Raw genomic sequence first — 57,671 nt, 5'->3', positions numbered from 1 at the left:
AAAGATTACCCGCGCAAAAAATGGAGGGATAAGAAATGCAATTACAAAAGATTTTTAATACTGAAGCACCTAATCAATCGACACGCATTATCGACGGTGAATGCTCAGGTATTCTGAACTGGAACGATATTCGCATGCCTCATATGTACAAGCTGTATAAGGTGCTGCTGCTTAATCACTGGATCGCGGATGAAATTCCAATGTCCAAGGATGCGCAACAATTCCCGATGCTGGATGCCGAGGAACAACGCGTATTTAAGATTAATATCTCCCTACTCGCTGTGCTGGATTCGATGCAGACGATGTTCGTGAGCGACGTGAAGCGTTATTTCACCGATTCCTCTTTGGAAGCTATCTCCGCTATTATCGGGCAGCAAGAAGTGGTGCATAACCAATCCTATTCCTATGTTCTATCCTCTATCGTGTCGGAGAGTGAGCAGAAGGAAATTTTTGAATATTGGAAAAAAGACCCTGTCCTGCTGGAACGCAATCAGTTTATCTCTGATATTTATCAAGAGTTCCGTGATAACCCTACGAGACAGACCTTTTTCCATGCGCTGGTAGCAGATCTCATCTTGGAAGGGATTTTCTTCTACAGCACTTTCGCCTTCTTCTACAATCTGGCCCGTGACCAGAAGATGATGGCGACCAGCCAAATGATCTCTTATATTCAACGTGACGAGAATCAGCACTGCTACTTCTTCGCAGAAGTATTTAAGCAGCTGCTCGTAGACTTCCCTGAGCTGAACACCAAAGAAAACATGGATTACGTATACCGTACCATCGACCGCGCGGTAGAGCTCGAAACCAACTGGGCTTACTACACACTTACTAACGTGCGTGGCATTGATCTTAACGAGCTTAGCGACTACATCAAATATACAGCGAACAAACGTCTGACTTTGATGGGTATGGAAAAAGCTTACCAAGGTGTTGACGTTAACTGTATGCCTTGGATCAAACCTTTCTCCGATGATGCGCTTAATGCTACCAAAACTGACTTCTTCGAAGCCAAGTCCCGCAACTATGGTAAGGTTGGCGACGATAACGGATTCGACGATTTGTAAGACCGGATATATACAATCCCTATATAAAAAAGAGGCCATTCTCTACTTTCTTAGTGAGATGGCCTTTTTGCTATAGCTTATATAATGCAAAAAGCGCCCCTCTCCCCTGGTATCAGGGATGAAAGAGACGCTTATACATTTGTTATTAGCACTAAGCACAGAAGGCTTGCTACTTAGTCTTATGCCTTGCGTTCCACACGATGTGTAGTTTCTTCAGCAAGCTCATCTAATGCATCGTTCAGGCGCAGCTTCAGCTCCTCAGCAAGCTCTACCACTCCGTGATCATTACGAACCACTTGAGAATCCACGGCATAAACGCCGCCAAGAATGTAACGTGCGCCCAGTACGGACAACACAGGTTTCAATGCGTAATCAATTGTGAGCAGATGTGCAAGACTGCCGCCCATGAACAGCGGGAGTACAACTTTTCCGGCCAATCCCTTTTGTGGAACCAGATCTAAAAAGGTCTTCAGCACGCCTGTATAAGAAGCTTTATAAACCGGGCTAACCACGATTACCGCATCAGCTTCCGCTACAAGGCCATTGGCTTTGACGATAGACTCACTTTCAAACTTAGTGTGAATCAAATCCTCCGCTGGTAGTTCTGCTACGTTAATACGCTCAACCTCGAAGCCCTGATTGGTTAAGCTGGCCTCCGCATATTCTATAGCTGCATTGATACGCGATACCAGGGAAGGCGTTCCGTTAATCACAACAATTTTAGCCACTTTTCCACCTCTTCCATCCCACTTAAGCAGCTCACACTGCTTTATTTATTATCCCGACAAAATTACTTTAAATTAATACTAATCCTAACGTAGAATTGATATTTTTGTCAAACCATAAACACTTGCGCTCCTCCCGCTCTTAAGTTATACTAAGCAACAATATTAAATCCAACAATCAGGCCAATGATCGGCATCCAACCGTGAGGCGTCTGCGACCGGAGTCTACAACAACTCCCTAAGTTCACCGGGTTTCGCCCGTTACCGCGAAGACCAAAGAGGGTCGGATTGTTCCTGCAGTTAAGGAGATTCGATCAACCTGGGTGGCACCGCGAGCTGACGCTCCTCGTCCCATGGATGAGGGCGTTTTTTGCGTTTTTATAACCAAAAAGGAGCGAAACGGTATGCTGGATATGAACTGGATCAAAGACAATCAGGAACTTGTAAGAAACATTACGGCTTGGAAAAGAGTCGACTTCCCACTGGATGAACTGCTGGAATGGGATGAGAAACGGCGCGAATTGCGCCAAGATACGGAACAGTTGAGAGCCCAGCGTAACGGCCTGACCAAAGAGGTTGAACGACTTTTACGACAGGGTGACAGCGTGGCAGGAGAAGCAGTTAAAGAACAAGTAAGAGAACTGAACAACCGCCTGAATCTCTATGAGGCAGATCTAACTGAAGCAGACCGGCGCTGTGGAGAACTCATGCTGCTCGCACCAAACCCTGTATCGCAGGATACACCGATCGGTCATGATGATAAAGATAATGTAGAGCTGCGACGAACCGGAACGTTGCCGGAATTCGGCTTTAAACCGCGTGATCATGTGGAGCTAGGCGAGCTCCACAATATCATCGATATCCCCCGTGGCGTCAAAGCAGGCGGTCCACGCAGCTATGTGCTGAAGGGTGCAGGCTTGTTGTTACATCTGGCTGTACAGCGGCTGGCCATTGATGTACTGACTGCCCGCGGCTTCACGGTGATGGATGTTCCCGTGATTGTCCGTCCGGAAGCGCTGGAACGTACGGGCTTCTTCCCCGGCGGGATGGATCAGACCTATGAGCTAAATGGAGACAATCGCTGGCTGGTAGGCACATCGGAGGTGTCGCTTGTTTCGCTGTATAGCGATGAGATTGTCGAACTGGATTCGCCAATGCGGCTCGCCGGAATGTCGGCCTGCTTCCGCCGTGAGGTAGGATCGGCGGGACGGGACGTGCGTGGCCTGTACCGTGTTCATCAATTCTCAAAAATTGAACAAGTTATCGTATGTCGGAATGATGAGGGCGTATCGGAGGGCATGCTGCAGGAAATTCTTGCGAATGCAGAGCATATTCTACAGCTCTTGGAACTCCCCTATCGGATCATGGCTGTCTGCACAGGAGATATGTCCCTGAAGACACATAAGCAGTATGACATCGAGACTTGGATGCCAAGCAGAGATGCCTACGGAGAGACACACTCGGCTTCCAACCTGCTCGATTTCCAGGCTCGTCGCTCGGGCATTCGTTACCGGGATACAGACGGTAAGCTGCAATACTGCCACACCTTAAATAACACCGCAGTGGCTACACCAAGGATCCTAATTCCGCTGCTGGAGAATCATCAACTGGAGGATGGATCCATTTACATTCCGCAGGCACTGCGTAAATATATGGATGGAATTGAACGGCTTGAGCTTCCGCACCAGTAATACTGTGTTGTCCAAATAGATTTTAAATTAATAATGCCCTTCCACTTCTCGATAAGAAGCTGGAGGGGCATTATTTTTGTTCCGATACATTCAATATAATTTTAATCTCTATTGTTTTCCCTATGTAAAAATTAACAAAACTCTAGAATAAATTTGTCGTAATCCATACTGAATTCAACAATATACATAACATACAATTAACATGTTGGTGCTCTATTAACCATAAAAATACTAGATTTATTATTAATATTTTATTTATGCACTGTTTTTATACTAAAATCACAACATTTCAATTTTTAGATTTAATTGATGCAAACTTTAATTTATATTCATGTAAGACAACCTTTCATTTTACATTTGAATGCTAAGATTTAATAGGTTGTAAATAAAAGATTCGAGGGGAGAATGACTTATCCAAATGATTATTTCTTCAAGAGTAAGAAAATGGTTCGCTACTGGACTGGCAATGTTAATGGTTGCCGGCAGTGTGTTACCAGCTGTCCAGACTGCCGAGGCAGCACCGGATAATAGCAACATTGTTATCTCGCAGGTCTATGGTGGTGGTGGAAACGGCGGAGCGGAGTTTAAAAATGATTTTATTGAATTATACAATCCTACGAATCATCCAGTAGATTTGACTGGATGGAAAGTTCGGTATACCTCAGCGGCCGGAACCTTTAGTAGTGGAACAGACTTAAATGGAACTATCCCGGCAAATGGATACTTCCTTATTGAGGAGGCCGCTGGAGCTGGAGGAACTACCGACTTGCCTACTCCTGATGTTAGCAAGGGAATCCTTGCTATGAGTGGAACAAACGGCAAAGTCGACCTCGTTGATAAATCAGGTGCAACGATTGATTTAGTTGGCTACGGAACAGCCACAAATGTCGAGGGAAGTGCGACCGCTGCTCTCTCCAATACGACAGCCGCTATCCGTAAAGCTGCGGCTAATGCACCGGCAGACAGCCGCGGTCTAGATATGGATAACAACTCTACGGATTTTGTTGTCCAAGCACCAAGTCCACGAAACAGCAGCTACGGTACATTACCTGAATTACCGGAGACTGCTAGTTCCGTATTAGCTTCACCAGCCTCTAATGCCTGGCCGGTAGGCACAGAAATATCTTTAAATTCTCCAACGGTTGGAGCATCCGTCTACGCAGCTGTTTATGGATCAGGTGGTTCAACTAATTTTCAACCTTACACAGGGCCTATTACCTTAACTGAGGACACTACGATTAAAGCGTATGCTTCAGAACCAAATATGCCAGACAGCCCTGTATCGACTTTTGATTACACGATTCTGGCCAAAACAGATGTTGCAACAGCACGCCTTGCTAGTAAAGGTCAGAATATTTTAACAGAAGGTATCGTAACTCACATTAATGCAGCAAAAATTTATATTCAGGATGAATCTGGCGGGATCGTACTTTATGGATTTCCAGAGTTCGCAAACGTTGGAGATCGTGTTGAAGTAAGCGGCACAATGGATATCTACAGCAATCTGCAAGAAATCAAATTCCAAAGTGGACTTCAATACAATGTAGCTGCACAAAATGTTGGGGTGCCTGCACCAAAATTGATCACCGCAACCGACTTGTCTGCCGCGAACGGCGAAATCCACGAAGCTCAGCTGGTAACTATGAATAATGTGACCATAGACAATGTAAATGGCAGCACGGTGACTGCTAGCCAAGGTGGACAACAATTCACAATTTTTTCAACCCTGCCTAAACTAGTTAAGGGTAAAACCTTTGACAATATCACTGGGGTTATCGAGCAATATAATACGACTTATCAATTCATTCCACTTAACGAAAATGCTTTGGTGGAAGAAACTTTTTCCGTTATGGCCAGCCCTGGCGCAGGTCGCATCATCAAAGGAAGTTCTGTGACCCTATCCAGCCCTACTCTTGGAGCACAGATTTACTACACGACCAACGGAACTGAACCAACAACAGCAAGTAAGCTTTATTCAGATCCGATTACAGTTAATCAAGATCTTACCGTCAATGCAATTGTCGTAGCAGATGGCAAGACAAGTAAGGTTTACACCTTTGCGTATAAAGCGTCTGAACTCCCTCGTATACATGATATTCAAGGAGAATCTCATGCTTCTGAGTATGCAGGTCAGAACGTTTCTGATGTAGAAGGCATCGTTACCCAATACGGGTACACCTTTGCAACTGGCGCTTATAGAGGTTTCTTTATGCAAGATCCTCAGCCAGACGATAATGTAAACACTTCGGAAGGTATTTTTGTATACAGCACTAATTCATCCCTTAAACCTCAAATTGGAGATTTAGTCCAAGTTAGTGGAGCTATTTCCGAATACAACGAAGGTAACGCAAGTAATTTAACCTCTACTCAAATTACTATGACTTCAATAAAAGTGGACTCCTCTTCAAGTTATACTGTGTCGGTGCCTGTTGTACTTGGTAAAGGCGGGAGAGCAATTCCGTCTACCATAATTGACAATGACGGCATGGCTAATTTTGAGCCTAATGAAGATGCAATTGATTTCTACGAATCGTTAGAAGGTATGCTAGTCAAGCTCCCTACCCCTACGATTATCAGTTCTTATTGGACAAGTGGTAGCGGAAATTCTATGCTCTATAACATCCCTACAAGAGTAGAAAATGATACACCTGATGTCATCACACCAGCTGGTGGATTAGTTCTCAAAGAATACAACCAATACAATCCTCAGCGCCTCATCATCGCTTACGGAAATCCGGGTCAAGAAGTCATCACCGGAGATAAGTTCGCTGGAGATGTTACTGGTGTCATCGGATACAACAACGGTAACTTCAAAGTGATTCCGGAAAACGGTAAGCTTCCAGCCATCACTCCAAGTACCTTTAAGCAAGAAACAACTACTCTTGAAGTCAATGATAGTAAGTTGTTGATTGCATCGTATAACATTGAAAACTTCTACCCCGGTGTCGGAGCAACAAAAATCCAGAAACTAGCCGACTCCATCACAAACAATATGAAAAAACCTGACATTATCGGCGTTGTCGAAATGCAGGACAGCAATGGTGAAACCAATAATGGAATCACTGAAGCAAGTGCAGCCGAACTGATTAAAGCCATTGAAACCGCTGGCGGTCCTGTATATAAATACACAGACATCGCTCCGGAGAACAATATGGATGGCGGTGCCCCAGGCGGAAACATTCGCGTAGGATTCCTGTACAATCCAGCAAGAGTACAGCTTGCAGACAGTGTGAGCGGACAAAAAGGTACAGCTACACAACCCGTTGGATATAATGCAGCGGCAGATCAATTGACCTACAATCCGGGCCGAATTGATCCAACAAACTCTGCCTTTGCAAGTTCACGTAAACCCCTTGCTGCACAGTTCGTATTCGGTGGCGAAACAGTAATTGTGATCGCTAACCATTTCAATTCAAAAGGCGGCGATACCGGTCCTTTCGGAAACGTTCAGCCCCCTGTATTGTCCAGTGAAACACAGCGCCATAAAATCGCGGCGGTCGTAAACGGATTTGTCAAAGAGGTTCTGACTGCAAATCCTAAAGCCAACATCGTAGCTCTTGGTGATTTGAATGACTTCCAATTCACTAAAACTGCAACCCTCTTAAAAGGTACAGAACTAGACAATTTGATCGATACATTGCCTTTAAATGAGCAGTATACGTACACCTATGACGGAAACTCTCAAGTGCTAGATCATATTCTTGTCAGTAAAAATCTAACGGCTTCTTCTAAAGTAGATGTCGTTCATCTAAATGCCGACTTCTCACCATCGAATGGCCGGGTATCCGATCATGATGCGGTTTTGGCACAGATTGATTTTAATACTGCTGAAGACTTCCCACTAACCATTCTGCACACCAATGATACACATGCAGGATTAGATACTGTCAGCTCGCCAAACAACATCTTGCGCCGTGTAACAGCAATCCAAGATGCCAAGGCGACTACAGAGAATCCTATTCTTGTAGACGCAGGTGATGTGTTCTCCGGAACACTTTACTTCAATAAGTATCTGGGTCAAGCAGATCTGGCCTTTATGAATCTGGTCAAATATGATGCTATGACTTTCGGTAATCATGAATTTGATAAAGACTCTGATGTATTATCCAAATTCATCGGCAACGCTAAGTTCCCATTCGTCTCCTCCAACGTGAACTTCTCAGCGGATGATATTCTTAGCAAAATGTTCACCAATGAAATCGGCCGGTCAGGTAATGCTGGAACCATCTACCCTGCGCTGATCAAAGAAGTAGACGGCCAACAGGTCGGCATCATGGGTCTGACGACAGAAGACACGGCGAACATTGCTTCACCAGGTAAAGTGACCTTTGAGAATGCCTTCGCTAAAGCGGAAGCAACGGTCGCTATGCTTGAAAAAGAGAATGTTAACAAGATCATTGTTCTCTCACACCTTGGCTACGAAGAAGATCTCAAGTTAGCCAAAGCTGTTAACGGCATTGATATTATCGTTGGGGGGCACAGCCACACGCAACTGAATCAAGCCGTTGTTGATAACAGCGATCCTAACGCACCGAAGCTTATTGTACAGACCGGTGAAAAAGGTCTTTTCCTTGGACAACTTGAAGTTAAATTTAACCAAGATGGCGTACTGACCGATTGGAAAGATCAATTAATCTCCATCGATGCTAAAAACGGCACTAACTACGTTATCGCCGAGGACCCAGAAGCCAAAAAGATCCTGGATACGGAGTATAAGCCGGGTATTCAAGAACTAACCAATGAGGTAGTAGGAAATTCAGAGGTTGTTCTAAACGGCGTTCGCGATAATGTGCGCACAAAGGAAACTAATCTTGGTAACCTGATTGCCGATGGCATGCTTTATGCAGCTCAAAAAGCGGGCACTAATGCCGTAATCGCCCTGCAAAACGGCGGCGGTATTCGCGAATCCATCAACGAAGGACCGATCACACAAGGCGAAGTACTCGGCGTACTTCCATTCAACAACGATCTGGTTACGATCACTTTGACTGGACAAGAAATTAAGGATGCCATGGAGAACGGGGTTTCCAAAACGCCGGCAGCAGACGGACGTTTCCCACACGTTGCAGGGTTGAAATTCTATTACGACTCTACGAAACCTGTGAACGAACGTGTACTGCGTATTGAAGTGAAAAACGGGGATAAATACGTCCCTCTGGATCTGAACGCATCCTACGAAGTAGCTACGAATGCTTTCACAGCTAAGGGTGGAGATTTCTATACTTCACTTGAAAAGGCCTATAAAGAAGGTCGCGTGAATCTGCTGTACCTACCGGACTTTGATGTATTTACGAAGTATCTGCAGAAGGTTGGAACGGTCACTGCGAACACTTCCGCCGTTGAGGGCCGGATTGTTGATCTAAAAGGTGCACCGCTGCCGGAGACAAATCCAACTCCGACACCAGACCCAACACCAGTACCAACACCAGATCCAACTTCAGTGCCTACATCAGTACCAACATCGGCTCCAACAGTACCTACCGCTACAGCTACACCATCACCAACTGTTGCTCCAACTGCAGCACCAATTGCTTCAGCACAAGTAACAACAATTGATGCTGCTGATCTAACCAAACAACTTGCTGAACTGCCAGCGGGTAGTCAAGAGCTGGTTATTCCGGTTAAAGCTACTACAGGCGGCGCTCAAGTAGTACTTCCAGGCAGTGTGCTTGTAAAACAAGCAGCAGCACAGCCTAACACAGTTCTTACCTTTACTACTGATGGCGCTTCTTATTCCTTGCCACTCCGTGTTGTAAACAGTGCAGCGCTTGCCGCTCAATTAGGCACCAGCGACTTTACAATTACGGTATCTATTCTACTAGCGAATTCGGGAACACTAAGCAGCACAAACCAAGCTATCGCATCACAGCTAGGTAATGCTACTTTAGCTGCTCCAGTAATCGAATTCAGCGTTTCAGCGCAAGCCGGAAGTAAGAGTGTGCCGCTGAACAATTTCGGCAGTACTTACGTGAAGCGCACGATCAATGTACCTGCCGTCTTAAATTCAAATAATGCAACGGCAGTGGTCTTTGATCCTGCTTCAGGTAAGATCTCTTTCGTACCTGCTATCTTTGTTCCTAAAGCAGATGGAACAACGGATGTTACGATTAAACGGAACAGCAACAGCTACTACACCGTTGTTAAGTCTTCCAAAACGTTCGCAGATATTAACGGACACTGGGCTAAATCATCCATTGATCTGTTAGCTTCCAAGCTGATCGTCAGCGGAACAAGCAACGATACGTTCTCTCCTTCACAGTCGATCACACGTGCTGAGTTCGCCGCATTAATTACGCGTTCTCTGGGACTTGCGACAGCTAATGGTGAGACCACATTTAAAGATGTAAACCCAAGTGCTTGGTATGCTGATGCTATACGCACCGCAGCAGAAGCCGGTTTGATTTCCGGTTATACCGATGGCAGCTTTAAGCCGGGTAGCCCAATCACTCGCCAGGAAATGGCCTCGGTATTAGCAAAAGCCATCAAGTACACAGGTAAAACCTTAAATGCCGATCCTGCGGCACTGGCTAAATTCAGTGACGCAGCAAGCATTCCTGCTTGGTCTCAAGCAGCAGTAGCAGAAATCGCTGCTGAGGGCATTATCCAAGGAGCAACGGACGGTTCCTTTGCTCCACAGAAGCTGGCAACTCGTGCCGAAGCGGTTACGATGCTGGAGAAGACATTGAAATCTCTCCAGTTTATCAACTAGCAAAAACTGATCTCCAGCTCTGAAGACAAAAAGGCGGTTCCCCGAGTGCGTAACGCACCCGAGGAACCGCCTTTTTTAATAAACCAACCTGATCTGTAGGAAGTGTTATGATTCCATCCCAGCTTCACTCTCTTCGTAATGGCTCGTATCCCCGTGCAGCAGGATTTCCGGCACACCATCCGTAAAATCAACCCTGCATAAGCAGGTCGGATAAATGTAAGGCAGATCCCAGAGCTTAGGCAGCGCTCTGCCCTCAAAATAGGCCATTAACAGCTTAATCACTACTGTATGTGTGACAATAAGAATGGTCTCACCCTGATGGTCAACGAGAATTTCCTGAAGCTTGCCCAGCGCCCGTGCCTGCACCTCTGCGAAGGTCTCACTGCCCTCCACTTTAAACTGCTCAGGGTCTTGCCAGAAATTGCGATGCTGCTCCGAATACTCGCTCTCCAGCTCAGTAGAATCACGGCCTTCCCACACACCCATGCCAATCTCTTTGAACGCCTCAGAGGTCTTAAGCGGAGTACTCCGCTCTCCACGAATAATCTCAGCTGTGCGCAGCGCCCTTGGGCTGGGGCTTGCATAGATGACATCCAGCTGTTCAGTGCGCATTCCCCGGCTCAGCCATTCTGCCTGTTGCACACCAAGAGCCGTCAGTTCAGAATCCATATGTCCCTGCATCCGATGCTGCACGTTCCATTCCGTTTGACCATGCCGGGTTAAAAATATCGTTGTTATACTCATGCCAGCTTCTCCTTCCGTTTCCCCTATCCAATGAGTTTTACTTCCTGTTCTGTTCCATCCAGTTCACTGCATAATCAACGATTTCCCGTTGCGGAATCAATTGAGCGGTTGCCGAAGCAACCTGTCCATATGTAATAAGTCCCGTCTCTTGTCCAAACTGATCTGCCAGCTGAACGAAATCGTCAGAATCCCAATCCAGCTCCTTAAATTCAACCCACTGTCTAACTCCATCCACCATAATGGGCGCCCCGCCAAGGGTTTCCTTCTTGCCAGCATAAGATGCGCGGCATTCGGCAAGATGCAGGGAAGTATTATTAAGATTGCCTACTCCCAGCAACAGTACATGTCCGCCTAAATCGTAAATACGAGCCAGCGGAGAATCTTCCCCCAGACCCATTTCAAGCGAATGACCATACATAACTTCATCTCTATGCTTGCCCCAAGCGGCAAACGAATGTATCGGATGGTCACTGCGTTTTACTCCGTTTTGTTTACGGAAGCAGTCCGGAATAACCCCCATTCCTCTAAGCTGGGTCAGGTCTGGATCATAAGGCGGCATCTGCTCGCGGATACTCTGCCACCACGCCTCCGGCACCGGTGGGTTGCTCCAGCCTGCGGGATCAGTCAGGTCACTTGAATGAGTAGGCATTACCAGCGTGCCAGATTCTCCGAGGACCTCCTCCAATGCCAAAATAACAGCGACCGGGCCCCCGGCTACCCATTGGCCTAACGATTTAAAAGAAGAATGCAATAAAATCGTCATGCCCGCCTTAACGCCCAGTCGACGAAAATCCGCTGCTAATGTCTGAACCGTAATCAAATTGCCTTGTATTTCTTCCACCCTTCATTCCTCCAATGAATCTTCTCAAATCCATTATATAGGAGGGCCGCTTCTAAATGCATCTTCAATAGCCTCAACACTCTTCGGATACTATTTTCGCTCTATAATCACCTGGGGAAATCCCCTCCAGCTCTTTAAAAACACGGGCAAATTGTTTACTGTTCTCGAAGCCTACCTCTTCTGAGACTGTTGCGAGCTTACTGCAGCCTTTTGCCAATAGCTCTTTAGCGTGACGGATACGGACCTTTTTTAAATAAATAACAAAATTCCCACCGGTATATGCCTTAAAGGCTTCGCTAAAATAAGAATAATTCAAGGATACATGATTGCTGACCATAGCCATATTCAGTGGACGGGCGTAGTTGGCTTCAATATAGCTCAGTGCCTCTTCCATATCCGCATGCTCGGTATGCGCAGACCTTACACCTACAATGTATTCATTCACACTCAAGAGTAAGTTCTCCAGCGCACGATAATATTCGTGGAAATGACGATAGTTGTACATATTGCCTACCGTACGATACAGCTTCAATACCTCTACCGAGGCTTCGCCATGCACCCGAAACACTTCATCCAACACCAGCTCGTTTACATTCTGTCCCACGGACTCCAGATAAGCTAGGTCCAGTTCCTTCAAATGCTCAGTTTGAAAAATCACAGATAGAAGATGCTTCATCTCCTTCTCGCGTTCTGTTCCCAGCATATTGAGCAGCTTGCGAAGCTCCTCCTTAGGTAACGGAAAGTTAGACCGTCCCTGGCCAACATCCCCATAATCCAATAAACTCACTTGCGGATATAAAAAAGTATATTGCAGTGCCCGGCATGCTTCCTTATAACAGGAACGGAGGTCCTCAAGACTTCCTCCTTCGCTGCTAATCCCAATCGATAATCCCTTTATTTCCTTAGCTTCAGCTTGTCTGGACAGCTCCATAAAATCCTGTTTTCTACTCCCGATCAAGACTAATTTGCCATCCCAATCCGTTGTGATTTCCGAGAAAAACTTTTCAAGCGGTCCGATCAATCGTTCCGCCAGTCCCTGAACATCCCCCGACTTCATTCTTGTTCCGTCATTGTAATAGTAATTCAACACACCAACTGTAAAAGGTGCTTGCAGATCACTTAGCCACTCTTGCTGCTCACGCTCCAGCGGAACCTCCTGCTGCATTAGCAGTCCCCGTAAACGACTGGACCGCAGTTCCCTGCGGAAGTGTTCCGTTTCCTGTTCCAGCTGCCTTGCGCTGAGATCCTGTTCTTCCTGTTCCTTATCGATATTCTTCAAAATTTCGAACAACTCATCTCGGCGAATCGGCTTCAGCAAGTAATCCTTTACGCGATAACGAATCGCGCTTTTGGCATATTCGAAATCATCATACCCGCTTAAGATCAGCACTGCCGGGCTTTTCTCACCACTTGTTACCTTAGATATCTGCTCCAACAGCGTAATTCCATCCATCACTGGCATACGTATATCTGTAATAATAATATCTGCACCTTCGGTCTTAAATATATCGAAACCCTCTGCGCCATTACTCGCCATTGTGATGGTATACACGGACGGAAATTCTCTTTCTATCATAGTCTTGAGACCGTAACGGATATTCTTTTCATCATCAATGATCAGTAGCTTCTTCATAGTTGTTTTTCTCCTGTCAAAAGAACTTTCGGCAAGGTCAGACGTACCATCGTCCAACTCCCTGCCTCACTCTGTACTACAAGCCCATATTCATCACCATAAAAGATTTGCAGTCGCTGATGTACATTTCTCAGTCCAATACCACCTGTTCGGCGGTCAACATCTCTCTGTTCTGAGGCACTCTCACAGCGCTCATCTTTCGCATAAATCGCCTCGTTCAAAGCAACCAAACGCTCTGGATTTAAGCCGATGCCATTATCACGAAGCTCTATACAAATATCACCTTCCGTTTCCGAAATATGAATATGAATGTTCGGGTCCTGTAAATTCTCTTTCCCGTCGCACCAAGCATGCTTAACACTGTTCTCTACAATAGGCTGCAGTGACATTTTCAGCACCTCCAGCTCCAAATATCGAGGTTCAATATGAAGCACTAACTTAACCGGATATTCAAAACGAATATTCATCACTTCAATGTAATTTTCGATATGGCGGACTTCATCCCGCAGCTTCACATACTCTCCGGACCATTTAAAATTATAGCGCATCATCCCACCCAGCGAAGTCAGTGCATCCGAGATCGTTCGCTGGTTCTCAATTTCAGCCAGCATTTTTATATTTTCCAGCGTATTATATAAAAAATGTGCGTCAATCTGGTTATGCAGCGTACGCAGCTCTGCCTCTTTAGACAACGCCTGCTTGCTCACTGCCTGAGCCACCAACGTATTGATGGTGTTCATCAGCTTGGAGAAATGATGGGCAAGCTCCCCGACTTCCCCTCCACCACGAATCATTATTCCAGTGTACGCTTCACCTCTGCGCACTTTTTTCATCGTTTCGGTCAATCTACGTAGATTTTTTAGAATAAAGGCATTTGTCACATAAGCGATCAGCGTTAGTAAAGTAATAAAACCAACATTGGCTCCAATAATTAAGTTGCGCGTGCGGGAGATATCCTTCATCACTCCCTCCATTGACACTACATTTAACAAATAAGCATCAATTCGTTCTAGCGGAGTGTTAATTAACAAAAACGATTTACCATTCTCCGAGTAATTACTGTCCCATTCGCCAGTTTCCCGGAACTGCTTATACCGTTCTGCAATCATATCAGCCATCTCTAGATTATCCTGCAAAAAAGAATTGTCCGGCCTGGTGAAAAGCTGCAGCTCACTATCCACAAGGAACATCTGGGTCTGATTATCCCGTACATCTGTATACGTCTTGGGTGTAAACCGACTCAGCAGCATATCCACCTGCACCATGCCAATATGATTGTCTGCTGGCCGACTCTTCTCACGCAGCAAAGAAACCTTTGGCAGACTCTCCGTCGGTGCTCCCAAGTATCTCTGCATCAAATCCGGATCATTTTTCTGAAAAGACCAGTATTCCTGCCCCTTCAATTGAAGCGCTTTCTGAAACCATGGGGTGGAAGAAACCCGCTCTTCGCGAAAGATAATCGGCCAAATCTCATGCACCTTATTGCTTCTCGAATACAGCCGTAAATGCTCAATATTCGGATTATTAAATTGAATACGAGTCATATTCACATAGGCATTTGTATTAAAATCAACCAAATCTACTAGCTGCGGCTCGGTTTCATTCGCTAAGAATTTTTCTACTTCAGCATCAGAATAAGCCATTTGTGCCGCCCGTTCCATCGCCTCAATCTGATTATGAATGTGCAGCTTCTCCATTTGCGACAAATAATCATTTTTCTCGACGGCATCGCGGAGATAGGTATTATTAATGGCTTTATAGGAATAGACAGAAACCAGCATACACGGGCCTAAAACAATAAAAACATAAGCTGCAATTAAACGGCTCTGAAGAGATCTCCGCCCCCACCAATAACTAAAAGAATGCCATAATGCTCTGATTCGATCTCGCCTATTCACTTTATACACTTCTGTCCTGTCCACCTCGCTAAAATAGTGAATATTCAAATACTTAATAACTATTCCTTATTATAATTCGAAAATAACCCAAAAGCCCGCAGTTAGCGGGCATTTTGGGTCATGCTTTTTATTTTATGGACAGCTTCACTTTATTCTCTTCATATTTCTTTTGTTGGTAGGCATCAAATACATCTTCGCCTTCCTTCTTTCTCTTCTCTAAATACTCATTCCAAATCTTATCGAATTCCGCATCGGAAGAAGCCATGAGCAATTTCGGCATAGTTTTACCGCGCAGCTGTTTCAGCTTCGAAGCGATGATGCCTTCAGGAGAGTTTCCTGTTGGTTCGATTTGTTGGAACTCAGAGGAGCCTATGGATTTACCTCTAGTCCAATCTTCCAATTGCTTAAATGGTTCTACCGATTTAGGAGCCCATTGGTCTGTGATGTTCGTATTTTGCAGCATCCAGAATGTAAAGGAAGATCCAATTTGCTTATCAAACGTCGAACGGTCTTTATTCATCAAATCAAACACTTCTGGTTTAAATTGATCTTTTCCATCAATCGTATCGTAGCTGACACCTTTTTCGCCTAAGAACAAGTCTTTGTTGCCTTCTTCACTGTTCAAGTAGCTGAGGAAGCGGATAGCACGTGCTTTATCCTTAACATCTTTGGAGATCAGCGTTACCGTCCAACCGGAGATACCAGGACCATCAAGGGTTGGTTTATCCAAGTTCGTATTGGAAGGTCCGTCAACAGCAATATACGTTTTGGTTGGATCCTGTTGGTAAATCGTTCCTAGCTGTGCTGCAAAATCTGTACGTTGATACAGCATTGCGAAATAACGGCCTTGGGCAATTTTTTCTTCCATTTGTGGGCGTTTGTCGATAAAGATATCTTTAGCCAGCAGACCGTCTTGATTCGCTTGACGAAGTGCCTTCATCCAGCGGATATATTCAGGATCAGTTTCACGAGCATATACCTTGCCATCTTTTTCTCTTGGGATTGCCAAGAAGTTCTGCAGGTAACCTTCCAAAGAATCGTTACCGTTCTCGGTAAATTCATGCAAACCAAGTGGAATAAGCGGCTGTCCATTTACGTCAGGGAATTTCTCTTTCGCTAATTTAAGCGCATTCAAGAAACCTTCTGGTGTGCGCATATCTGGACTTCCAATAGCTTCATACATATCCTTGCGGACAGCGAATACTTGGTTGGATACGTAATTTTCTCCATATTTCTCATAGTCGGCAGGAGAGGAAGAAGAGTTAGGATAGCCATACACATTGCCGTCTTCTTGTGTATACCAGCCCAGCTTATCAGCATCGGATACTTTAAAGAAGTACGGATCATATTCATCAGCAAGTTTGTTCAATGGAAGAACAAGTTCACCTTCGACCATTTTCTTAATCGCATCTTCCCAGAAACCCAAAGTGATGAAATCAGGCAATTTACCGGATGCAATCAGCGTATTAAGCTTCTCATTCTCGTTACCAGCCGGAACGATAAAATTAATATCAACTCCGGTCTTCTTAGTTACATATTGGGAGGTTGGGTCCACGCCCCATTTATTAGGGAACCATGAGAAGTTCAGGTACCAGTCAAATGTAATGGGTGAAGTATCAATCTTCCATCCCGGTTCATCTGCTGATAATGCAGCAGCAGTCGGTTCAGCACTTGCCTCCGTATTAGTAGCTTTAGCGCTGTTAGCATTACCTTCGGCATTCTTGCCAGCATTATTTCCGCTGGAGCAGCCTGCGGCTGACAATGACATCATTATTGCGAGAAGCAGAACTCCCATTGCTTTTGGCTTACGTTTCATGCCCATGCTTGTTTACCCCTTTTCTATGAATGTTAATTATAAGCTCAACCCCAGTGCCTACAGCTGTAGGCAACCGGAGGAGTTATCACTGCTAGACATCAGCCCTTAATGGAGCCGATCATCATCCCTTTAACGAAATAACGCTGCAGGAACGGATACACGAATACTATCGGCAATGTGGTCACTACCATCGTCGCCAGCTTAATGGACTGTGACGTTACGCTTCTCGTAACGCTGCTGCCTTGTACAGCGACCATCATTTGACTAGAGCTCGATTGTGCGACGACCCGGAACAAATACGTCTGAATCGGCTGCAGATCAGTATTATTGATATAGATCATACCCGTGAAGTAATCATTCCACTGATACACGCCATGGAACAGCGCAATGGTAGCAATTACAGGCATGGATACTGGAAGTACGATTCTTAAAAAGATGGACCAATCATTAGCACCGTCAATCCGTGCCGCTTCTTCCAGCCCATCGGGAATCTCCCGGAAAAAGGTCATGAAGATAATAAGATCAAAGAAGCTAAACATAACCGGAATAATATAGACTAGGAAATTCTCCAATAGGTGAAGGTCCTTCATCAGCAGGAAGGTAGGAATGAGTCCCCCGCCAAAAAAGAGAGTCACTGTACCCATAAGCATGTAGAACTTACCGCCAATGAGGTTTTTTCTGGAGAATGCATAAGCTACCATCGCTGTGAAAAATACATGCAGTACAGTACCCAAAAGTGTTTTGGCGACAGTAACCCACATCGCCTGCATGATGCCGGGGCTGGCAAACACGGCCTCGAAATTCTCAAAGCTGAACATCCGCGGCCACCAGTAGATTCCTCCCCGCATGGCGTCATTACCGTTATTGAAGGCGTTAACCAATACGTACCAGATCGGGTAAAGCGTTATGAAGCAGATACATAACATGATGAGGTTATTGATGATATCGAACAGGGCCTCGCCCTTCGTTTTACGCTTAAGTGCAAACATATATGGTCCTCCTTATCCTAGAACAACGATGTATCGTTGATTTTTTTAGATACTTGGTTGGCAATCAGCAGCAAGATTAGAGCGATAACCGATTTTAACAATCCAACTGCAGTTGAGTAAGAGAAGCGGCCTGAGAGAATCCCTGTATAGTACACATAGTAATCAATTACATTACTTGCACTATCATTCAGTGAGTTGCGCAGGACCAGAATCTGATCAAAGTTGGAGTTCAGCACTCCGCTGACCGCGAGAATGAAGAGAATGCTGATTGTCGATTTAATCGCCGGCAAGGTAACATACCACATCTTCTGAAATCTGCCCGCGCCGTCGATTGTCGCCGCCTCGTACATTTCAGGAGATACACCGGAAATTGCTGCTAAATAGATAATCGCTGACCATCCAAGTTCTTTCCAGATATCAGAGGAGATAATAATTGTCCAGAAGTAACCCGGCTCAGCCAAGTATGTAATTGGCTGATCAATAAGATGAAGCGCTAGCAAAATGTTATTGATAATTCCTACATCAGCAAGCCATGTAGCCAAAATCCCTCCGAGTACCACCCATGAGAGAAAGTGGGGCAAATACGAAATCGTCTGTATGGTCTTCTTGAATTTCATTGAACGAACTTCGTTCAGAAATAGAGCGAAGATTATCGGCAAGGGAAATCCGATAATTAGCTTAAACAAGCTAATGCCGAGTGTATTTTTAATTACATTCGAGAGATTGTCATCATCCATGAACTCTTTGAAATGTGTAAGTCCCACCCATGGGGCTTCTGCAATCGTTTTAACGATGTTGTAATCTTTAAAAGCAATGATAATTCCATACATGGGAATGTAGTTAAAGATTATCATCCACGCAATGCCGAGTAGAGCCATTGTCTGCAAATGACGCTGGGCAATGAACCTCTTCCAAAGCGGACTGCGATTTACTTTACCGGTTTCGAAATTGCCAGGAATTAACGGCTTCATCGCTGAGCTTACTTCCATGTTTTTTTTGTTCTCCATCCTTTGGACCTCCAGGCTCTATATCTGTATTTAATCTAAAGCGCTTACAATGTTTATGTATCCATTGTATTTGCTTTTGCCTGTCTCCGTAAGGCTTTGAATTTCGGATTATAGGTTCCATTTTTCGGATTCATTGAAAATTTAAGGGCGAGCCGCAGCTCGCCCCTCTATTTTTATGCTAATACTGCTTGAATTTGCGCGATTTCTCCATGCCGCAGAGCCTCTGCCTCTTCACCGCGCACGAACGCTCCAGATATTTTAGTCACAGTTCCATTACGGTATACAAGCATCAAAGATTGAATGCTAACCTTCTTCTCGCCAAAGGTATTTTCACGTTTTGGGTTAGAATAGATTACCTCCGTATTCCCAAGGAAAGTGAAGGACAGATTGCCCTCTTCATCAAACAGCCATCCTGGCAATACCGGATCGAGAGACAGCGTAAGCGCTCCATCCTCCAATCTGAAAACATGGCTTCCAGCCATCATTGTTCTCCACATGCTTAAGAATTCCGCGGTCGATCCACTAAGTCTCGCTACGAACCCTCTACCGTGGTTATTTGGATCAGGATTGCCTCCAGTTGCGATAAAAGATGAATTCTCCAGTGTACTGCGTCCATAAACAGCAGGATCAAGGAATGGCACCAGCGACGTCTTCAGCTCACCGTAGAATTCCTCGTACAGCCCGCCCTTCAGCAGCTCAAGCAGATACTTATAGGACATGTGCAGGAAGTTAGACTCCCGTTCTAGCCAGCCTGGTGTGAAGGCTCTCATTCGTCCGATTTCATGCGATTCACCTTCTAGACTAACAGAGGTCTGATACATAGATGTTGCCCGATCATACAGCTCTGTTTGCTTAATCAGATTATAGATTTCTTTTGCCTGCACCGGGTTCTTCATCGTCTTCAACCAGCGGGTAGGTCCTTCCAGGAAATAAGGCAAGGCATAAGCCTTAAACTCCTCAACCACAGCTTTTGGCAGTCCGTATCCGCTAATGACTGGCTGACCCTCAGCATCTGTTACCTGATGGAATTTCTCCGCTTCAAAACGGAAATAGGTGGGGGTAAGTCCATTGCCCATTTCTACCGCCTTGTTGATCCCCTCATCAATTTTAACTAGGAACTTGGAAAGGGCTTCGCGGATGTGCTCCAGCGTTACTGCGGACTCAACACCAGTAATGCCAAACCGGATACTTGCTCTATAAGCTTCACGGGCTGAAGCTACTGTATCCCAATAGTTGAATTGTTCCACTTCTCCTGCTAGGACAGCAGTTACCGCGTGATATACCACTTCAAGCAGCTCCGCGATTTCTTCTGGCAGCTTTACAGCTCCCTGTACATTCTCAGCACCGTTCAGCACATCCAGCAAAAAGACTACAGTACGCTTCAGCTCAAAAGTCTCACTCATTCCGGAGCCAAACAATCCTGGCAGACCGTTCATGGCATCGTTCCAGCCCGGCTTGTTGCCTTCCATCTCCACACCCATGCCGTAAGGGTCAAGCGTAGCAAATTTATTCAAAGCAAGAGACAACATCTTCACGAACAGATTGGTGTGGTAAATAGCACCTTGCCCACCTTCAGCACGCAGCCAATGGGTATCTCCTGCTTTCCATTTCAGCTTATGCAGCTTCTCCTCATCCTCCAGGAGGGCGCCATATTGCCGGGCTTTTCCATCACTAATTACATACTTCTCACTACGTGGCAGCACATATGCTGGGCTGTCATAGAACGCATAAGTGTTATCCCCAAATAAAAGCTCCTGCTTCTTGTCAGGGAAGATGTCCAAATAACCTACTACGAGATCCAAATTATACGTCCAGTGATCAGACCAGAAGCCTTCGCCAAAAGCAGCCTCAATGTTTTGCTGTGACAGGGCTAGCAGACCCGACAGAAACTCCTGCTCACTAACCTTCAACGTAACGTTATGATCCGCAATGTAATTGATCAGGCTGCCTGGGGTGAACCGACTGTTGCATAGCTTAACAAGCTCAGCTTGATGATCCGCAGCCGCTTCTCCGATCCATTCCGCAGCCTTCGCTCTGCTGTCTGACTTCACTTCAAAGGTTGTTCCTTGAACACTAAGTGGGTTGTAGCCATCTGCTTGAATTAAGCTATAGAACATTTTGATGTTGAAGCTGCCCACCTTCGGATTAAAAAACACATCATTCCGGCGGTTCTGATTCATATCGCGGAAGTTTCCGTTCCCCTGTGAATAGTATTCTGGGGCAAGCGAGAAGAAGTTATAGTCGCGCTCCAAATCGCCATGTTTACGGGAATATAAATGAACCACAAAGCCATCTCCGCCATTGTCAAAAATAAAAGGATAGCCTCCACGCAGGAAGTTATCGAGATAGGACTGACGGCAATAAGCATCAAACACAGCCGATGAAGTGTGCGTGGCAATGTCTTCTGTTAATTCCTCTGTCAGACCTGCGGCTTCTTGGGATTTGGACAGAATATATTCATCTCGGCATAAATGCTCTGCCTTTTTATTGATTTTATCGATGTCATTTACATGCCCAACCAAAGTATTCAGGGTCAAGCTGCTGCCGGGTGCCAAACGTCTAGCCACACCACTGAAGCCGCAAGGAACCTTATTGACTGGATATTGTGGAAGCTCACTCAGCTCCGAAAGCGTTAATCCCGCAAAGCGGTCTGGGTAAGTAAGAGAGGTATTGCCGCCGAAAATAAGCTCGAAATCAACGATTGGCGCGACTTTTTCTCCTTCTCCAGTAAACGACAGATAGAAATGCCCATTTGTGATTTCGCTAACCTGCGCGCTATCGTTGGTGCTGGAACGCAGCTTATAGAACGGAATACCGTTCTCCAGATTGTATACGTCCATCCAGCTGCGCAGCAGGTTACCAATCTCCTTGTAGCCGCTGTTTTCTACTCCGTAAGGCAAGATCTCAGGCAGACCATCCATCAGCTCCAGCTCAATCTCTTTGCCCCCGATATTCTCAATCTCCACCCGACGTACCAACGCGGCATAATCGTCATTAGGCAGATTGAAATAGTGTACGGTCGTCTTCAGCCCATGCCCGGCATGGCTTTCTTCAAGGGTCAGTCCGTTAGGCAAAATGGTCATGATCCGCTTGGCGGCAGGATCTGGACGTGCCGATTGAAATGGCTCATAAATCTCTTGCTCGCCTTTTATTTTAATAAAGGTTCGGAAGCCGGTGGTTCCTACGTCTTTATAAGAGATATTTGCTGGAGAAAATTCCATGATTGGCGAGTTCTTGTCGCGTACTCCAAAGCTGCAAATCGCTTGCCCCCGGTTCACATAAAAAGTCCACATTGGAATTCCCTTAAGACCTGCAAGACCTGGCAGGAAACTAGAGAAAGGCTTTCCTGTATCAAACTGCTCCATTACAAAATTACCTGATTCGAAATAATAATTACTCACGTTAATGTCCTCCTAAACTGTTACTTATTTATGAAATCAGATGCGTTACGATAGAATGAGGGGATAGCTCGCAGTTGGCAATCTCTTCGCCAAGCCCCAAGGTTACCGTGCGAGCTTCTTCGCTCTCATTCATCAATATGACAGCAAGGCTGCCGTCCGGATTACGGAATGCTGTGGATAGGATTCCTTCCGCTTCAGAAGTAAAGCCAATCCGTACCGCACCTGGCGCGATAAATTTACTGAAATGCCCGATATAATAATAAGAGCTGTTATAGTGCAATTCGTCTGTTGTTGTATCTGCAATAATTGGAGCATCACAGAGATTCCCTACATGATTGGGCCCGCCGGTCTCATCCAGTACCAGGTTCCAGTCCAGATACCCTTCTGTCCATGCATTGAGATCCCCAATCATATTTCTGCCGTAACGTTCACCTGTAAACCATTCGCCAAGCTTGACGCCGCCCTCTTGACAGCCCTCAGTGAACAATAGATGTTTGTCAGGAAATAGATCATGTACCTTCTCTACCTTGTCGAACTCCTCACCACCATACCAGTGGATGCCTGTACCCCACACATATTGTGCAGCTTCAGGATCAGACAACACGACCGAAGCACGTTCGACCATAATATCGCGGTTATGATCCCAGATAACAATGTTCACATCGGAATGGCCTGCCTGCTGCATCACTGGACCGAGATGATTTTTAACAAAATCGCGTTCCTCTTCCGCACTATAAATGCAAGAATCCCAGACTTGAACAGCAGCCGGCTCATTCTGCACGGAAACCGCCCAAATAGGTACGCCTTCCTTCCCATAAGCTTCAATAAATTTGGTATAGTAGCGTGCCCAAACTTCAGCGTATTCTGGCTTGAGCGATCCTCCATTATTCATTTCACCATTTGTTTTCATCCATGCCGGAGGGCTCCAAGGAGAGGCCAACATCGTGAACGGTCCACCTTTTACCTGCATTGCATCCTTAATCAGCGGAAGCACCCACTTATGATCATGGGAGATATCAAAGGTAGCCAGCTCCGTATCATGATCAGCGACATAAGTATAATTTCCAAGCGCAAAATCACAGCTATGAATATGAACACGACCCATGTTATAGCCTAATCCCTCTACCGGATGAAAGTAGCGATGAATAACCTCTGCCCGTTTCTCAGGACTGAGCCGTGACAACGTATATGCCGCAGCTTCTGTGAAAGCGCCGCCAAATCCTATCATCTTTTGGAACTCCTGCTCTGGCTTAAGCTCTACATCGGCAGATCCAGAATCTACTCTTGTGCTAAAAACAATTGCCTCTTTCGGAGTTAAGCGTTCCCCTGTATCTTTTGCAGTTACTACAGTTTGAACTTTTGCCATTTCATCCATCTCCTCTAATTGTTTTGTTACTAACAACAAGCACTGTCTTTACTGGATCACCATCCGATGTTAGGGTTCGGAGCGATGGGCCACTGAAACGTTTGAGAAAATTCAAGAAAGCCTTCGGTAAACTTTGATTTCAGCTCATTCGAAACCTAAAATCGAAACCGGTTTCGATTGTTGCGAAAAAAAATGATCTAACGAAGAGCAGGAAAAAAAAGCGGCATAACAATATACCCATTATAGCCCCATTCCTCTGAATAAGCTGTAGCAAATACCACATAGGAAGAATTCGAGCTATGATGTCCTCTACTTTATCAGGACTCTTTTCTTTTCGTCAAGATTTATCCTGTGGGCAGCAGCCTGCTCTCTGTACTTATGGAATTTGATACAGCCCTAATTTCCACTCGGAGGCGCACAGGATTCCCGTTCGATCACTTCTACCGGAACTAGAACCGCTTCCTTATCCAACTGTTTCCCTTCAATCGATGCTAAAAGAATGTCCGCTGCTCGGCTTCCTAAAAGTTCCGTATCCTGACGAATGGTTGTCAATGCAGGTGTAACATACTCAGCTAGATCAATATCATCGTACCCCACAACTGAAATGTCCAGCGGTACGGAAAGTCCACTATCTTTTACCGCCATAATAGCCCCTAAAGCTAACATGTCACCCGAAGCAAAAACAGCGGTTGGCCGATCAGGCAGCTTAAGAAGCTCCAGCATCGCTTGATAACCACTTTCACGAGAATAAAAAGCTCCATTCACAACATAGGACTCCAGCACTTCAAGCCCCTGCTGCTTCATAGCGTTCTTATATCCTAACTCCCGGGTTTTACCAGGGAAAGTGTTCATACCTCCGGAAATATGAGCAATCTTGCGATGACCCAAAGAAACTAAATACTCTATCGCAAGCTGAGCTCCAGCCGTATTATCCGAACATACCGTATGCGACTGCGTAGTCTCAAAATCCAGAATCACAGTAGGAATATCACTCTCTAGCAGCTCACGGAAATAAGGGTCCTCGTAATCAGACAAGAATACGACAACACCATCTACACCACGGATTCGGCAATTCTCCAAATAACCACTTTGTTTACCTCCAACATCCTTGGAAATAAACATGAGGGCATACCCCTTATCCACAGCAACCTTCTTAAAGCTCTCAATCACAGCGCTAAAAAAGGGATGGCGAATACCAAATCCCGTATTCTCTACAAACAATACACCGATGGTCCATGATTTCTTAGTAGTCAGTGTACGGGCATGGGAATTCGGCAAATATCCCATTTCTTGGGCAACCCGGAAAATTTCCTGGCGAGTCTTCTCCCGTACATCGGAATAATTATTAAACGCCTTGGATACCGTTGTAGGAGAGTAACCGGTTCTTTTGGCAATATCATATATAGTTGTCAATCCGGTTCACTCCTTGCCCAGACTAATGAAATACCTTCTGATACCTTCTGTTCACTGCAATTTTAACGTCTTTCGGTACCGCCGTCCAGCAAAAAGTAACTTTGTACGGAAGGAAGCAGCGTAAAGACTTGGATCAAAAGCCCTAGACTCATATAGATCAGATGTATGATTGCCACACTGTTCAACATATACGTCTGCACCATAATCCAAATAATTAACCCAAATCCGATATATAGGGACAATGCCCAGAAGCTATATAATTTCTTAAAGGGATTCAAAGTATTCACCCAGCGCAATTCTGGTCTCTTGATCAACCCATAAAACACAAACAAGGGCAGGATACCAAATACGATGAATAGCAGAATACCCGGAATTAAAAAATCTGAAAATGGCGATCTTTCCAGCATAGATGTGGGCATGTGTATCAGATCACCACTAGGATCTATGACCATTGACCCGCCTCCTGCTAACGCTCCAACCCCCAAAAATATATGAAGAATATAAAGCAATGTTACCGTAAACGGCCTTCTTTTGGTTGGTTCCATTTCAATACCCCTTCCCATGTTAAAAAAGTAGAGCATTCCTTACTGCTCTTTTCAATTTTACATGTTTTTCCTGAACGTCACCAAGATAGATATCACACAAAAAGCCGTATTTAAGCTTTTTTTGAGTGCGATGTGAACGATTGTATTTTACGCTATACTAAGATTAGAACGAAATGTTAACCCTGCCGACTGAATCTAATAAATAAAATACATTGGATCCTAAAAAACAAGGAGACAGGACGGGCGCAAAGACGCGCTGAACCTAACATATCTATGAACGATACCCATCTTTTATCCACCAAACAATGCACCTATTGCCAGCAACAGAAGCCGCTCTCTGAATTTCGTAAACGTACCGGCAAACGTTCCAAAGGCCAGTCTCGCCGTGGTGCTTGTCGGGAGTGCCGCAAACAACGACAAAACATAGATCTCACTCTTGCAGCAGGTCCCATTCCAGTACAACCTGATACCATTCAACCCCCTTCTTCAGCTGTCAAGGAACGCTCCAAACAAGGAAAGCCTTCTCCCACGGTTGCTTCTTCACCGCAATCCAACCCAAATCAGCGCATACGGGGCTTGGAACAACGAAGGAAACATTCTCATTCTCAAGGCGCGAAACTGAGTCCCAAAGATCCAACGCAATTGATTCCCTCTGCCAAAGGGAAAATTCTAATGCGTGGCCACAGTGATAAAGGACGGCGCTGGCATCAGGAAATTGACTACGAGCTTGCGGTTACTCTAGTCAGAGAACATGCCGCTATCGTAGTGAATCGCCGAACCATCCGCAGGATATACAGCAATAAGGATTTCCGTGCTTATATATTGACCAGAGACAACTATACCTGCTACTTCTGTGGCTCCTATGGAGACACTATAGATCATCTGCTGCCCCGTGCTAAAGGTGGTCATACTACTCCGGATAATTGCGTTTGCGCTTGTACGTTATGTAATCAGACCAAGGCCGATCAGTCCGTTGAGGATTTTATGAGCAGATAAAATAGAAAAACGCCCCAATCTCAGTTGATTAGGGGCGCTTTTAAATTAAAGGTGAATTTTATTATTAGTTAGCAACAATATTTTTAACTCGTCCTACCTGTCCACTGGTTAAACGCACCTTGATGCCATGCGGATGTCGAGGTGAGTTGGTGAGAATATCCTTCACCGTTCCATGTGTTAGCTTACCCGTCGGCTGATCCTGCTTAAGCACAATATCCACTTCAAGCCCAGGACGAATATCGGCTCTTACCTGTCCGTTCATGATGTAATCCCCTTTCAATGGGTTATAATGTTGTCAACTATACTAGATAAGGAGGAGACGTAATGGCCTTCGGCATCAACAGAGAAGAATTAACCCGCTGGAAAAAAGCAGTCTCCGCAGGAGAAATCGCCTTCTTAACCCATTACTGGCTAGACCCGCGTTTTCCCGGCATGACTACTGTCACCAAGGTAGGCTGTAGTGACCTAACCAGATTAACCTATTGGTGTGAGGAAAATGGACTGCCGGCTAAATATATTCATAATCGTTCCCCATTCCCCCACTTTGACCTTATGGGACCCAAACAAGCAGAAATCCTTCGGAAGGAAGGCTTATGGGAACAGTTGGAACGTTTCAAAATGCTCTAAAATTATTTCTTTTTACGTAAATCCTGCATGATCTTGCGGCCGGTAGGTGTCTGTGCTAATCCGCCACCTGCGGTCTCGCGGTGTTTTTCTGGCATAGCTGAGCCTACCTCAAGCATGACCTTGATTACTTCATCTGAAGGGATCACGCTACGTACACCAGCCAGTGCCATATCGGCGGCGGCGAGCGCGGTCACTGCACCGAATCCGTTTCTAACGATACAAGGAATCTCTACAAGTCCTCCCACCGGATCGCAAATCAGTCCTAATGTGTTCTTAAGCGCCAGTCCAACAGCATGCACTGCTTGTGCAGGCGTCCCTCCACGCAGTTCGGTTAAAGCTCCTGCCGCCATCCCGATGGCCGATCCGACCTCGGCCTGACAGCCGCCCTCTGCGCCAGATACAAACGAATTGTTGGCAATGACATAACCGATTGCTCCCGCAGCGAACAAACCGGAAACCATATAATCATCATCCCAGCCAAACCGTTCCTGGCAGCTGAGAAATACACCCGGAATAATTCCGCATGAACCTGCGGTAGGTGTAGCAATTATTCGGCCCATTGAGGCATTAACCTCGGATACAGCCAAAGCATAGGTCATTGCTTGACCAGCGGGTCCACCTAGGCATGGTTCATCTGCTGCGTTATAGGCTCCTACACGCTGGGCATCCATTCCCGTAAGGCCGCTGCGCGAAGTGGTGTCTTCATGCATCCCACGATGAACAGCCTCTTTCATGACCCCATAATACTCACGCATAGTGGCAAATTCCTGTTCACTGGAACGTCCAGATTCCGCGCTTTGCTCTTCGAGCATAAGAGCTCCAATGGTAAGGCCACGTTCCTCACATAATACAGCCAGTTGGCTAAGTGTTTGAAAATTCATGTTAAGCTTTCCTTCCCCTTCTCATCTTGCTTACCTTCGTTTAAATTAACCAATTTCACCGATTTCACCGCAGTGAGCGCTTTAAGCGCTTCAATAAGCTCAGGAGTAGCAGCTTCATCCAGCTCCAGTACCGTTAAGGCTGCACCGCTGCGATTCTTCCGATCAAGAGACATATGCCCTATATTAAATTGTCCGTTACGCATCACTTCTGTAACACTCGCCAGAACACCTAAATAATCCATATGATGAATCAATACCGTCGGATACATTCCCGTAAGCTTTACTCCAAAACCATCCACATCGACGATCTCAATGTTTCCACCACCGATGGATGTCCCCGTTAAAGTCAGCTGACTTCCTGTCTCTTGTCCGATAAGATGCAGTTTAACCGTGTTAGGATGAGGAAACAATCCCGTTCCTTGCTCAAAAGATACTTCCATCCCAGCTTCAGCCGCCAACTCCAGAGAGACGGGTAACCGATGATCATCGGTAGCGTAATCCATAAGTCCTCCGACAATAGCCCGGTCTGTACCATGTCCCTGATAAGTAGCTGCAAAAGAACCAAAAAACGTCACTTCTGCCACACGCGGCACTTCACCCAGCACCTGCCTTGCAGCCCTTCCGATCCGTGCTGCACCAGCTGTATGCGAGCTTGAAGGCCCGACCATGGCCGGACCAATAATTGAAAACACATCTTTAAAACGCATAAAAGACCTCCTGCCTGCAAATAGGCAATTATCAAACTCATATATAGTATACTGCACTGGCAGTCGGAGTTCACCGTTACATTTGCTGTGATATATCCACTTCTAATCTAATGATATTATACTTAGATAGTATCTTCATTTCGCATCTTATGTATCATAAGATATCCTGGGAGTATAACATAATTCCACCTCTATACTGCCAGCCTATCCCTTCCCAGAATCCTCTTCCTTGTTCATTGGTTCCTATAACCATCAGATGGCATTTTGCAATACCAGCTGCATGTAAATTACCGAGACAACGCTTTACAAGCTCACGCCCGATGCCCATGCCTCGGCAGTCATTACTAACCGCCACATGATACATATAACCTCTTCGCCCATCATGTCCACACAATGCAGTTCCTACAATCCGCCCGTCTTCATTCTCGCAGATCTGGCTGAAGCCAGCATTACGCTCCAGATAATGCGCAATCTCCAGCCTCGAATCTGCTTCGCTGAGTCCCATTCCCTCTGTATTTTCCCATAGCTGGTAGGCAGCTTCATAATCATCCGCAATCATCTCTCGATAATTCATGTCTATCCCCTCGCTTGTATAGAATGACAAAAAGCATAAAGAGCACTCCGCGGAAGCTTTTCCAGCATCAGCAGCGCTTCATAAGGGTCACCTTCCAAACCCAGCACTTGCGCGAAGGCAGGTTCGGTCTTCCACCCGTTCGTTTTCATTGTAATGATCTGCTGGCGAAAATCATTATCCAGCTGAGCTAGAATTTCCGCTTCAATGATCATATGTAAGTAACCATTCTGCAGAGCTGTGGGTCGCGGCTGCCCAAACAGTTCTATAGGCCAGCCCCCGGCCATAAAGTTAATTTTCGTTCGAGGGACCCCATCAACCACACGCGATACACTAGTAAAATCATCCATGGTTCCGAAATATCGACTAACAATGTCCGTAAACATTACGGAATCATGAACCTCACAAATAATATCCAGGTCGCTGCCCTTCACCTGAATTCCAAGCGGCACTGTGCCAACCAGCACCGGGTTATAGTCGGCCAGCAAACTCATAATATTTAATTTTCTTAACAGGGCATAGACCTCTTTTTGCACTGGAGTTCCGTGATTCAAATAATCTATATTTCGCCAATCATTCATCTCGGACAAACGCCCCTCCGACTAGGATATAAACACAGGTATAACTGGATAACAGCGCACGCTTTTCTAGGCGCATGCATAGAAATATACGGAAGATAGAAGGCAAGGAGGAGTGTATGTAAAAATGAATCCCACCTACCCCTACTATGGGGAACAAACGATATGTAAGGAACAGCCTATTGCTTTTCCCCCGCAGCACCAAGACCGTCAGCCAGGTCTAGAGAGTCTAATGAATCCTCGCCCCATCAGTGAAGATCCGGAGATTGCCGGCAGTGGAAAGCTGAAAGGAAAAATTGCACTCATCACCGGAGGCGACAGCGGGATTGGTAAAGCGGCGGCCATTGCTTTTGCAAAGGAAGGCGCAGATGTCGCTATAGCTTATTTATACGAAGCTTCAGATGCAGAGGTCACTCAGCGGCGAATTGAAGAATTAGGGCAACGTTGTTTGCGGATCGAAGTTGATTTACGCCATAAGGAAAACTGCTTCAAGGCTGTGGAGCATACCCTTCGCACTTTTGGCAAGCTGGACATCCTCGTCAACAATCATGGCGTCCAGTATCCACAAAAAAGTATTTTGGATATCACGGAAGCACAGCTCTACCAAACGTTTCAGACGAATATATTTCCATTCTTTTACCTGACGCAAGCCGCACTTCCACATCTAAAAAAAGGCGCAGCCATCATCAATACTGCGTCCATTACTGCCTATCAAGGAAATAAAGAGCTTATAGATTATTCCTCAACTAAAGGTGCGATCGTATCCTTTACCCGCTCTTTAGCCTTATCACTCGTAGACTCTGGCATTCGTGTCAATAGTGTAGCTCCCGGACCCGTATGGACACCACTAATTCCCTCCAGCTACTCCGCAGATGAGGTTAGTGTATTTGGGACGGATACACCCTTTAAACGTGCCGCACAGCCATATGAGTTAGCAGGAGCCTATCTTTATTTAGCGGGACCGGATTCTTCGTATGTTACCGGGACATGTATTCATGTCAATGGTGGAGACATGGTCACCAGCTGATGCATTACACCACGAGAGGAATGTATATCAAATGAATAAGATAAACGATTATGATATCTCTTCTGTCCGCCTGAGCAGTGGCATGTACGCATTAACCAAATTAGCCTGCGCAGGGTTAACCTACGTCCTTGTTACCTTACTTATGCTTGGATTTCCACAATCCGACGGAATCCCTGAAGGCTGGCCACTATCGATTCCTTATGCCATTTATGCTTATGGATTGCCTGCGGCGTTAGTAGCGGATATACTGCTGCATATTCTGCGTTCGAAATCGCAAATCCTGCCTCTGGCTGTATACGTCGTCACGGGTTTCGGCGCAGGTTTATGGCTGGCAGCGGAACAAGGTGCAGAGTATCTGCTATGGGGTCTGGGTGGAATTCTGGGACTGCTCATTCTTCGAGTGACCCAGCTTGGTGTGGAAAGATTCCCTCTGTTGCTGCCAGTATTCGCCCTGTTTCTGCCACTGCTCTGTTTACTGCTGTCATAAGCCTTATTAGGTGTATTCAAAGCGCTTCAATGATATCTCCGGCAATGATAGCCGCCGGATTATTCCGCTGACGGGCTGCTCTCTCTCCTGCTAATCCGTGCAGGTATACCCCAAAAGCTGCTGCCTGCGTAGCATGAAGTCCCTGAGCCAGCAGGCTGGAAATCATGCCCGTTAGCACATCACCGGCTCCACCAGTGCCCATGCCGGGATGGCCTGTGGTATTTACATAAGCTTGCCCTTCAGGAGTTGCTATCACGGTATGCGCTCCTTTTAACACAAGTGTAACCCCATGCTCCTTGGCATAGTCCATAGCCAGACCGATCCGGTCACGCTGGACCTCAGCCGTAGTTAGGTTGGCTAGACGAGCCATCTCACCTGGGTGAGGGGTCAGAATTACAGAATGACGCCGCACCCAACTCTTATAATCGGAGTCAGCCAGAATATTTAAGGCATCCGCATCGATAACCAGCGGGCAATCACTGCCTTCCCAAAGACTGCGAAGCCAATCTGTATCTCCCGGGAACCGTCCAAGACCAGGACCCACAGCTATTACATCTCGCTCTTCGCTTAACTTCAGTAGCTCTGACACGGTCTCAGCCACCCAGTTTCCCTCTTCACTGCCACCTACATCAGCCAGCATCAATTCAGGAACAACACCGATGACGGAAGGTAACAGCTTCTTAGGAAGCGCCCACGTCACCAGTCCGCAGCCCGTGCGTAGCGCAGCACGGGCTGCGAGTAGTCCAGCACCGCTCATCCGTAGGGTGCCGGCGGCAAGGAGTACATGCCCATAAGTACCCTTATGGCCTTCAGGCGATCGCCGCCGGGCCAGATCGACACCCAGATGGGCATGCAGCACTTCCGGTGTCAGCAGGTGTGCCTGCACACCGCTGTTAAGAGCCAGAGCAGTCGGAATGCCGATGGCCCGTACCTTGACATACCCCGCTGCGCCTGCACCGGGGTATTGCAGGAGGCCTCGCTTGAGAAAGGCGAGGCATACCGTCACAGATGCATGAATGCAAGGCTCATGCATCTCTCCTGTGTCCGCGTTCAGACCACTGGGGATGTCCGCGGACACAATGACCTTACCGCTGCTGTTCGCTGCGGCAATCAGCTCCGCATAGGCGCCGCGCGGGGCTCCCGCGCCGCCGGTGCCGAGCAGCGCATCCAGGATGCCGCTGCACTCGGCAAGGTCCAGCCGATCCCTGCCGTATACTACGGCAGGCAGGCCCATGGCTGCAGCCGCATCGCGCTGCAGGGCGGCCTCGCCGGAGAGCGACTCCGGCGGCACCGCATAGACGAGCGTGACGGCGATGCCGGTCTCGCGAAGGTACCGTGCGGCGGCGAGGCCATCGCCGCCGTTGCTGCCTTTGCCGACGAGGATGAACCATCGCTCGGCTGCGGCAGAGGCAAGCGTCAGCGCATGATCTGCGCTGACCTTAAATGCCTTGCCTGGGTCATCCAGCGCGGCCTCCTTTAGCCCGGCATCGTTCCCTTCTGCTGCATTACTGCAGCCTGCCCCGCCTCTCTCCCGGCAAAGCGCGATGATCTCCTCTGCGATAACTCTTCCCGCATTCTCCATCAGCGCAATCGCTGGAATCCCCAGCTGCTGGATCGTTTCGCTGTCCAGCTGCCTCATTTGCTCAGCAGTTACCAGATACATGATTTAGCCCCTTTCCGCTATCTACCGTTCCAAAGCTTCACACGCAATTCCAAGTACAAGTCCGAGCGCAAGTCCGGCGCAAGTCTGATATCAGTAAGCGACAGTAAATCTGGCCCGACTAAAATTCCCTTCCTCCAGCTCGTCCACCATAGCTACAGCGAAATCCTCCACACTAATCTTGCTTTCACCATTCTCATCTAGAATAAGACGGTCCAATCCGATGCGGAAATGACCTGTACGACGACCTGGATGAACTACCGCAGCAGGACTGAGATACGTATAATCCAATTCTGTATTTTTGTAAATCTCATAAGCCTGCGCATGCGCCTCTGCAACTGGTTTAAACTCTTCCGGAAAATCCGGTGTATTCATCAGCAGCTCTCCAGTTTCAGTCTTTAAGCTACCTGCACCTCCAACAACCAACAGCCGATTTAACCCTGCCGTCTGCATACCCTCCACCAACGCTTTTGCCGCCGTAATCAGATCCTGCTCTTGCCCCGCTCCTGGTCCATAAGCACTGATTACCTCTTCATGGCCACGGACTGCAGCTGCTACTGAAGCCGGATCAAGAATATCCACCGTTGTTACATGTAAACGCTCGTGTTCGAGAGTTATTGACTCTGGATTGCGTACCGCAGCTGTTACTTCGTGTTTTCTTTTTAATGCCTCCTGTACAATTGCCTTTCCAATCGTTCCTGAAGCGCCCAATATTACAACATCCATCTTGTTGTTCCTCACATTCTACGAGCAAAGCCATTATCGTGCAGCCTTCTGCTCAATTATTTTTTTGATGCTCATCTGAATAGCTTTTCCCTTACAGCCTTTAAACATTATTTATCCCCTGAGATCCAATCGAAACCAGATCGCACCTACTAACCCGCTTTCAGACCAAAAACCCCTTAACCAATACAAGGGGCACTCTCTACTAAAAAAAGCAGCATGTATTCGCCTTAGCTTAGCGACGCAAAAACATTCCCTGAGAACGTGGCATAACCGGTTCAAAACCATATTGTGCGTAGAGCTTCGAGGCTTCTCCATCTGCAATCAGACTTACATACGCCTTGTCTGGTACAGTATTAAGGAATTCTCTGATTTCCCGCATGATCAGCTTTCCCAAACCTTGTCCTTGATGTAAAGGCTTGACCGCGATATCCGTGACCTGAAAAAAACATCCCCCATCGCCAATCACCCGTCCCATCCCGATTAGGTTATTCTCCTCATACAAAGTTACAGCAAAAATAGAACGAGGCAAACCGATCGCTGCACCTTCCACACTCATTTCACTCAGCCCAGCTTCTTTTCTCAGCGCCAAATACTGTTCCACTGAAGGCTGTTCATGACGTATATCAAGCTTACTTGTTGTTTCCACCCGCACTCCTCCGTTCAGCATTGCTGTTCCCACTATATACGACTGCATGGTTCACAGGCAAGGCTCACTGCTAGGGATGTTTTTGAAACCGAGGGATAAGTTTTATATTCTTGAATTCCTTTACTGACTGTGTGGAATAGTATCTGTAACAATATTTATAAAAGGGTGGGTGAAGCATTATGTCTCCTGTAGCCAAGCTGTTTAAATGGGGAACATGCCTTTATGAAGCTTTTCTGGCTCTACCGTTGATCGGCGGACTCTTTATCATTGCAAATGGTTGGGTCCCTTTGGCCATTGCCTTTTTGCTCCACGCTGTAGCCATTGTTGTGCTGCAGAGAGAGCATAAACCATTCATGGGTAACATTCTGGGCATTATCACCTCGATTTTAGCTTTTATTCCGATCGTTGGTTGGATTATGCACGCCATCACTGCGTTCATCCTGTTAATGGAGGGCGTATCCGCCTCACGCCAAGCCCCTCGTTATTAACAACTTACTGCGTCATCAAAATATGTAGCTGTCCCACGGGCCGAATCATTTGTAAAAGTCGTAAAAAGACAGATCATTCCCGGCGACCTATGGACCCAGATGACGTATTGCTGTGTTCTTACTGGTAAGCGGTCTGCTTCAACACTCATCATTCCCGGCGACCTACGGACCCGGATGACATATTACTGTGTTCTTACTCATGAGCGGTCTGCTTCAACACTCATCATTCCTTGCGACCTACGGACCCAGATGACGTTATTTGCGCCTTTTCAGCTTTTGGAGCGTGGTTTCGGACTCCAGGGACGTTATTGCTTAGAATCAGGTCCATATGTGGTGTTTTTTATGCCAATAGCAGCTATGCGGTCCGTTAGCGTGGCAAATGTGGCATAATACTGCGTTTAGCGTCAACTGAGTCCGATGGGATGCGTCATACGTGCCAGAATATCCAAGCATACAAAGAAAAGGAGTTGCCCCAGCAGCCATTACGTGGCTTATGTGACAACTCCATAATCTTTTATCCAAAAAGATGAGATATATCTTTATGATTGCCCAGAGATTGAATCAACGTCCCGCCGATTGAGAATCGGCCCGCCGGCTGCCGCTTTCACCAATATAACGTCCATTTGCGTTGCCACTGCTATTCTCAAACCGTTTGCGCTCCGTACGCTCCATCTGAACAATCTGACCTTCATGCACCACAATATGCAATGAGCCAAATTCCATATCATCCAGAAGTCCTGCAATCCGCGTAAGCCATAAATCGTCCACTTTCAGCGGTTTAGCCATTCTCTAGCCTCCCTTTCTCACCAAAGGATTATATCCGCCTAAATTTCTTTTTTTCTCAATTCCGTTATTACCAACCAATATACTATGAATTAACTTAGCATGGAACTAAAAGTCATGTCAATGGGCATTTTTTCGCGACAACCAGCTTTTAATAATCATCGTTACCAAAGCCAATAACAGGAGCAACGAAGCTACTGCAAAAGATGCTGAAAATTGATATTCATTGTACAAAATCTCAACATGCAGCGGCAGCGTATTCGTCTCCCCACGTATGTGCCCGGACACCACAGAAACCGCACCAAACTCACCCATGGCCCGCGCATTACACAAAATAATACCGTATAGTAATCCCCATTTAATATTAGGCAGCGTGACTCTGAAAAAGATTTGCCACCCATGTGCTCCGAGTGTAATTGCCGCTTCTTCCTCCTGTGTACCCTGATCCTCCATCAGCGGGATTAATTCACGCGCTACAAAAGGAAACGTCACAAACAACGTGGCTAGAACGATACCCGGAAGCGCAAATACAATCTTGATATCATGAGCGCTCAGCCAAGGGCCAAACCATCCGTTTGCTCCGAAGACGAGCACAAAGATTAGCCCGCCGATGACAGGCGAAACTGCAAAAGGGAGATCAATCAAGGTGATCAGAAACCCTTTGCCGCGGAAACGGAACTTGGTTACAGCCCATGCCGCTGTTACACCAAAAAAGGTATTCAGAGGCACAGTTATCGCCGCAACAAGCAGCGTCAATCGCAGCGCTGAGCGGGCATCCGGATCAGTCAGGGCAGCAATATATACGTCCCAGCCCTTCTTCAGCGCCTCGGTTAGCACAACAACTAATGGCAGAGCAATCAGCCAAAAAAGGACTAGCCCAGCCGCTCCGATCAACACCCATTTTACAATTGGGGTTTCCGTTGTCGCGGACGAGGACGCATTCTTTTGTAGCCGGGGGGTATGGAGAGGGACGGTACCGGCCAAAATTATTCCTCCTTTAAAGGGTTTTACGAAGACAAAATAGCTTGTAATATTCAGTATCAACGGCAGATATCGAGTGTCTCCGATTAAGTTTGAACATGTTCAGACGTCTGCTGTCACGGCGATTACCCTCAACGTGAAGTCTTACGAACCCAGCGCTGAAGCGTGTTAATAACAAGTAACATTAAGAAAGAGATGAGGAGCAATAGCAGGGCTACGGCGGTAGCTCCGGCATAATCATATTGCTCCAGTTTAGACATAATAAGCAGCGGAGCAATCTCCGTCCTCATCGGCATGTTACCGGAGATGAACACAACGGAGCCGAATTCACCGATGCCCCGAGCAAAAGCTAGAGCAAAACCTGTTAGCAGTGGCGGGAACAGCTCAGGCAGAACTACTGAGCGAAAGGTTCTCCAGCGGCCTGCGCCAAGGGTTGCCGAAGCCTCCTCCATATCTCTGTCCAAATCCTCCAGCACCGGCTGCACCGTCCGGACAACGAACGGTATGCCGATGAACATCAAAGCCAGGGTAATCCCGAGCGGAGTGAATGCCACCTTTAATCCCAGCGGCTCAAGCCAAGACCCAATCCAGCCATTTCCTGCATAGAGCGCCGTCAAAGAGACACCGGCTACCGCTGTCGGCAAGGCAAACGGGAGATCGATCAGCGCATCAAATATTCTTTTGCCCGGAAATTCATAACGTACCAGTACCCACGCCAGCAAAAGACCTAGAATTGCATCTACAAAAGCGGCCGCAGCAGCTGTCGACAGGCTCACACGATACGAGGCTAATACCCGCGGGTCCGTAGCTACATCCCAGAATTTCGCCCAGCTCAGACCTGTAGAATTGAACAGCAGCGCCGAAAGTGGCAGTAGAACCACTAGACTCAGGTATAGTACACTGTAGCCCATCGTCAGCCCGAAGCCGGGCAGTATTTTGCGCCGTGTTGCTGCTGGTGTAGCCGTAGTGGTGACATTCATCCCCTATTCATCCTTTCTCGCCTTCGGCCTTTTAGCCGATCAGCCCCTACCGGGACAAATCTCAATGATTACATCCTGCGTTTCATTCATCTGTTATTTGGCACCTGGCACATAAATCTTGTCAAAGATCCCGCCATCATTAAAATGCTTCTCTTGCGTTTCTTTCCAGGTTCCGAATTTGTCAGCCAATGTGAACAGCTTGATTTCCGGGAACTTATCTTTGTATTCTTCTTTCACGCTATCTAATGTAGGACGGTAGTAGTTTTCAGCCGCGATTTTTTGTCCCTCTTCACTATAGAGGTACTTCAAGTACGCCTCGGATACCTCACGCGTGTCTCTTTTATCCACAACCTTATCTACTATAGCTACTGGCGGTTCAGCCAAAATACTCTCCGAAGGATTCACGATATCAAATTTGTCCGGTCCCAGCTCTTCCACAGATAAATAGGCTTCATTCTCCCATGCGATCAGCACATCACCAATTCCACGCTCCACAAACGTTGTCGTAGATCCACGCGCGCCGGTATCCAGCACTGGCACATGCTTGAACAGTTCTTTTACAAATTCCTCAGCCTTAGCCTCATCGTTATTGTTCTGGTCTAGTGCGTAGCCCCAAGCTGCCAAGTAGTTCCAGCGTGCTCCACCTGATGTTTTCGGGTTTGGTGTAATAACCTCTACGCCCTCTTTGAGCAGATCTGGCCAATCCTTGATTCCTTTCGGATTCCCTTTGCGTACAAGGAACACGATAGTCGAGGTGTAAGGCGAGCTATTATGATCGAATTTACTTTGCCAGCCCTCATTGATCAGTCCCTTTTCCTGCAAGGCATCAATATCATAACCAAGTGCTAATGTCACAACATCCGCTTCCAGACCATCAAGCACAGCACGGCTTTGTTTCCCTGATCCACCGTGGGATTGTTTAATGGTGACCTTCTGTCCTGTTTCTTTCTCCCAATAGGCAGCAAAAGCTTTATTATAATTCTCGTACAATTCGCGAGTAGGGTCATATGAGACGTTCAGTAGTTCTACTGGATCTTTAGATGGAGTTTTTGTTGCTTCAGCCGCATTTGTGGCCTCCGCTGAATGGGTTGTTGCTGGTGCGTCTGTTGCCGGACTAGCACTATTGCCGTTATTGTTATTGCTGCCGCAAGCAGCAGTAAGCCCTGCCGTCAGCAACAAGCTAAACCCTACAAGAAGCCCTTTATTCATCTTTTTCTTCATCTCTTCCACTCCCCCATGTTTTTTCGTACCAGACAACCCTTGGGTAACACAAAAAGAACGGAGGAAAGCCTACGTATGGCAGGTCAAACCGGTCCTAAGACCGTGTCTGCGAGCCTAATGCAGGCGTTCCTCCGTTCGTACGGTAAGAACTTTCTTCAATTATTCCTATCTACTTAGTTGGTTTATATGGATATAATACTGAAACCCTTTAACTGTGTCAAACCTTTTTTTCCAGCCTATGTCAAAGAAAACTCCCACACACCACACCGTACAAGCTATGGGGTCGGTTCCTGTAAGATCCACTTGTTATTGATGCTATAAAGTAATATTATTGCTACAGCTTATGGGTTAAGAGAAAATACCGCTTTATGTCAGGGGAGAGAGTCATGGGTATGGAGTTAGAGTACGTCCCTGCGCCGTTGAAACCACGGCTCCACAGACGTATGGCTCAAGAAATTGGACGAAGAATTAGGGGAACCTACCGTTACGATACAGCAGTTTGGAGAACAGCTATAGCCGGTCTTTGGATAGTATGCTTTTTAGCCTTTAGTAGTGCCGTGTTAGGCATTCCTACTGGATTAGGTAAACCTACGGATATCGCTCTTGCTGCAGGTGCAGGCACTGTCCTGCTGGCGATTTCCGGCAATATCTTAGCTGTTCTGCTAGCGTTGACCGGACTGCGTATCCCAAGATTATTTGCAGGCTGTGTATTGAGTGATTTTGGAGCTATTCTACTAATCTTATATTACGCAGATTTTGAGATTGAAGCCGCGGTTGTCATCGCGGTCGTGCTTGCACTGCTAGGGGCATTAGGCGGATTAGCCATCGGCCTGCTCCGCAGCAAAAGAATAACACTAGGGCTTCTGCTAACAGTGGCGGTGACTTTTTCCCCACTTGCGCTGGCAAGCGGAGTACAAGAACTGCCTATTTCAGAGTCGGTCGATATCAACGATACGGAAGTCGTTCCACTGACAGCCTCCGATCCGGGAATACCAGGCAATCTAGCTTATCAGACCTTCACCTATGCCAGTGGTACCGATCTTCATCGTGCCGAATACGGCAAGGATACAAGCTTGATATCCTCTACGGCCGATGCTTCTGCTTATATTAAGGATTGGTCAAAGCTGCGCACTTTATTCTGGGGTTTCGATTATAAGGCACTTCCCCTGAATGGTCGCGTATGGATGCCAGAAGGTGAAGGTCCATATCCAGTAGTGCTGATGGTGCACGGCAATCATATGATGGAAGATTACTCTGATGGCGGGTACGCTTATCTCGGCGAACTATTGGCAAGCCGGGGATTTATCGCGATCTCGCTCGATGAGAATTTCCTGAATTATTCTGCTTGGTCCGGCATTCCGGACAATGATTTTAAAGTACGTACTTGGATCCTACTGAAACATTTAGAGCAGCTAGCAGATTTTTCAGATGATCCGGGCAGTCCTTTTTATCAGAAAATAGATTTCACAAAAACCGCCCTGCTCGGCCATAGCCGCGGAGGACAAGCCGTAGCTATGGCCGCGGATGCCACTCGTTGGTTTAAGGATGATCCGGTGATGGCGGCAGTTAATCGCTTTAATATAACCTCTGTAATCGCGCTTGCACCGACGGACAAAACAATAGATGACCAGCAAGCCCGTCTCAAAGACATCAATTATTTGACCTTGCAGGGAGCCCGCGATGGAGATGTACATGATTTCTATGGTGATCGGCAGTATATACGCACTTCCTATTCCCAAGGATCATCTGCTTTCAAAAGCTCGCTGTATATTGCGGATGCCAATCACAGTCAATTCAACAGCGATTGGGGCGGGTATGATCAGACCTTGCCAGCTGGACTCTTTTTAAATCGGACACAAATCATGGATGCAGACAAACAACGGCAAATCGCCAAGGTCTATGTATCAGCTTTCTTAGAGACCACCTTGCATGAAAAAGAGGAATACCAAAGCTTGTTCCGGGATTATCGCAGCGGGCTGAAGTGGTTACCAGATACCGCCTACTACAATAGATTCCAAAGCGGGGGATATCGTCCTGTAGCCACATTTGACGATGACCGTAACAAAAACACTGTAGAACTGGGAACAGCAGCAGCATCGGGTATTTCTTGGTCAGAAGAGTTAGCTAAAGACCGGGAGTCGAAAAGCAAAGCCACCTATGGTGTTGTCCTTAAACGCACAGCCAGCAAAAACGAAGAAGCTTATTACAACATTAAGCTTAACGACAGTGTCCGTACTGAAACTGCTCTTTTAGGGGCAGATGGCCTTACGTTCTCCATGGCAAATCTGAATGACGACATGAATGAAGAAATGGATGTTCCACAACCTCCAAAGGTTGAGGTGGAGTTAACTGACCATAACGATACCTCAGCACGCTTGAAGCTGGATGAAGTAATGGATATACTGCCACTTCCACAAACTCAGTTCACGTTATTCCCATGGCTTGAAGAGCGGATAAATGATGGCAAATACGGCGACCTTTCCGAAGCTGTATTTCAAACCTACGAGATGCCGTTCGAACAATTTCAGGAGGAAGAACCAGAGCTGGATCCTGACAACCTGACGGAAATCACCTTCTATCTTGAAGAAGAAGGCGACCGGATCATGCTTGATGACATCGGTTTTTACGATTTAGGTATCAGAAATACATTTTAACAATCACTTGCTATTATCCTTAGGTCTTCATTTGCAAAATAGGGCTATTCCCAACCTCCACTCACGAAAAAATGAATGGATTACGGGAATAGCCCTTATTTTTACGACATACAATAACCTAGTCTCAGCCTACAACGCTTGCACACAAACAGGTGACTTCATTTCCAATTCATTTCCTGTAGGGATTAATCTGCCACTCTCACTATCGATGGAGAACGAGGTAATATTATCACTATTCTGATTAGCAGCAAGCAGCTTATCCCCAATAATTGCAAAGTTACGCGGAGTACGCCCGCCGGTAACCTGCCAATCCACTGCTTCAAGCAGACCCGTTAATTTATCGATATGGAACAGGGCGATACTGTCTTGTCCGCGATTGGAGACATACAGGAATCTGCCACAAGGGGAGACATGAATATCGGAAGCTGTATCGTCACTACCAGCAGTATAATTATCAGGAAGCGTGCTAAGATGCTGTAAACTATTTAGATTTGCATCCTGTTCATCATTAGCAAATGCCGTTACTGTACAATTCAGTTCATTCGCCAGGTAAATCCATTGTCCAGAGGGATGCACCGCCAGATGACGTGGACCTGAACCAGGTGGCAGATTAAGCTCACGATGTTTTACCAGTTTGCCCTCTTCAGGGCGATAGATCACAATTTGATCCAGTCCCAAATCGCACACCAGCACATGTCTACCACTTGCGTCCGGAATGACAGAGTGCGGATGCGGAGCCTCCTGACGGTCTTCACGAATGCCTGAACCCACATGTTTTACTTGGTCGGACATTTCTTGAAGCGAACCATCTTCATTTACAGGAAAAGCATTAACATTGCCTCCCGAGTAATTGGAGACGAATATGTAATCTTCCTTAGGACTAATGGAGACATAACAAGGAGCGCCGCCTTCCGTAGAACGACTTCCAAGTGATTGCAACGCTTTAGTTGCGGGATCAATTGCATATGCGTAAACCTCACCTTGATCCTTCTCACTAACTGCATACAACACGCTGCCTGCACTATTCACAGCTAAAAACGATGGGTTCTCAATTCCCTCGGTACCCTCAAGAATTCTCATTTCCCCCGATAAAAGACTAAGCGCACATAACTGAATCGCCTTCTCATTCTCAGAGTTATACGTTCCTACATAAAACAATGCCTCATTAGCCCGTTCCATAATAGTGGCTCCTTTATCTTTATGTATTGTATTACTTCTTACTTACCCTTTACTAATAGGGGTTTACTCATAATTTTATAATATTTTTTCACTATAGCATGTTTATAGTTGTAATACATTATCGAAACTGCATTTAGAGCCTACTCCCTAACTATTCCGGAAGAAGTAAGTTTTTCCATGTGGTTTAAAGATGGTCACAAAGGTTAATAGTAGACATCGCAAACAACAAAACGAAGGAGTTGAAGTAACATGAGTTTTCTATGGATGTTAATCGTTGGTGGGGTTATTGGTTGGTTGGCTGGTCTGATTATGGGCAGAGATATTCCTGGTGGTGTTATCGGTAATATCATCGCTGGTATTATCGGTTCATGGCTCGGTGGCGTGCTTCTGGGAAGCTGGGGACCTAAAGTAAGTGATTTCTACTTCTTCCCTTCTTTGATCGGTGCGGTTGTGCTGATCTTTATCGTGAGCCTTATTCTCCGCTCGACAAGTGGACGCAGCCGTTCGTAAGTCTGGGCTGAGATAATAATATTCGCATCAATAAATCCTCGTCAGAGTATGCTCTGGCGGGGATTTTTGTATGTATCGCTCCTTTAAGAAATAATTCCTAAGCTGGAATTGTAGCGGGTATGGAGCCAATACACTTCAATGTTTTGCCATCGTTTTTCTGTTATAATGAAGATACAAGTGACTGAAATCATAGAGAGGTCGTGTATCATGGGTAACATAAACCCCTCGCTTCTACATATTGGCTCTACATTAGGGGCTTTGTTCATGGCGCTGATGGTTATTTTCATTCGTCTAAAAGCAAGCGCACGTCCGGTTACCATTCGAAAAATATGGATTCCACCTCTCGGTATGTCGACGGGTTTTGCCATGCTTGTAGCACCTGCGGTCAGGTTCCCATTATGGTGGGCGGCAGTCGCCTTTCTGATTGGCTGGTTCATCTTCGCGTATCCTCTTATACGCAGCACCCATTTTGAACAACGTGATGGACAAATTTATGCTCAACGCTCCAAGAGCTTTGCGTTTATCCTGCTCGGACTTCTTCTAGTCCGCACTTTACTCCATGAATTTATTAACCGTTATGTGTCTATCCCACAGTCCGGTGGTTTGTTCTTTATTTTAGCCTTCGGCATGATTGTTCATTGGAGATTTTTTATGTTCAAGCGTTATAAGGCTATGACTTCCTCGGGGAGTCTGCTGCCCCAGCCATGATTGTCAACAATGATCCTAAGAAGCCATCTCAGGGTGCTTACCCGATATCCTTGAGATGACTTCTTACCTCTTGTAACTCAAGCTTATGTTATATCCTCTGCTTTTTTCTACTTTTCACCCTTTTCTGACATCAATTAGCCATCCTCTTATTACATCCTCTTTTAGTACTTTACATACACTATAGGGATAGATCACCTAAAATATCTAACTCGTTATGTCACCTATTCAGCATTAAAAAGAAAAAATATAATCTTTGTAAGTCCGATGTCAGGTAACCTGCGAAGGGATACGTTAAACTATAAGCATACCTAACGATAAGCTTCCAAAAGACCTTAATGCTGAAATAAATATCATTTGGAAACCTATACTGCGTATAACTTTTAGAGAGTGAGGACAAGGCAATTGAAAAGTAAATCGAGAAAAGTAGCCATCGTCGGGGCAGGAATGGTGGGTTCAAGCTGTGCTTACTCCATGGTTAATCAGGCCATTTGTGACGAGATAATGATGATCGACCGCACCTATGATCGGGCTATGGCACAAGCACTTGATCTCTCGCACTGTATGGATTTCACAAGCACACGCACAAAGGTATATGCCGGAACCTATAGCGATTGTGCAAAGATGGATGTAGTTATCTTAACCGCTGGTGCTAATCCAACAGCCGGGCAGACCCGACTTGACGTATTGGCAGCCTCTGCTGTTATTACTAGAGAAATCATTACCAACATCATGGCTGGGGGATTTGATGGAATATTCGTAGTCGCCGCTAATCCGGTCGATATTGTCACTTATATGGTCTGGAAAATATCAGGTCTGCCTCGCCACAGAATTATCGGTACCGGAACCTCCATTGACTCGTCGCGCCTAAAAACACTGCTCTCCGATGTGTTCTCCATTGACCCGCGTAGTGTTAATGGCTACGCGTTAGGTGAACATGGCGAATCTCAATTTGTAGCTTGGTCCCATGTGACAATTGGCGGCAAGCCTATTCTACAAATTTTGGATCAGCATCGCGAGCGGTTCCCGCATCTGGATCTGGAGGATATCTCCCGCAAGACAAAAGATGCCGGCTGGGAAATTTTCACCCGTAAAGGCTCCACACATTTCGGGATTGGCAGCGCACTTGCCTACATTACCCGTTCGATCCTGAATGATGAGCACAAAATTATCGCCGTATCCGCCATTCTGGATGGAGAATACGGACATAGTGGTGTATGCACGGGTGTGCCCGCCATTATAGGCAACACTGGGATTCAAGAGCTGCTGGAGCTTAATTTAAATACAGAGGAAACCCAGAAATTGAACAGCTCCTGCAATATTGTACGTGCAGGCATCGAGAGTCTACAGCTGGAAGAAAGCATTTAATCTCATAAAGAACAAAAAAAATCGCTACTTTGGGAATTGGTGAAATAAGCCCACCAGCTCCCAAAGAGCGATTTTTTGTATTATAAGGAGATGAATCTCAGTTTATCTCCTACTTTTTAAACTTCTCGATTTCTTCTTTCAGCACAGACATCACTTCATTAAGTGATTCCGCCGAGGACACGACATCCTTCATAATCTCCGTCTGCTCCGCTGAAGCTAATGAGACCGCCTGAGCATTCTCAGCAGATTCTTTAGCTATTCCGAGCATATCGGATATAGAAGCCGTTATTTCTTCTGTGCCAGCTGACATCTCTTCATTAATTGCTGACACATCCTGTATTTGCGACGATACTTCACGGATCGAAGAACGGATATGATCAAAGGAAACACCGACGTTTTGCATTTTTCCCATTCCATCGCCAATTTCCTCAATACTCTTCTTCATGGAATCCGCTGCACTTGTTGTCGAAGACTGAATGCCGCCGATCAGCTCCACTATACTAATGATGGAACTGTTCGTCCGCTCCGCTAACTTCTTCACCTCATTCGCAACTACACCGAAGCCACGGCCATGTTCCCCAGCTCTGGCAGCCTCAATAGAAGCATTTAAAGATAATAAGCTTGTCTGATTGGATATCTCAGAAATTACATCCACAATTTGTCCGATCTGTTCCGATTGCTCACTTAATTTACCAATCATCTCGGCTGTCTGATTAGCTGTGGAACTGATAACAGCCATCTGTTGCAGTGTAGATTGGATTTCCAAATAGCCACTCTCTACTTCTGAGTTGACCGTCTCAGCCTGATCTGATACCGCTGCAGAGGACTCAGCAATACGTTGCAAACCTACGGCCATCTCTTCCGTTGCTCTTGCCGATTGCTCCGAGCCTCTGAATTGCTCTTCCATTCCTTGAGCCACTTCTTGGATAACTGTTGCTACCTCTGCTGAAGTATAAGACGACCGTTGAGCCGATTTCAGCATTCCTTCTGAGGAATAAGAAACCTCCACTACCGTTGTATCAATCTTGTTGACAATACCGGAGAGTGTCTCAATCATATCATTGATATTTTGACTCATCTCGCCGATTTCATCTCCGGATTGCACTTTAACCCTCTCATTCAGATGACCCTCTGCCACCTTTTTCATAGTGGAGGAAATAGCTTTAATGGGTCTAACGATAAGGCGAGTAAGGTAGAGAGAAACAAAAATTATGACGAGTATAACTGCCAATAAGATGAACATTGCTGTTCTTTGTGCAGAGGTCACTTTGGCAAAAACCTCTTTCTCCGGTACTGTTACAAGAAGCTTCAGGTCAGTATCTGGAATGGTCTTAAAGTATGTAATGACTTTCTTACCATCTTCGCCCTTATAAGTTTCGGCCCCCTCTTTGTTGCTCAAAATCTTGTCAACGACCTTCTGAAGAGCCGGCTCTTTAGCGTAATCGGTAATTTTTTTGCCCATACGACTGACGTCTGGATAAGTATAATACATGCCATCATTTGAGATTACGTATCCAAATCCGGTATCCGCCATAGTAATTTCATTACTCATTTGGGCAAGAACTTCAGGAGTAATCGAGAAGACAATACCTCCCATAAATTGCTTATCCTTATCCATGACAGGAACTACGATCGGAATGATATATTTATCAAGCTGCTCCAGATAGGACATTTCCCCCAACACAGGCGCATGCGTTTCTTTCGCTTTCAAGAAATAGCTCGCATCTGCTACACTTGCGGTCATGTTCATCATATTAGTTAACTGGCCGTCTTTACTGATGACACTGTAACCTTCTGTCTCACTGTCACTTTCCTCCAGCACTTCTATCACAGGGAAGATACTCGCTGGATTCGTAAAATCGAACTCAGGATGCTGGGACACCAGATCCTTTACGGACGAGGTTTTGTTGGATAGCCACTCATCCATCCGGAATGTGTTCGTATTAATGGTGTCCTGCGCCATTTGCTCACTGTCTGTGCGTGTGACATTGCCGAAATAATCAAGTAAAAATATGGTCGCTACCATGAGCGGCACGATTGCAATAGCTAATATAACAGATGACCACTTAAGTTGAATTGACGTCGCTTTTCTCTTCGTTACATTTTTTCTCATTTTTTTCATCTTGTTTCCTTTCATTTCATTTTCATTCACGATGAAATAGCCTCCTCACTCCATTTGTTATAATGTCTCCTGATGTGGATATATCTTCTATATCGGCAAAAAAAGACAAATTCTTTGCTGGCGAATAAAAAAAGTAAGCCCTAAGACCCCTAAAACCGGAATCCTAAAGCTTACTTTTGTTGAAATCATTTATTTAAACACCAAAGATACTTAACCCTCGTCTTGCACTTTTAAAGCTCGAATACTGTTCAGTACGGCTAGTACGGTTACCCCTACATCTGAGAATACAGCCTCCCACATCGTGGCAATCCCGAATGCACCGAGCAGAAGGAATATAGCTTTTACACCTAAAGCAAAAATAATATTTTGCCATACGATGGTCCGTGTACGCTTGGCAATTCCGATAGCTACAGCAATCTTCGAAGGTTCATCGGTCATAATTACAATATCCGCTGCTTCAATGGCAGCGTCAGAACCGAGTCCCCCCATAGCGATCCCGACATCGGCTCTAGCCAGTACAGGAGTATCATTAATTCCGTCTCCAACAAAAATAATCTTCTCGCGTGGAGGCTTTTCACGATCCAGCTTCTCGATGGCCTCTACCTTATGCTGTGGTAAAAGCTCTGCGTGTACCTCATCTACCCCTAACTGCTTCCCTACATCTTCAGCTACGGCGGAAGCATCACCTGTCAGCATCACCGTCTTGCGTATACCAAGCTTTTTGAGGCGCTGAATGGCCTGCAGTGAGTCCTCCTTCACTTCATCGGCGATCACCAGATAACCTTCATATTGATGATCTACCGCAATGTGAACAACTGTACCGCTCTGCTCTGGGACCTCATAAGCAATCCCCTCCCGCTCCATCAGACGTGCGTTGCCTGCAAATACGGTCTTGCCTTCGATAGTTACTTCGATACCATGACCAGAGATCTCATTATAATTCGTGATAGCTTCCTTAGAAATCTGTGCACCATAAGCCGTCCGAATCGACTCAGCGATCGGGTGATTGGAATGGCTCTCCGCATAAGCGGCTGTCCGCAGTAATTCATCCTTAGATTTGCCACCCGACGGATAAATCCCCGTCACCTTAAACTGTCCCTTGGTCAACGTTCCGGTTTTATCAAAGACAACTACCTTCACATCATTTAGGGCTTCCAGGTAGTTGCTTCCCTTAATCAGAATACCGCTGCGTGAAGCTGCACCAATCCCTCCGAAGAATCCCAGTGGAATCGAGACCACAAGCGCACAAGGACAAGAGATTACGAGGAATACAAGTGCTCGGTAAATCCAATCCGAAAAAGTCGCACCACTGATCAGCAGTGGAGGAACGACGGCCAGCAGAACTGCTGTGATCACTACTACAGGCGTGTAGGCACGTGCAAATTTAGTAATAAAGTTCTCGGTTTTAGCTTTGTTGCTTGATGCATTCTGCACTAGCTCCAGTATTTTGGATACGGCCGATTCTCCAAAGGTCTGAGTAACTTGCACAGTAATTACGCCGTTCCGGTTAATAAAACCACTTAACACCGCACTTCCTGGACCAGCTGATCGTGGTACCGACTCTCCAGTAAGTGCAGATGTGTCCATCATGGCGTTACCTTCAAGTATAGTTCCGTCAAGGGGTACCTTCTCACCGGGTTTAACAACAATCAAATCTCCGATGGCTACTTCCTCAGGTGAGACCTTCTTCAGATCATTTCCAAGCTTGAGATAGGCAAACTCGGGGCGAATATCCATAAGTGCCGTAATAGATCGGCGTGAACGATTCACAGCCAGACCTTGGAACAGTTCTCCAATCTGGTAAAACAGCATTACTGCCACGCCCTCTGGATACTCACCAATCGCAAATGCACCGATAGTTGCCAGAGCCATCAGGAAATTCTCATCAAACACCTGACCACGGATGATGTTCTTAACCGCCTGCCAGACAACTTCACCACCCACGATAAGATAGGCTGCCAAAAAGATCAGCAGTTCAACTACTCCATCCACGGGCAGGAATATCCCAGCTAGAGCAAGAATTCCACCAGCGCCTAACCGCAGCAATATTTTGCGTGTGTCGCCTTCCCCATGCTCATGTGTATGACCATGACCTTCAGCATCCTCATGACCATGATGATGTCCAGCAGCTTGATGATCGTGAACATGCTCGTGTCCATGCTGGTGATCATGTGTATGTTCATGAGCACCGCTATTGCGCGCCTTGTGATTTCCCCCAACCTTCTCTTTCACATTTACGTGGGGCTCGAGTGCCTTCACCGTTTTCTTCGCTTCTACAATCGCTGATTCCTCATACCCTGCGGCGGTTTCCAACGTCATTGTTTTTGTTACAAAATTAACGGAACAAGACGATACACCTTCAATCTTCTTCACCTTATCTTCAATTTTCATCGCGCAATTGGCGCAATCCAAGCCTTCTAATTCCCACTGACGTTTTAATTTTCCTTGCATTGTATCCATACGGCACATCTCCTCAAATAAAAACCATATATGAGCACTTGTTCATATGTTATCTTAGCCCTATTATATTCCCTTTATATTTCAAGGTCAATACGCGATATACACCATTTTTCTACATTATCTTAAAAATTAAATCAATTGACCTTTACGTGAAAATATGTAAAATCATGTATGACCGAAAGTAAGTTTCTTACATACGAATGACCCCATTATCAATGAAGCTCGATGGGCAAATGATTTACACAGAAGGGATGAATTTAGAACATGTCAAAGCTAGCCAAAACGTCTTCTTTTTCACAGAAACACCCCATTTGGAGCGTAGTTATTATCGAGGTGTTATTACTTGTAGCCGTAACTGCCGCCGGGGCTTACGCAACCATTAAGGAACTTGCGTACAACGCCCCTGTACTTATCTCCTTCATCCCAATCGCGCTTGTACTCATCATCTACTTTACAGTTAAGCGCAAATGGAGCACGCTCGGCTTCCGACCTCTAAACACCATATCCTCGGGCAACTGGATTTATTATGCCCCACTAGTAGTGGTCCTGATTACCATATCCTTTAAGGGTTTTCGTGAGATCAGCGCATCCGAGGTACTGTTCTTTATTTTCTTCACCCTGCTGGTCGCTTTTGTGGAGGAAAGCATCTATCGCGGTTTGATTTTTAAGACCTTGCTTCCTAAAGGGGCTAAAACAGCAGTGATCACTTCAAGCATTCTCTTCTCTATTACCCACTTACTTAATGCATTATCCGGCACAGATATCACACAAATTCTTCTACAACTCGTATATGCGCTTCTGATCGGTTTTGCGCTAGCCTTGCTGATGCTAAAAAATAATAATATTCTTCCGCTGATATCCTTTCATTTTATACATAATTTAATTCAGTTTGTGGGCAATGATAATACGAGTGAATACATGGGAATCGATCTATTTATCCTGCTAGTGCTCGCAGTGCAATGTGTCTGGCTAGTGTTGTCCTTTAGAAAACCAAACCTAACGAAGAACCTAAATCAAGCCAGTTAATAAGCTAACCCTTGCTTCAAAATACAAAGCTTCAGTGGATTCAACTTGGTTTCATTAGAGCAATATTTGTCGCAAACCACACAGCTAACGGACCCAGTTGACCCTAAAAACAGTATTATCCCCGGTTTAGCATAATATCGGACCCCATAGGCGCTATTGGCATGAAAAAGAGCAAAACAAGACCTCTTTCTAAGGAATAACTGCACTGAGGTCCGCAACTCTGCTCAAAAAGCGTTAATTTTGCAAATAAGGTCAACTGGGTCCGTAAGCCGTAGCGGATGATCAGGACTCGTCGGCATAATAAAAAGAGGGACTCCCAAAAGCCATCCAATGGCTGCTGGGAGTCCCCCTTTTTGCAACTAGCTATTCGTGTCGGACATGCTCGTGGGTCTGTAAAAAGATCTGCTCCACATGCGCATCGTTCAGCGAATAGAATACCGTTTTCCCCTCTTTACGGCGCTTCACGATCCGTAGATTCCGTAAATAACGGAGCTGATGGGATATCGCAGATTGGCCCATATCAAGGATCACGGACAAATCATGTACACATAATTCTTGCTGAGACAAAGCGTAAATGAGCCGCACTCGTGTTGGATCACCCAACGCTTTGAACATTTCTGCCATTTTATCAGTAATCCCACGGTCTGGCAGGATCAATGCAATGGATTCCGGTTCAAGCTCTGAACCCTTGCATGTATTGTCGCAATCTTCTAATGCCGTTGGCTCCATGCTCTCGCCCTCCTCCATCTTAGCTAATTATATTCTTTAATTATAAGAAAAACAGCACGGGATGTCCATTGAGGAGGAGTTTATAGCCTCTGATTGTGAATCAGACTGCTTTACGATAAAAGGAGATTAGTCCTGCGGCAAAAAAGACAATCAAGCTCCCTCCCACTATCATCATCAGTGTCTCTAAAGGCAGATTAAAGGCACCAAATCCGTCATCACCATAAGGACTCATGGCTAACATCGGCTGTACCCAAGGATAATAGGGGCCGTAGGTTGAAGAATTAGCGATCAGTATATTGGGAATGGTCAGACTCACATTCAGCGCCAGCGGTGCGCCGAAGCTGCTCCAGCTTTGCGAGATCGCCAGCTGCAATGCGGCGAGTGGTAGGCAGGCTACAAAGCCGCCAAATACTGATTTTAGCAGCAGCGCCCAAGGGATTGGATCTGGAGCCCCACGGAACAAACCCATTCCCAGCACCATAACGAGGAACGTTATTTGCACAGCAGCCAGCAATCCGATGATCATCACATATTTTGAGAGATACACCGACAACCGGGTTACAGGCAGAGACAACAATAGCTTCCAGCCACCGTCATGATGCTCATAACGACAGATCAGGGCCGCAAAAATGCCTGAAAGCACAGGCAGAAACAGCAAAGCATGCATCATTGACATCACACTTAACAGCAGCTCCCAAGTCATCTTCTCGCCTTGATTATCCGATAACAATCCGGGAACCAGTGATAAAACCGGACTTCCTATGACTAAAAGCCAAACATATGATTTAGACATTTTTAATCGCTCTGAGGATAATACTCTCCAAAATGACTTCATCTTAATCCACATCCTTTCGAGCGAAATGCACTGCACCCGGCAAAAATACCAGCATTCCTAGCAGCAGACCCGCACCGCTGAACAAGAGGCGATTAGAGGAGTCCCACGCCAAATATGGCCATGTTAAAGGCACCCACTCCGAAAGGAACATGGAGAAAAATGACGTCAAGGATAATGTGATCCCCAGGGCAACCGGCAGTGTCTGATTACGATTAGCCAGGGAAAGCCAAAGCTGTAGCGCGATGACCGGCAGAGCCGCAATGTAGGACATAAAGCCAATTCTGAGTACATCCACATAAGGAATAAGATCAGCTTTGAAGCCCAAAATAAGCCCCAAAACAACTATCCCCACTGAGAGCAACAAGCAGGAAACAGCCACAAGCAGCAGACAGAGCGTTAGCTTAGCCATAAACACTGAAGTACGGGAGATAGGTAGTGCCAAGAGCTGCTTCCACGAGCTCATCTGATGTTCGACATTTGCAATCAGCGAGCATACTAAAGTGCCTCCCAGAAAAAGAGCTGTGGGCACAAACCCGGACACATTATCCAGTAGTCCTCCCCATAAATCCGCGCTATACTGCTGACGCAGATAATCATAACGAAGGCCAAAGTTAAGGCCCTGCATGGCTACTAGACCAATCGGTCCTAGAAACACTAGAAACCAAATTCCTTTGCCGCGGATTTTAAGCCAATCCGCTGACAACGCCCGCCACATCATGATTCCCCGCCTCCCACAACCTGTAGGAAGAAGTCCTCAAGCGATTGTCTCCGCTCCTCTACACGATAGACAGCGTGCCCATTCTCTACCAAAGCTTTGACTAGCAGCGCTACTCTTGCATCGTTCATTCTTGAAAAAATCAGTTTTTGCTCATGTAGTGTCCCTTCATACCCCCGACCTCCAGCGAGACGTAACGCAGACTCTGGTTCCGAAACCGCAAGGCGTATCTCGCCAGCAGCCTGTTGTTGCAGATTAGCTATTGTATCTTGGTACACCATTTGCCCTTGGCGAATAATACCCACGGTATCTGCCATTTGTTCAATTTCACTAAGCAGGTGACTGGATACTACAACCGTAATTCCTTGCTCCTGTGGCAAGCGTTTGATAAGCCCACGAATTTCCTGAATCCCTGACGGGTCGAGTCCGTTCGTTGGTTCGTCCAGAATAAGCAGCTCTGGATTCCCTAACAAGGCAGCTGCGATACCAAGTCTCTGCTTCATCCCGAGGGAAAACCCTTTGACCGGACGTCTCTCTTCCCCGGTTAGAGAAACAATATCTAGCACCTCAGCGATTCGTGACTTCGGAACATCCAGAATGCGGCGGATCGCTTCGAGATTGTCCACAGCGCTCAGATGCCCATAATACGAGGGGGATTCGACAAGCGACCCTACCTTCCGTAAAATTTGCAGCTTATTCTTCCGAAGATCCTGACCGAACACTTCAATTTTTCCAGATGTCGGTGTAATTAGGCCAAGCAGCATACGGATTGTTGTAGTTTTCCCAGCTCCGTTGGGACCCAGAAAACCATAAATCTCACCCTTGCGGATATTTAAATTCAAATTTTCTACCGCAGCCCGGCCACGATATTTTTTCAATAAATCCTTAGTTTTAATCACTGTTTCTTCCATGTTCTTCACCTCGGTATACAGCATAACGTCCCAAGGTTAAGAACAAGGAAGTGCCAAGTTTAAGTTTTGTTTAAATTTCACGACGCGGATCAAAGATTACAATAGAAGTGCCTTCGCCTGTGCTCTCCATAACCCATTCCAGCTCCATATGCTTCATCAAAAGATCGACGATAGACAATCCCAAACCTGCCCCTTTGTAATCGGATGGACTCTGAATGCCTCGACCATGATCCGCAATAATTATGGCACGTTGTTCATTACGTTGCTCCGTTGAGATCCCGACATAATGCCCGCTGCTGGCATGTCGTACAATGTTTTGATACAAATTATCGAGAATACGGCGGAACCAGACCTCATCCACCCTCCAGAATAGCGGTTCGGCTTCCAGGTTAATATCAATGTCGAAGCCCTCTTTTTCCCATACGGGGTACCAAGCAGCCGCACTTTCCCGCAACAAGCGTAAAACATCTTTACGTTCCAGCTTTAAGGTTACCCGTCCACTATTGAGCAGATTGTAAGATAAAAGATTCTCGATCAGGACGCTAAGATCCGCAATACGCTCATCCATAAGCTGTAAGGACTGCTTACCTTTTGAGGTCAGATCCTCTTTGGTCATAACATGGATATGGCTGCGAATGACGGTTAGAGGTGTACGTAAATCGTGAGATAGATTCGAGACTAGACGCTTACGCAACTCTTCCTCTTCTATTTCCCTGCGTCGGCTTTCATCCAGTTTGGTTACCATCGTATTAAAAGCTTCCTCCAGGCGACCGATCTCGTCCAGTTTGCCTGTCACTATAGACTTAGGCATTCTATCCGGGCCTGTAATCGTCATCGCGGTTTGCAGTTGCAATAGCCGTTTGCGAATTTTTCTAAAGAACATCCACGAAACCAGAGCGAACCCTCCAAAAAGGGTAAATAACACAAAGTTATACCAAGCCCAAGCCCCTAATCCCCCATAAGCCCCTTTGTTCAGCAGCTTGCTTGGAATTTGCATCACCATAAATCCCTTGTCTGCCTCCACTTTGTCCCCCACGAAAGCAACGATGGCTAAAGGATCACGATTCGTACTTTCTTTCATAAATGAAATAGCCTCAGCCGCAGTCCACTGATCAGGAACTTCATGGTAAATCTTATCCTTATCCCCTTCATCAGGCGTGAGAATCAACTGGGTTTTTCCCTGCCCGTCTACCCAAAACATAGTAGCTTCGGTGTATTTTTGACTCAATTCATGCAGCCGCTGATTTATGGCTTCCGAAGAAGCATTTCCTAAGTGAAGTGCCTCTTTATGCCACATAGTCTCCAGCGGTGCAATATTCGAATACAGGGATGTATCTACAGGCGGGGCACCTTTGGTCACTTCGTTAAGAATATTGTAGCCAACAAAAGACAACGGAAGGACCACAGGGATAAATAGCAGTGCAGATACGATAATTAGCAAATACCCTGATAACAAAGAGGAATTACGTTTCTTGCGAATGCGCTCTAATCCTCTCATGCTCTTACCCGGTATCCGATCCCACGGACAGTTTCGATAATTTCCGGATTACCCGGATCAAGCTCCAGCTTTTCGCGCAAATAACGAATATGTACCATCAGAGTTTTATCCCCTTCGATATAAGCCTCACCCCACACGGCCTCGTAGATCTGCTCCTTCGTCATAATTTGGTTAAGATGACGCAGCAAATAGGAAAAAATCTGAAATTGCTTGCCTGTAAGCATGATTTCTTCCTGAGTCTGAGCATTCATCACGCGGTTATCCCCTTCATATACGACTAGATGTTTAAGTGTGAGCGAATCCTGAACAGATGCCCCATTCCTTCGGAGCAGCACCTCGATTCGAGCGGCCAATTCATCCGGATGAAAAGGCTTGGTCAAATAATCATCCGCGAATTCCAAACCTTGCAGCTTATCATCAATCGAGGTTCGGGCAGAGAGCATTAAAATGGGCAGCTTAGGGTAGGAACGTTTCAATCGTTGCCCGATCGTAAACCCATCCAGACCAGGAAGCATAACATCGAGAATAGCCAGTTGGCAGGCGCCGGCTTCTTCCATCGCACCTTCGCCGCTCCGTAGCCAGCGGACACTATATCCTCTTTCGCTTAAATCAGCAGACACTACGCTGCCAATCTCACGATCATCTTCAATATATAACAGAGTAACGCTCATGTAGCTTTAGCTCCTCCCCGATCTGAATACCTAAAAAGTTGAAGTCATTATAACACATCAAACAGCCCTCCTACCCCATAGGGGATAGGAGGGCTGTTTGATCAATTCAAGGCTATAGCTTATGGCTGCCATACTCCATGCTCTTTATTGCTACCTACATACTCAATACGTGTTGGAGTAAGCTCCAAAATCACATAATTAGGATCATCAGGTCCAGTAAACCATGGCTCCAGCTCTTTATTCCATACCTTGGAGCGCAAGCCTTCATCCTTAGAGACGGTAGCGGTCGCTTCAATCTCCAGCACATCTTTGCTTCCGCCGGCCTCATAGCCAAGCAGTACAAAAGCATTCGGATTATCGGATAACTCCTCCACTTTATGAGTTTTGCGATTTGTAGCCAAATAAATCTTCAAACCCTCATGGAAAATGGCCATATAACGTACTTTCGGCTTATTTCCTTCTTCGATCGTACCAAAGGAACCGAACTTGTTGTCATCCAATGCTTTAATAATGAGTTGTTCCAGTTGTTTGTTATCCATTACGTAAATCTCTCCCTTCAAGCATGTAAACAAAAGTTTATATATCCAAGCTCACCGTTTGGATTTATCATAACAATGGTGCTTATTATAATGTACCCTTCAGGTTCACATTGAATCCGACCTTACTCCATAAACTACATCAAGATAAGGAGCTTACTTCGTGAAAAAACTGATTTGGATCGGCTGTCTCTCCTACTTCGTTATCGGTCTGGCACATGTTGTGCTGGGATCTATTCTGCCCGTTCTACTGCAACATTATGATCAAAATTACAGTGCTGGCGGTGAATTAATCTTTAGTCAATTCGCTGGTTTTTTAGCAGGCGTGTTGGTCTCTCCCCTACTTAATCGCCGCTTCGGTAAACGTGGAGGCATCCTCATTGCCACCAGTCTTCTAATAGTTGCAGAAGTTGCCTATGCCTTTCTACCGCCTTGGGGCTGGATGTATTTTATCGCTGTTGCCGCAGGTTTTGGTTTCGGGATGATCGAAGCGGTTATCGGCACCATCATTATTGGTGCTGTAACCGAAGGAACGGCTATTGCGATGA

The 57,671-nt window shown here is 46.1% G+C and carries 48 protein-coding genes (1 of these 48 cut by a window edge); 14 read left to right on the top strand and 34 right to left on the bottom strand.

What is annotated here, in order from left to right; translation table 11 throughout:
• Positions 1-35 precede the first annotated feature (35 nt).
• Positions 36-1,067, top strand: coding sequence for a ribonucleotide-diphosphate reductase subunit beta (locus NSQ66_RS02295; RefSeq protein ID WP_036682584.1), 1,032 nt, complete (start codon positions 36-38; stop codon positions 1,065-1,067).
• A gap of 179 nt (positions 1,068-1,246) precedes the next feature.
• Here NSQ66_RS02295 and ssuE read toward each other — a convergent pair whose 3' ends face one another.
• Complete coding sequence (gene ssuE / locus NSQ66_RS02290) at positions 1,247-1,795, bottom strand: NADPH-dependent FMN reductase (protein WP_036682586.1); 549 nt, start codon at positions 1,793-1,795, stop codon at positions 1,247-1,249.
• Positions 1,796-2,196: 401 nt separating this feature from the next.
• Between ssuE and serS the strand changes: the two genes are divergently transcribed.
• Positions 2,197-3,483 (top strand): serine--tRNA ligase, encoded by a 1,287-nt coding sequence (gene serS / locus NSQ66_RS02285; RefSeq protein ID WP_076101338.1) that lies wholly within the window; start codon positions 2,197-2,199, stop codon positions 3,481-3,483.
• 418 nt (positions 3,484-3,901) lie between these two features.
• Entirely contained in the window at positions 3,902-10,192 is a 6,291-nt protein-coding gene (locus tag NSQ66_RS02280) for a 5'-nucleotidase C-terminal domain-containing protein (protein WP_339279537.1), read from the top strand.
• A gap of 105 nt (positions 10,193-10,297) precedes the next feature.
• Here the strand turns inward: NSQ66_RS02280 and NSQ66_RS02275 are convergent, their stop codons facing one another.
• The 11 genes from NSQ66_RS02275 to NSQ66_RS02225 all read right to left on the bottom strand — a co-directional run bounded on the left by NSQ66_RS02275 (position 10,298) and on the right by NSQ66_RS02225 (position 25,752).
• A complete protein-coding gene (locus NSQ66_RS02275; protein ID WP_076215080.1) occupies positions 10,298-10,936 on the bottom strand; it encodes a histidine phosphatase family protein in 639 nt (212 codons plus the stop codon).
• Positions 10,937-10,973: 37 nt separating this feature from the next.
• Entirely contained in the window at positions 10,974-11,777 is an 804-nt protein-coding gene (locus NSQ66_RS02270) for an AAC(3) family N-acetyltransferase (protein ID WP_076215077.1), read from the bottom strand.
• Positions 11,778-11,850: 73 nt separating this feature from the next.
• On the bottom strand, positions 11,851-13,410 hold the full coding sequence (locus NSQ66_RS02265; protein WP_339279536.1) for a response regulator: 1,560 nt from the start codon (positions 13,408-13,410) through the stop codon (positions 11,851-11,853).
• Entirely contained in the window at positions 13,407-15,191 is a 1,785-nt protein-coding gene (locus NSQ66_RS02260; RefSeq protein ID WP_339279534.1) for a histidine kinase, read from the bottom strand. Before NSQ66_RS02260 ends, NSQ66_RS02265 begins: the two co-directional genes overlap by 4 nt.
• A gap of 244 nt (positions 15,192-15,435) precedes the next feature.
• On the bottom strand, positions 15,436-17,130 hold the full coding sequence (locus tag NSQ66_RS02255; protein ID WP_036682600.1) for an extracellular solute-binding protein: 1,695 nt from the start codon (positions 17,128-17,130) through the stop codon (positions 15,436-15,438).
• 92 nt (positions 17,131-17,222) lie between these two features.
• Entirely contained in the window at positions 17,223-18,113 is an 891-nt protein-coding gene (locus tag NSQ66_RS02250; RefSeq protein ID WP_036682603.1) for a carbohydrate ABC transporter permease, read from the bottom strand.
• A 17-nt stretch (positions 18,114-18,130) separates the two neighbouring features.
• Complete coding sequence (locus NSQ66_RS02245) at positions 18,131-19,084, bottom strand: ABC transporter permease subunit (protein WP_051491255.1); 954 nt, start codon at positions 19,082-19,084, stop codon at positions 18,131-18,133.
• Between the two features lie 209 nt (positions 19,085-19,293).
• Entirely contained in the window at positions 19,294-22,521 is a 3,228-nt protein-coding gene (locus NSQ66_RS02240) for a cellobiose phosphorylase (protein ID WP_339279532.1), read from the bottom strand.
• 28 nt (positions 22,522-22,549) lie between these two features.
• Positions 22,550-23,887 carry a glycoside hydrolase family 30 protein gene (locus NSQ66_RS02235; protein ID WP_076101329.1) on the bottom strand — a complete coding sequence of 446 codons (1,338 nt, stop codon included), beginning with the start codon at positions 23,885-23,887 and terminating at the stop codon, positions 22,550-22,552.
• Between the two features lie 396 nt (positions 23,888-24,283).
• Entirely contained in the window at positions 24,284-25,300 is a 1,017-nt protein-coding gene (locus NSQ66_RS02230) for a LacI family DNA-binding transcriptional regulator (RefSeq protein ID WP_076101327.1), read from the bottom strand.
• A gap of 62 nt (positions 25,301-25,362) precedes the next feature.
• Positions 25,363-25,752, bottom strand: coding sequence for a hypothetical protein (locus NSQ66_RS02225; RefSeq protein ID WP_235219475.1), 390 nt, complete (start codon positions 25,750-25,752; stop codon positions 25,363-25,365).
• A gap of 366 nt (positions 25,753-26,118) precedes the next feature.
• Here NSQ66_RS02225 and NSQ66_RS02220 point away from each other — a divergent pair, with 366 nt between their 5' ends.
• Entirely contained in the window at positions 26,119-26,841 is a 723-nt protein-coding gene (locus NSQ66_RS02220) for an HNH endonuclease signature motif containing protein (protein WP_339279531.1), read from the top strand.
• A 64-nt stretch (positions 26,842-26,905) separates the two neighbouring features.
• On the opposite strand, the gene NSQ66_RS02215 is transcribed toward NSQ66_RS02220, so the two are convergent.
• Complete coding sequence (locus tag NSQ66_RS02215) at positions 26,906-27,103, bottom strand: YwbE family protein (RefSeq protein ID WP_036682616.1); 198 nt, start codon at positions 27,101-27,103, stop codon at positions 26,906-26,908.
• Positions 27,104-27,165: 62 nt separating this feature from the next.
• Between NSQ66_RS02215 and NSQ66_RS02210 the strand changes: the two genes are divergently transcribed.
• A complete protein-coding gene (locus NSQ66_RS02210; RefSeq protein WP_036682619.1) occupies positions 27,166-27,468 on the top strand; it encodes a hypothetical protein in 303 nt (100 codons plus the stop codon).
• 2 nt (positions 27,469-27,470) lie between these two features.
• Here NSQ66_RS02210 and sdaAA read toward each other — a convergent pair whose 3' ends face one another.
• From sdaAA to NSQ66_RS02190, 4 genes are all read right to left on the bottom strand, one after another.
• On the bottom strand, positions 27,471-28,349 hold the full coding sequence (sdaAA, locus tag NSQ66_RS02205) for an L-serine ammonia-lyase, iron-sulfur-dependent, subunit alpha (RefSeq protein ID WP_339279529.1): 879 nt from the start codon (positions 28,347-28,349) through the stop codon (positions 27,471-27,473).
• Positions 28,346-29,056: an L-serine ammonia-lyase, iron-sulfur-dependent subunit beta gene (gene sdaAB / locus NSQ66_RS02200; RefSeq protein ID WP_339279527.1), complete on the bottom strand. Its 711-nt coding sequence runs from the start codon at positions 29,054-29,056 to the stop codon at positions 28,346-28,348. Before sdaAB ends, sdaAA begins: the two co-directional genes overlap by 4 nt.
• A 154-nt stretch (positions 29,057-29,210) precedes the next feature.
• On the bottom strand, positions 29,211-29,630 hold the full coding sequence (locus NSQ66_RS02195) for a GNAT family N-acetyltransferase (protein ID WP_339279525.1): 420 nt from the start codon (positions 29,628-29,630) through the stop codon (positions 29,211-29,213).
• 2 nt (positions 29,631-29,632) lie between these two features.
• Positions 29,633-30,208, bottom strand: coding sequence for a DUF4269 domain-containing protein (locus NSQ66_RS02190; RefSeq protein WP_038574055.1), 576 nt, complete (start codon positions 30,206-30,208; stop codon positions 29,633-29,635).
• A 124-nt stretch (positions 30,209-30,332) separates the two neighbouring features.
• On the opposite strand from NSQ66_RS02190, the gene NSQ66_RS02185 reads away from it, so the two are divergent.
• Complete coding sequence (locus NSQ66_RS02185; protein ID WP_038568476.1) at positions 30,333-31,232, top strand: SDR family oxidoreductase; 900 nt, start codon at positions 30,333-30,335, stop codon at positions 31,230-31,232.
• A gap of 31 nt (positions 31,233-31,263) precedes the next feature.
• Positions 31,264-31,719: a hypothetical protein gene (locus NSQ66_RS02180; protein WP_051491252.1), complete on the top strand. Its 456-nt coding sequence runs from the start codon at positions 31,264-31,266 to the stop codon at positions 31,717-31,719.
• Positions 31,720-31,735: 16 nt separating this feature from the next.
• On the opposite strand, the gene NSQ66_RS02175 is transcribed toward NSQ66_RS02180, so the two are convergent.
• The 3 genes from NSQ66_RS02175 to NSQ66_RS02165 form a co-directional block, all read right to left on the bottom strand.
• Entirely contained in the window at positions 31,736-33,382 is a 1,647-nt protein-coding gene (locus NSQ66_RS02175; RefSeq protein ID WP_076101324.1) for a bifunctional ADP-dependent NAD(P)H-hydrate dehydratase/NAD(P)H-hydrate epimerase, read from the bottom strand.
• Between the two features lie 90 nt (positions 33,383-33,472).
• Positions 33,473-34,105, bottom strand: coding sequence for an NAD(P)-dependent oxidoreductase (locus NSQ66_RS02170; protein WP_076101322.1), 633 nt, complete (start codon positions 34,103-34,105; stop codon positions 33,473-33,475).
• Between the two features lie 232 nt (positions 34,106-34,337).
• Positions 34,338-34,751: a GNAT family N-acetyltransferase gene (locus NSQ66_RS02165; RefSeq protein ID WP_256715950.1), complete on the bottom strand. Its 414-nt coding sequence runs from the start codon at positions 34,749-34,751 to the stop codon at positions 34,338-34,340.
• 179 nt (positions 34,752-34,930) lie between these two features.
• On the opposite strand from NSQ66_RS02165, the gene NSQ66_RS02160 reads away from it, so the two are divergent.
• Positions 34,931-35,239 (top strand): hypothetical protein, encoded by a 309-nt coding sequence (locus NSQ66_RS02160; RefSeq protein WP_076179470.1) that lies wholly within the window; start codon positions 34,931-34,933, stop codon positions 35,237-35,239.
• 561 nt (positions 35,240-35,800) lie between these two features.
• On the opposite strand, the gene NSQ66_RS02155 is transcribed toward NSQ66_RS02160, so the two are convergent.
• From NSQ66_RS02155 to NSQ66_RS02140, 4 genes are all read right to left on the bottom strand, one after another.
• Positions 35,801-36,025 carry a YezD family protein gene (locus NSQ66_RS02155; RefSeq protein WP_076101319.1) on the bottom strand — a complete coding sequence of 75 codons (225 nt, stop codon included), beginning with the start codon at positions 36,023-36,025 and terminating at the stop codon, positions 35,801-35,803.
• 117 nt (positions 36,026-36,142) lie between these two features.
• On the bottom strand, positions 36,143-37,006 hold the full coding sequence (gene cysW / locus NSQ66_RS02150; RefSeq protein ID WP_076101318.1) for a sulfate ABC transporter permease subunit CysW: 864 nt from the start codon (positions 37,004-37,006) through the stop codon (positions 36,143-36,145).
• Positions 37,007-37,134: 128 nt separating this feature from the next.
• Entirely contained in the window at positions 37,135-37,983 is an 849-nt protein-coding gene (gene cysT / locus NSQ66_RS02145) for a sulfate ABC transporter permease subunit CysT (protein ID WP_076101316.1), read from the bottom strand.
• 93 nt (positions 37,984-38,076) lie between these two features.
• Positions 38,077-39,204, bottom strand: coding sequence for a sulfate ABC transporter substrate-binding protein (locus NSQ66_RS02140; protein ID WP_076101315.1), 1,128 nt, complete (start codon positions 39,202-39,204; stop codon positions 38,077-38,079).
• A gap of 386 nt (positions 39,205-39,590) precedes the next feature.
• On the opposite strand from NSQ66_RS02140, the gene NSQ66_RS02135 reads away from it, so the two are divergent.
• Positions 39,591-41,858: an alpha/beta hydrolase gene (locus NSQ66_RS02135; protein WP_339279522.1), complete on the top strand. Its 2,268-nt coding sequence runs from the start codon at positions 39,591-39,593 to the stop codon at positions 41,856-41,858.
• Positions 41,859-41,987: 129 nt separating this feature from the next.
• Here NSQ66_RS02135 and NSQ66_RS02130 read toward each other — a convergent pair whose 3' ends face one another.
• A complete protein-coding gene (locus NSQ66_RS02130; RefSeq protein ID WP_076215053.1) occupies positions 41,988-43,037 on the bottom strand; it encodes a lactonase family protein in 1,050 nt (349 codons plus the stop codon).
• A gap of 249 nt (positions 43,038-43,286) precedes the next feature.
• On the opposite strand from NSQ66_RS02130, the gene NSQ66_RS02125 reads away from it, so the two are divergent.
• From NSQ66_RS02125 to NSQ66_RS02115, 3 genes are all read left to right on the top strand, one after another.
• On the top strand, positions 43,287-43,547 hold the full coding sequence (locus tag NSQ66_RS02125) for a GlsB/YeaQ/YmgE family stress response membrane protein (protein ID WP_036682650.1): 261 nt from the start codon (positions 43,287-43,289) through the stop codon (positions 43,545-43,547).
• A gap of 207 nt (positions 43,548-43,754) precedes the next feature.
• The gene (locus NSQ66_RS02120; RefSeq protein ID WP_076215050.1) at positions 43,755-44,255 is read left to right on the top strand and encodes a cytochrome c biogenesis protein CcdC; all 501 of its coding nucleotides are present in this window, start codon (positions 43,755-43,757) and stop codon (positions 44,253-44,255) included.
• A gap of 402 nt (positions 44,256-44,657) precedes the next feature.
• Positions 44,658-45,620, top strand: a complete 963-nt coding sequence (locus NSQ66_RS02115) for an L-lactate dehydrogenase (RefSeq protein ID WP_076215047.1) — start codon at positions 44,658-44,660, stop codon at positions 45,618-45,620.
• Positions 45,621-45,729: 109 nt separating this feature from the next.
• Here NSQ66_RS02115 and NSQ66_RS02110 read toward each other — a convergent pair whose 3' ends face one another.
• Both NSQ66_RS02110 and NSQ66_RS02105 read right to left on the bottom strand, forming a co-directional pair.
• A complete protein-coding gene (locus NSQ66_RS02110; protein ID WP_256717042.1) occupies positions 45,730-47,772 on the bottom strand; it encodes a methyl-accepting chemotaxis protein in 2,043 nt (680 codons plus the stop codon).
• A 180-nt stretch (positions 47,773-47,952) separates the two neighbouring features.
• Positions 47,953-50,202, bottom strand: a complete 2,250-nt coding sequence (locus tag NSQ66_RS02105; RefSeq protein ID WP_076147368.1) for a heavy metal translocating P-type ATPase — start codon at positions 50,200-50,202, stop codon at positions 47,953-47,955.
• 264 nt (positions 50,203-50,466) lie between these two features.
• Between NSQ66_RS02105 and NSQ66_RS02100 the strand changes: the two genes are divergently transcribed.
• Entirely contained in the window at positions 50,467-51,228 is a 762-nt protein-coding gene (locus NSQ66_RS02100) for a CPBP family intramembrane glutamic endopeptidase (RefSeq protein ID WP_036682655.1), read from the top strand.
• 363 nt (positions 51,229-51,591) lie between these two features.
• Here the strand turns inward: NSQ66_RS02100 and NSQ66_RS02095 are convergent, their stop codons facing one another.
• From NSQ66_RS02095 to NSQ66_RS02065, 7 genes are all read right to left on the bottom strand, one after another.
• A complete protein-coding gene (locus tag NSQ66_RS02095) occupies positions 51,592-51,957 on the bottom strand; it encodes a metalloregulator ArsR/SmtB family transcription factor (RefSeq protein WP_036682656.1) in 366 nt (121 codons plus the stop codon).
• Between the two features lie 100 nt (positions 51,958-52,057).
• Positions 52,058-52,792, bottom strand: a complete 735-nt coding sequence (locus NSQ66_RS02090) for an ABC transporter permease (RefSeq protein ID WP_036682657.1) — start codon at positions 52,790-52,792, stop codon at positions 52,058-52,060.
• A gap of 1 nt (position 52,793) precedes the next feature.
• Positions 52,794-53,510: an ABC transporter permease gene (locus NSQ66_RS02085; protein WP_076101308.1), complete on the bottom strand. Its 717-nt coding sequence runs from the start codon at positions 53,508-53,510 to the stop codon at positions 52,794-52,796.
• Positions 53,507-54,418 carry an ABC transporter ATP-binding protein gene (locus NSQ66_RS02080; protein ID WP_036682661.1) on the bottom strand — a complete coding sequence of 304 codons (912 nt, stop codon included), beginning with the start codon at positions 54,416-54,418 and terminating at the stop codon, positions 53,507-53,509. Before NSQ66_RS02080 ends, NSQ66_RS02085 begins: the two co-directional genes overlap by 4 nt.
• Positions 54,419-54,488: 70 nt before the next feature.
• Positions 54,489-55,916 (bottom strand): HAMP domain-containing sensor histidine kinase, encoded by a 1,428-nt coding sequence (locus tag NSQ66_RS02075; protein WP_076223438.1) that lies wholly within the window; start codon positions 55,914-55,916, stop codon positions 54,489-54,491.
• Positions 55,913-56,587, bottom strand: a complete 675-nt coding sequence (locus NSQ66_RS02070; protein ID WP_038568445.1) for a response regulator transcription factor — start codon at positions 56,585-56,587, stop codon at positions 55,913-55,915. Before NSQ66_RS02070 ends, NSQ66_RS02075 begins: the two co-directional genes overlap by 4 nt.
• A gap of 119 nt (positions 56,588-56,706) precedes the next feature.
• Positions 56,707-57,126 (bottom strand): pyridoxamine 5'-phosphate oxidase family protein, encoded by a 420-nt coding sequence (locus NSQ66_RS02065; RefSeq protein WP_036682665.1) that lies wholly within the window; start codon positions 57,124-57,126, stop codon positions 56,707-56,709.
• Between the two features lie 160 nt (positions 57,127-57,286).
• On the opposite strand from NSQ66_RS02065, the gene NSQ66_RS02060 reads away from it, so the two are divergent.
• Positions 57,287-57,671, top strand: the beginning of a protein-coding gene (locus NSQ66_RS02060) for an MFS transporter (RefSeq protein WP_076215041.1). Its footprint extends 836 nt past the window's final position; the window shows 385 of its 1,221 coding nt (coding positions 1-385); the start codon lies at positions 57,287-57,289; its stop codon lies off the right edge, out of view.

Origin of the sequence: Paenibacillus sp. FSL H3-0329 (assembly GCF_037963285.1) — a bacterium.
In the GTDB taxonomy this organism is placed as follows: domain Bacteria; phylum Bacillota; class Bacilli; order Paenibacillales; family Paenibacillaceae; genus Paenibacillus_AQ; species Paenibacillus_AQ odorifer.
Note: the sequence above shows the minus strand (reverse complement) of the source record. Positions and strands in the feature narration are given on the sequence as shown.

What these genes read in the sequence shown, in the direction of transcription:
- NSQ66_RS02160 (WP_076179470.1), top strand. Translation starts at nt 34,931, where the DNA reads ATGTCTCCTGTAGCCAAGCTGTTTAAATGGGGAACATGCCTTTATGAA.
- NSQ66_RS02185 (WP_038568476.1), top strand. Translation starts at nt 30,333, where the DNA reads ATGAATCCCACCTACCCCTACTATGGGGAACAAACGATATGTAAGGAA.
- NSQ66_RS02130 (WP_076215053.1), bottom strand. Translation starts at nt 43,037, where the DNA reads ATGGAACGGGCTAATGAGGCATTGTTTTATGTAGGAACGTATAACTCT.
- NSQ66_RS02275 (WP_076215080.1), bottom strand. Translation starts at nt 10,936, where the DNA reads ATGAGTATAACAACGATATTTTTAACCCGGCATGGTCAAACGGAATGG.
- NSQ66_RS02135 (WP_339279522.1), top strand. Translation starts at nt 39,591, where the DNA reads ATGGGTATGGAGTTAGAGTACGTCCCTGCGCCGTTGAAACCACGGCTC.
- NSQ66_RS02100 (WP_036682655.1), top strand. Translation starts at nt 50,467, where the DNA reads ATGTCAAAGCTAGCCAAAACGTCTTCTTTTTCACAGAAACACCCCATT.
- NSQ66_RS02080 (WP_036682661.1), bottom strand. Translation starts at nt 54,418, where the DNA reads ATGGAAGAAACAGTGATTAAAACTAAGGATTTATTGAAAAAATATCGT.
- NSQ66_RS02140 (WP_076101315.1), bottom strand. Translation starts at nt 39,204, where the DNA reads ATGAAGAAAAAGATGAATAAAGGGCTTCTTGTAGGGTTTAGCTTGTTG.
- NSQ66_RS02260 (WP_339279534.1), bottom strand. Translation starts at nt 15,191, where the DNA reads ATGCTGGTTTCTGTCTATTCCTATAAAGCCATTAATAATACCTATCTC.
- NSQ66_RS02155 (WP_076101319.1), bottom strand. Translation starts at nt 36,025, where the DNA reads ATGGCTAAACCGCTGAAAGTGGACGATTTATGGCTTACGCGGATTGCA.
- NSQ66_RS02180 (WP_051491252.1), top strand. Translation starts at nt 31,264, where the DNA reads ATGAATAAGATAAACGATTATGATATCTCTTCTGTCCGCCTGAGCAGT.
- NSQ66_RS02190 (WP_038574055.1), bottom strand. Translation starts at nt 30,208, where the DNA reads ATGAATGATTGGCGAAATATAGATTATTTGAATCACGGAACTCCAGTG.
- serS (WP_076101338.1), top strand. Translation starts at nt 2,197, where the DNA reads ATGCTGGATATGAACTGGATCAAAGACAATCAGGAACTTGTAAGAAAC.
- NSQ66_RS02125 (WP_036682650.1), top strand. Translation starts at nt 43,287, where the DNA reads ATGAGTTTTCTATGGATGTTAATCGTTGGTGGGGTTATTGGTTGGTTG.
- NSQ66_RS02225 (WP_235219475.1), bottom strand. Translation starts at nt 25,752, where the DNA reads ATGGTCATAGATCCTAGTGGTGATCTGATACACATGCCCACATCTATG.
- NSQ66_RS02250 (WP_036682603.1), bottom strand. Translation starts at nt 18,113, where the DNA reads ATGTTTGCACTTAAGCGTAAAACGAAGGGCGAGGCCCTGTTCGATATC.
- NSQ66_RS02210 (WP_036682619.1), top strand. Translation starts at nt 27,166, where the DNA reads ATGGCCTTCGGCATCAACAGAGAAGAATTAACCCGCTGGAAAAAAGCA.
- NSQ66_RS02195 (WP_339279525.1), bottom strand. Translation starts at nt 29,630, where the DNA reads ATGAATTATCGAGAGATGATTGCGGATGATTATGAAGCTGCCTACCAG.
- NSQ66_RS02235 (WP_076101329.1), bottom strand. Translation starts at nt 23,887, where the DNA reads ATGGCAAAAGTTCAAACTGTAGTAACTGCAAAAGATACAGGGGAACGC.
- NSQ66_RS02075 (WP_076223438.1), bottom strand. Translation starts at nt 55,916, where the DNA reads ATGAGAGGATTAGAGCGCATTCGCAAGAAACGTAATTCCTCTTTGTTA.
- NSQ66_RS02170 (WP_076101322.1), bottom strand. Translation starts at nt 34,105, where the DNA reads ATGGATGTTGTAATATTGGGCGCTTCAGGAACGATTGGAAAGGCAATT.
- NSQ66_RS02175 (WP_076101324.1), bottom strand. Translation starts at nt 33,382, where the DNA reads ATGTATCTGGTAACTGCTGAGCAAATGAGGCAGCTGGACAGCGAAACG.
- NSQ66_RS02065 (WP_036682665.1), bottom strand. Translation starts at nt 57,126, where the DNA reads ATGGATAACAAACAACTGGAACAACTCATTATTAAAGCATTGGATGAC.
- NSQ66_RS02085 (WP_076101308.1), bottom strand. Translation starts at nt 53,510, where the DNA reads ATGATGTGGCGGGCGTTGTCAGCGGATTGGCTTAAAATCCGCGGCAAA.
- NSQ66_RS02280 (WP_339279537.1), top strand. Translation starts at nt 3,902, where the DNA reads ATGATTATTTCTTCAAGAGTAAGAAAATGGTTCGCTACTGGACTGGCA.
- NSQ66_RS02120 (WP_076215050.1), top strand. Translation starts at nt 43,755, where the DNA reads ATGGGTAACATAAACCCCTCGCTTCTACATATTGGCTCTACATTAGGG.
- NSQ66_RS02070 (WP_038568445.1), bottom strand. Translation starts at nt 56,587, where the DNA reads ATGAGCGTTACTCTGTTATATATTGAAGATGATCGTGAGATTGGCAGC.
- cysT (WP_076101316.1), bottom strand. Translation starts at nt 37,983, where the DNA reads ATGAATGTCACCACTACGGCTACACCAGCAGCAACACGGCGCAAAATA.
- NSQ66_RS02215 (WP_036682616.1), bottom strand. Translation starts at nt 27,103, where the DNA reads ATGAACGGACAGGTAAGAGCCGATATTCGTCCTGGGCTTGAAGTGGAT.
- sdaAB (WP_339279527.1), bottom strand. Translation starts at nt 29,056, where the DNA reads ATGCGTTTTAAAGATGTGTTTTCAATTATTGGTCCGGCCATGGTCGGG.
- sdaAA (WP_339279529.1), bottom strand. Translation starts at nt 28,349, where the DNA reads ATGAATTTTCAAACACTTAGCCAACTGGCTGTATTATGTGAGGAACGT.
- NSQ66_RS02265 (WP_339279536.1), bottom strand. Translation starts at nt 13,410, where the DNA reads ATGAAGAAGCTACTGATCATTGATGATGAAAAGAATATCCGTTACGGT.
- NSQ66_RS02105 (WP_076147368.1), bottom strand. Translation starts at nt 50,202, where the DNA reads ATGGATACAATGCAAGGAAAATTAAAACGTCAGTGGGAATTAGAAGGC.
- NSQ66_RS02220 (WP_339279531.1), top strand. Translation starts at nt 26,119, where the DNA reads ATGAACGATACCCATCTTTTATCCACCAAACAATGCACCTATTGCCAG.
- NSQ66_RS02295 (WP_036682584.1), top strand. Translation starts at nt 36, where the DNA reads ATGCAATTACAAAAGATTTTTAATACTGAAGCACCTAATCAATCGACA.
- NSQ66_RS02095 (WP_036682656.1), bottom strand. Translation starts at nt 51,957, where the DNA reads ATGGAGCCAACGGCATTAGAAGATTGCGACAATACATGCAAGGGTTCA.
- NSQ66_RS02245 (WP_051491255.1), bottom strand. Translation starts at nt 19,084, where the DNA reads ATGAAGCCGTTAATTCCTGGCAATTTCGAAACCGGTAAAGTAAATCGC.
- NSQ66_RS02255 (WP_036682600.1), bottom strand. Translation starts at nt 17,130, where the DNA reads ATGGGCATGAAACGTAAGCCAAAAGCAATGGGAGTTCTGCTTCTCGCA.
- NSQ66_RS02090 (WP_036682657.1), bottom strand. Translation starts at nt 52,792, where the DNA reads ATGAAGTCATTTTGGAGAGTATTATCCTCAGAGCGATTAAAAATGTCT.